Here is a 57,671-nt window from a genome sequence, read left to right as displayed (position 1 = left end):
GCCGCCAGCATGACATTCCAGACGAACGGATAGACCGACGCGCCTGGGATCACACCGATCCGGTCGAGGTCCTGGTCCGTCGCGGCGACCACGCCGAGATCCAGGCAGATCACCAGCACGACCGGTGCCTCTCGCAACGGGGCCGTCATCTGCGCCGGCGGTTCGGTTGCCGCGACCGTTTGGGCGTCGACCCCACACGGGTGCAACGGGTTCCACGGCGACTCGCCGTTGACTATCTGTGCTGCATACCGGCGCGCGCCGGGGATCGACAGTTCGGCGAGCGCCTCGCGAGTCGAGCTGTCGCGGACCACGATCACCCGCACGCCCTGCCGGTTGCCGCCGCTTGGCGCAAACCGGGCGTTGTCGAGGATTCGTTCGAGCACGTCGTCGGCGAGCGGGTCGTCGGTGAACTGCCGGACCGTACCCGTGGTGCGCATGACGTCGTATAGCTCCATGTCTCCCATCATGCTCGTGGGAGCGCGGGCCCCATCTCGTGGGATCGTTGGTACATGGCGAAGACACATCTGAACTGCCCCTGCGGAGAGGCCATCACCGGCTCAGACGAGGACGATCTGGTCGAGAAGACTCAGACCCACCTGTCCGAGGCGCACCCCGGCCGTGAGTACGACCGCGAAATGATCCTCTTCATGGCCTACTGACGGGCGCAGCTCGCCGTCACGGCACCACCGTCGAGCCGATGGTGGGCATGAACTGGCACTGCTTCTCGGTGGTCGAGACCTGACCGAAGATCGTTGACATGATGCTGCCCGAGCCGGTGTCGACGATGGCGGTCAGCGTCGTCGGGCCGTCGGGGTTGATGTTTGCCTGCGGCTTGAGCGTGGCGCCGCCCGACTTGCCCGTCGTCAGGTTGACCCAGGTGACGTTGAGCGGCAGCTTTTGCTCGGCGGCGGGGCCAGGCGTGCCGATCGCGGTGAACACGTAGGCGGTCTGGCCAGGTCCGGGTCCGGGGTCCGGGATCTTCGCAGGGCCGGCCACTGAGATCGCCGTCGCCAGAACGTTGCCGCCGTCTTTGGTGCATCCGTTGCTGATCGACGGGTACATGAAGTCCTGCGTGACGGTGGCGTCAGGGGCGGCGTTCGGTGCGGGTGCCGGACCGGGGGCGGCGGCGCCGTCGGGTGCCGGGGCGGGTGCGGCGTCGGGAGCAGGCGCGGGGACGGCATCCGGGGCAGGAGCGGCCTCAGGAGCCGGGGCAGCGTCCGGAGCGGGAGCTGCGGCCTGGGGCGCGGCCTCGGGCGCTGGCCCGACGGCATGCGCCGGGTCGACGCCCTGAGGCAGATGCGCTTCGACGCCCGGCACCACGCCCGCGGCGGGAACGTGTGCCACCTGGGGATCGGCGACGAACTGATTGACCGCCGCAGCTACGTTCTTCGAGTCGGACGGTGCCGCGCTGTTGCCCGCGAACGCCGCCGCGGCGGCCATCAACATCGACGCGGCGTTCGTCGGATCGGCCGCCGCCTGCTGGATGGCAGGCCCGAGGCTCTGCATGGCAGGCAACCCCGGCGCCTGCAAACCACTGATCGGCGTCGGCAACGGCGGCGCAGGCTCCGCGTTGGCGACCGGTTGGCCGCTCAGCGTCAGCGTGGCCGACGCACCGAGTGCGACAAGCAACGTCCTGATCGATGACATGACTCTCCCCGTGATATCAGTGGTTCCCGGTGTTGTTTCCGTGGTCGTCTCGGACCGTCCGGCTCAGGGCAGCGCGGAGGTCGGGAACATCATCGGTGCAAGCCCCAGACCGGTCGGTGCTTCAAGAAGAGGTGCGGCAAGTGCAGGTGCTGCCGCAGCCGGGAGGCTCGGGGCAGCCGCGAGGGGTGCCGCCGTTGACTTCGGCAGCAGGTTGGCCAGCGGCATGCCTGCGGGCATCAGCGAGGCCAGGTCGCCGGGGAAGCTGAGCTGCTGCGGCAGCGGCAGCGGGTTCATCGGCACCTGCGGAAGCTGCACCTCGGCGGTCGGCACCAGGCCCTGGGCCGCAGGAGCAACGGCGCTGGCGGCCGGTGCCACGGCGGCGGGAACGGCAGGCGCGCCGAGCGTGTTCAGCGGGGCTGCAGCCGTGGCCGGCGCCGCGAGCGGCGCTTGAGGCAGGGTGACCGACGCGGTCGCCGCGGGCGCAGCAGCGGCCGGGGCGGCGGCGGCTGCGGGAGTAGCCGTCCCCGAGAACATCGACGCCAGGCCCTGCAACATCTGCGGAGCGTTCTGCAGCATCTGCGGAGCGCTGCTGAGCAACGACATGCCGGGCACGCCGGGGATCGCGGGCGCTGGAGCCGGCACCGGGTCGGCCATCGCCGGGGCACTCAGGGTCAGGGCGACCGGAATCGCGCCTGCGGCTGCGATCACGCTGGTGGCGAACAGTTTTCTGGCGAAGTGCATGGTTCTCCCGATCCGTTGAAGGCACGTCCGCAACCGAAGCTACGGAGTTACTGGAGTTACTCAAGTGACACGTGTGGGATTTACCCGACCGTTATGCACATGACGGCATACGGTGACCGATCGCTACAGTCGTGGGCATAGACGTCCAACCCGTCCCACCCGCAACGAAGCGGGTTGCGACTCGCCTCGCAACGATCGCGCCCTGGCTGCTGGCGGCCAGCATCGCGGCACGATTCGCATGGACGTATCTCGCCCCAAACGGCGCGAACTTCGTCGATCTGCACGTCTATGTCGGCGGCGCGGCCACCATCGGCACTGGTCATTCGATCTACGACTACGTCTACGCCGACCAGACGCCCGACTTCCCGCTGCCGTTCACCTACCCGCCGTTCGCGGCCATCGTGTTCGAACCGCTGCACATGGTGCCGTTCGGACTGCTCGCCTTCGCGTGGCAGGTCGGGATCATCGTGGCGCTGTACTGCGTGGTGTGGCTGAGCCTGCGGCTACTGGGCCGCGCCGATCATCGGCTTGCCATGCTGTGGACCGCGGTCGGCATCTGGACCGAACCGCTGCGCAGCACCTTCGACTACGGCCAGATCAACGTCATCCTGGTGCTGGCCGTGCTCGGGGCGGTCTACAGCAGCCGGTGGTGGCTGTCCGGTCTGCTGGTCGGGCTCGCGGCGGGGGTGAAGCTGACGCCCGCGGTGTCCGGGCTGTACTTCCTCGGCGCCCGCCGGTGGGGTGCGGTGGTGTTCTCGGCGATGGTGTTCTTCGCGACCATCGGTGTTTCGGTGTTGGTGCTCGGTGCGCAGGCGCGGTTCTACTTCACCGACCTGCTCGGCGACGCCAGCCGGATCGGGCCCATCGGCACGTCGTTCAACCAATCGTGGCGTGGCGGGATCTCCCGCATCCTCGGCCACGACGCCGGGTACGGGCCGGTGGTGTTGGCCGCTTTGGCGGTCACGACCGTGTTGGCCGTTCTGGCGTGGCGGGCCGTCGGCGCCGACGATCGACTCGGGGCCATCGTCATCGTGCAGATGTTCGGGCTGCTGCTCTCGCCGATCTCGTGGACACATCACTGGGTGTGGCTGATCCCGTTGATGATCTGGCTGCTGCACGGCGCTCTGCGCGATCGCCGCGGTGCGCGCATTCTCGGCTGGGGGTGGTTGGCCCTGACGCTGATCGGCGTGCCGTGGCTGCTGAGCTTCGCGCAGCCGACGATCTGGCAGATCGAGCGGCCCTGGTATCTGGCCTGGGCGGGCCTGGTCTACATCGTGGGGACGCTGGCGACGCTCGGCTGGATCGCCGCTAGCCCGCGACGATCGAGTTGATGTCGCGCGCCATCGCCACGTCCTTGTCGGTGATGCCGCCCTCCGAGTGCGTGACGAGTGCGAAAGTCACGGTCCGCCAACGAATGTCGATGTCGGGGTGGTGATCCTTAGCCTCGGCGTGCTCGGCAACGCGCCGCACCGCATCGATGCCGGTGAGGAACGCCGGAAACTTGACGGATCGGCGCAACGCGCCGTCGGAGCGCTCCCAGCCGTCGAGATCGGGCAGTGCGGCATCGACTTGTTCGTCCGTTAACACAGCCATCACTCGACCGTATACCGTCGCTGCCGTGCCGAACCAGATCGTCGTCGCAGGAGCGTTGATCTCCGGCGACGCGCTGCTAGTGGCGCAGCGTGAGCGGCCGACCGAGCTGGCCGGGTTGTGGGAGTTGCCTGGCGGGAAGGTGGCGGCGGCGGAGAGCGACGCCGCCGCACTGGTGCGCGAACTCGAGGAGGAACTCGGGGTCGAGGTCACCGTCGGGGAGCGGCTTGGTCGCGACGTGGTGCTCAACGACCAGATGACATTGCGCGCCTACCTCGTCACGCAGACCGGTGGCAGCGTGCAGCCTCGCGACCACCGCGCTTTGCGCTGGGTGACCGCCGACGAACTCGATGGCCTGGCGTGGGTGCCCGCCGACCGCGGCTGGGTGCCGGACCTGACCGCGGCGCTGCGTTGTTAGGCGACGCCGAACGTGCGGTTGGTGTACGCACTGCTCGAGTAGGCCCGTAAACAACCGAACATTCGGCGCTCGGTCTGCGCCGTCCGCCCCTCGTCGACGTGATTGCTCGACACCTCCACGGGTGGACCGCCGCTGACGCGGACGGCCATGCGGGACAGTACTTCCGGGTTGAGGGACCCGCTGTGTCCGGCCCGGTGTACTGGGCGCGCCGTGGGTGAGCACATTGTCGCTAGCGACGAGATCCTTGGCGATCTGGCTGCCCAGCGACAACATCACTCCGCCGGTCACATAGGCGATGGACACTGCCAGGGCAGCGGCAGCGAACAGACCGCGCAGCCCGCGGCGGACGTGGGGCCACCGCGGTCGCCACGGCTCGGGAGGTGGGCCACGACATCACGCGGCAGGAACCAGCATGCGGCGGTGACGACCGCGGTCGCCGCGGTCAGCACCCAGAACGACAGATGGGTGGGTGCCGGCCCGTACTGCACGAGCGCCCCGCCGAGCAGCGCCACGGTCAGACCTACTGCGCTGGCCGCGGTGGCGACCGCGCTGGCCCGCTCGCCTTTGTGCGATGGGCGGTATTCGAACATTGCCGCGGTGGCCGCGCTGAGTGCGAATGCGACACCGATCCGCATTATCGCCCGCCCGAGGAATAGCCACACGATCGACGGTCCGATGGCGAACAGCACCGATCCCAGCAGGCAGCTCGACATGCCGATCCGGATGGCGGGGCGGCGCCCGGTGTAGTCCGAGAACTTGCCGAAAACGATGAGCATCACCGCCAGCGCGGCGGGATAGACCGCGAAAGGTGCGGTGGTGACCGTCGGTGTGAGTTCCCACTGGGCGGCGTAGAGCGGGTTGGCCAAGGCAGGAGCGGCCGACGTCCACAGCGTGATGACGATGGTCGCCGCTGCGACCCAGAATCCGCGGGTCGGGATGAGTGCGGGGTGGTGCCGGTCGCGGGAGGCGCCGCCGTCCGTCGCACGGGATCTGCGGGGACACCGCCGGTGGCTGTCACAGGTCGAGCACGACGGTCTCGACGGGTTGTGTGCAGCAGATCAGGATGTTTCCCTCCGCGGGTGGTTCCAGGGGTTCTGGGTCGTAGCGAACCGTCCCCGACAGCAGCGCGGTCTCGCAGTTGTGGCATACCCCGGTACGGCAGGACCACCGGGTCGGGACGTCGCACGTTTCGGCGAATTCGAGCAGGCTGGTGCTGGGCGGTCCCCAGGGGGCGGAAAGGCCGCTGCGGGCGAACTGAACATCAGGACCCGGTCCGGGCAGTCCCACGGGTGGGTGCGGGGGGATCGACGTGGCGGCGATCCCGGGGGTGAGGGCGGCTGCTGCCCCGAAGAGTTCGGTGTGGACTCGGGCGGGATCCAGTCCGTAGATCGCGAGGCCGGAGCTGAGTTCGTTCATGAACGCCGAGGGTCCGCAGAGATAGGTGTCTGCGTCGCGCGGGAGGCCCAGTCCACGGATCGCCTCGATCGAGGGCCGGCCCTGCTCGGTGAAGTCGATACCGCGTCGGTCCGTCGGTGTCGGACGGCTGTAGAAGATGTGAGAATGGCTGCCAGGCAAGTGCTTTAGCAGATCGCGGCTCTCCTCGGCGAACGGGTGCTCATCGCCGTCGCGGGCTCCGTGCAGCCACCAGAGCGGACGGTCTGAGCGTATCGCCGCGAGCCAGTGCAGCATCGAGAGCACCGGGGTGACGCCCACTCCGGCGGAGAGCAGGATCACCGGAGCGGCTGCGTCGGTCAGGAAGAATGTGCCTCGTGGTGCTGCGACGTCGAGGCGATCACCGGCGCGGACGTGGGCGTGAATGTGCCCGCTGGCCGCCCCATGTGGTTCCCGTTTGACGCTGATCCGGTATTCGGCGGAGCCCGGTCGGTTGGACAGCGAGTAGTTACGGATCAGCGGCGCGCCGTTCGGGTCGGGATGCAGTCGCAACGTGATCGACTGTCCAGCAATCCATTCCGGGAGCGGCGCGCCGTTGGGGTCGCTCAGCAGGACTGAGCGTACGTATCGACTTTCGTCGTGGACAGCACTGACCCGCAGGGAGCGGAACCCCGTCCATGCCGGCGGGGGGCTACTCGCAGCTGCTGTCAGCCCGACGTTGCCTGCTGATCCCGCCGGGTTGTCAGTCTGCTCGGCCAGGCTCCGGAGAGACGTTTGCCAGCCGGGGCTCAGCGCCGGGATGCGCAGTGCGCGTTGCAGAGCGTCGCGGGGGTGCCCCGGCAGGTAGAGCAAGGCGTCGATTTCGGCGACCGACACCTGTTCGGGTCCTGAGCTGATCTTGACGATCTCCTGGCCGGCTTCGACTTCACCTTCGGTGACCACCCGGCAGTAGAACCCAGGTCGCCCGTGGGAGACCAGCAGTGCCGCCATCCGCGGTTCGCCGATGCGCATGCCAGCGCGGTAGCAGGTGACCCGCGGCTGGGTGACCTCCAAGACCGCCTGCCCAATTCGGTATCGGTCTCCGATGCATACCTCGTCGTCGGGCAGCCCGTCGACGGTGAGGTTCTCCCCCAGCAGACCTGGCACCAGGTCATCACGATCGAACACCTGCGCCCAGTGCCGGTAGGAGTCGAGTTGGTAGACCAGGACGGCGCGGTTTTCCCCACCGTGGCCGCCGAGGTCACCTTGACCGTCCCCGTCGACGTTCAGTCGACGGACCATTCGGGGCCCGGTCACCGGTTGCTTCCAAGCGCCGGTGTACACGGTGCGGTCGTTCCAGGCGATATTCCTCGGCAGGCCGACGTTCACCGACTTCAGGGTCGTCATTACGTTCTCCTCTCTCTCGCAGTCAATCCGGTTGCGGTCAGCCAAAGCCGGGTGTGACGGACAGGGCGGTGACGATCATCGCGGTGGCAGCCGCCATCGAGACGACGTTGCCGATGAACGGGTGAAAGTCCGAGGGCAGCCGTCGGGCGACCGCCGCAGCGAAAGGCGGCCCGATGAGCGCACCGAGAACGGCCCCGGCGACGATGGCCTGGACGGATCCGCCGAACGCCAGCACCGTTGCCGGAGCGATGGATACGACGGGAACGAAGGTGGGATACCAGACGTAGGTCGCCCACTGGCGGTGCCACAGCGTGACGGCCAGCGCGGCGGTCAGGACTTGTGACGTCAACAATTCGGGTAGCAGGTTGCCGACCTTGCCTGCCATCGCGGGGTTGAGTAGATAGCTGATCACGGTGCCTGCCAACAGACCGGCGCTGGCCCATTCGTTGCCGATGAACTGGGCGTCGCTGAAGTCGGCGAGGATCCGCCGCGACAGCCATCGCGGCCCTTGCCGGCCGGTGTCGACGAAGTGGTGCGGGAATCCCGCGCTGCAGCGCGGTACGACCACGGTGGGGATCCGCATCCACGGCAGGTGCCGGCACATCGCGAACGCCATCAGTGCGCTGATCGCCATGCCGGTGGTGGCCCCGACCACGGGGGGAAGACCAAGGGGGCGGCACCCGAAGTTCACCGCGACCAAAGCGATGGGGGTGCTCAGCGCGGCGCCGAGGATCGCGCCGGTCAGCGCTACGGAGCGTCGGCCTCCGTAGACCAGGACGATTGCAGGGGGAACCGAGGCGAACGGAACGAACGTGGGCTGCCACATGCCCGACACGGCGATCGTCCACCCCCACGCCGCGTTGCTCAGCACCAGTCCTAGGGCTGCACTGCCCACCGCCCAGCCGAACAGTCCGGTGCCGGAGGTGACCGGAAAACCCATCCAGTGCTTCTTCGATCTGAACGCCCGGTGTGCAAGGTAGCCGCCGAGCAGCATCATTGCACCGGCCAGGGCGGAGTGCGCGTAACCAGGTTCGGTGGTGTCACCCAGCGTCCAGGCAACCCATGACGCCACATCCGAGTAGTCGCCGTGCCATCCTGTGTAGCTCGGCATGACGACCGGTAGAGACGGGCGCAGCCGGGCCAGAACCAGCAGCATCACCGCTGCGGCGCCGGCGATCAGCGCCGCCGTCATCCACAGCGTGAACGCCGAGGCACGTTCCCTCGCTGCGGGATCGGGGCGGGTGGCGCCGTCCGGGGTGGGTGTACTGGACACGTCGCCGTCGTGGGTGGGTGAAGACGAACTACTCACCGCTGCTGAGCTTCTCGCGTAGCTGGGCGTTCTCGCCGCGCAGCCCGGCGAGTTGGTGGTGCAGTGGGGCGAGGTGTGTTTCGAGTTCGGCGGCGGTGAACCGTGCAGTGATGTGTTGAGGGCAATTCCAGTCGAAGGCCTCGACGGCGACCAGGACGGCGCGCTCGACGACGGCGTCGTAGGCGGGATCGGCGAAGCTCCCGACCAGGGTGGGGTCCTGTTCGGCGGTGACGATGCGAGCGTGGCCGTAGATCTTCAGCCGGCGTTGGTGCAGATAGTCCATAGCGATCAGGGCAACCCTGTTGTCGCCGGCGACGTTGCCGGTGCTGATGTACTGCAGATTGCCGCGGAAATCAGCCCACCCGATGGTGTGGTCGTCGATGACACGCAGGAACCCGGTAGGGCCGCCGCGGAATTGGACGTAGGGCCAGCCCGTTTCGCTGACGGTCGCCAGGTAGAAGCTGTCCCGCTCGACGAGGTAGTCCTTCTCGTCTTCGGTGAGCGCGTCGGCACCTGGTACCGCCGTGCCTTGAACCCGTTTGCGGTCGTAGAAGGCGTGGCTGCCGTGGTCACGCTGGACATCGCGGACCGCCTCCGTGAACGCGATGGCGCCGTAATGCTTGCTCACCGGGCTGCTCCTTCAGGTGCTGACGGGGTGTAGGTGACCGGGCTCAATGGGAGAGGAACGCCAGTAGTTCGTGGTTGACGTCCTCGGCGTAGGTCCACAGCAGACCGTGGGGCGCTCCGGGGATCTCGACGTATTCGGCGCGGGGAAGCAGTGCGCGCAACGGACGTGCGGTGGCGTCGATCGGCAGGATCCGGTCGTGGGTCCCGTGGACGATCAAAACGCCGATGTCGTATCCGGCGATCTTGGCGACGTCCGTCCGAAAGTCGGTAGTCCACGTGATCACCGCGGCGACCGATGTATACGCCGACCCCGAACATGCTGCCTGCCAGGAGCTTTCGATGACCTCGCCGCTGATGCGGATGCCGAGGGTCTCGTCGGTGTTGTAGACGTCGGCATAGAATTGATGAAGGAATGCGTAGCGGTCTTTGACCACGGCGGCCAGGGCCGAGGCGAAGACCGCGCCGTCCAGACCGGCAGGGTTGGTGTCGGTTCGCAGTAGGTAAGGCGCCAGGGCGGCGATGAAGACTGCCTTGTCGATCCTGGCAGGCCCATAGGTGCCCAGGTAGCGGCCGATTTCCCCGGTGCCCATCGAGAATCCAGCTAGAACGACATCGGTGACGTCGAGGACTTCGATCAAGGTGTTGAGGTCAGCGGCGAAGGTGTCGTAGTCATAGCCGATGGTGGCGCGCCCGGAGCGGCCGAATCCGCGCCGGTCATAGGTGATCACGCGGTATCCGGTGGCCAGCAATGCGGGAATCTGCTTCTCCCAGGCATGCCCGTCAAGAGGGTAACCGTCGATCAGGACGACAGGCTGACCGTTTCCGTGGTCCTCGTAGTAGAGGTCGATGTCGGTGGTGTTCTCGACGTCGACCGAGATGAAGGGCATGGCGATCGCTTTCCGCACGATGAGGTTCTACCGGGGTGCCGTCCGCGCGTAGGGCGCGTGGTTCGGCCAGCACAGCACAGCGTCGTCGCGGACGAATCCTGGGACAACCCCAGTCACTTGGGTCATGGTGACGTGATGCCGGGATGCCTCGCCAGGCCTGCGGCGAGGGCGGCCGCGAGTTGGCGGCGCGACGTCACGCCCAGTTTTCGGAAGACCTTGCTGAGGTGGTATTCCACGGTGGAGGTCGTGATGAACAGTCGACTGGCGATCTCGGCGTTGGTTGCGCCGGCGCCGGCTTGGCGAGCCACCTGGGCCTCTTGCGGTGTCAGGCCAAACGGGTTGTCTGCGCGCGGTGCATCAGCCGTCGCCTGGCCGGCGGCACGCCGCTCGGCACCCGTGCGGCCGGCGAACGCGGCGGCTCCCATCGCGGTGAACATGTCATAGGCTGTGCGCAGCTGCACCTGCGCGTCGCGACGACGTTTCCTACGGCGCAACCATTCGCCGTAAAGCAAATGCGCACGGGCGAGTTCGGTGCGCATCGCGGTCGCCGCTAGCTGCCTGATGGCCTCCAGGTAGTACGGCTCGGCGTCAGCGTCGGCGGCCATCAAAGCCTGGGACCTCGCCAGCAGACCCAGAGCCCACGGGGTAGCAGCGGCGGTGGCGCGTTCGGTCAGCCGGGTCAGCGCCACCTCGGCGGCGCCTCGGTCTCCGCCACGTACGCCGGCCTCGACGACCTCGGGTAGCACCCGGTTCCCGAAGCCTGGCGGGTCGTCATGGAGTATCTGCAATCCCCATCCGAGCGCCTCCGGGTACCGGCCCAGTCCGAGTTCCAAGACGGTCAGACCCATCAGCGCGAAGATTTCCAGGATCGCGGCGCCCTTCTGACGACCCCAGTCCGCGGTGGAAGATGCCACCGCACGGCTCTCGTTTTCGCGGCCCTGCCAGGCGCGCACTTCCAACAGCACCCCGGTCGTCGCCGGCGGCGGCACCCCGATCAGCGCCGAGATCTCAGCGGCCTCGCTATAGCTGTTCTCGGCATCGTTCATCTGTCCGGCCCAGGCCTGGCTCGTCGAGAGCCCGGCCAGGGTGATCCGCATCGCCGCCAGGGCCCCCTGGCGGCGCTCGATGGCTTGGGCGCGTTCGAACATCGCCCGACGACCTTGCTCGTCCCACACGTCGTCGGCGGCGAACCAGCCCAGAATCGTTGACGGGATGTCGACGTGGGCGGCGGCCTCGTCGGTGAACATCAACGCCACGGCGGCTCGCAGCAGCGGCACCGCTTCGGCGTAGCCGCTGGCGATTCGGGTGGCGAAACCATCGAGCAGCAGGTCGTTGCCGCTGGGCGGCCGACGGAGGTCCCGCGCGGCACCCAGCGCCGCGTGCGCCACCTCTGCGAGGGTCGTGCCTGCAGTGTATTGGCGGGCGACGATCGCGGCCTGCATGGCATCGAACAGAATCTGCCGGACGAAAGATAGGTCGGCTGGCTCGACCCTCGTCGCCGCCTCCAACAGGATGGCTGGAGCGTCTTTGTGCCGGGAGAAGAACACCGAAATCGCTGCCCGCAAGCGTTGTACCCCGACGTGCATGCCGGCGTCGTCGAGTCCCGGAGTCGCCAAGTCCAGCAATGCCTCAGCCAGTGAGCCGTCACCGGCTGCCAGATACGCGTGCGCGGCAGCCAGATACCGCAGCGCACGGGCGCCGGTGTCGGGCGACAACTCAGCGGCGCGGGTCAAGAACGCGGCCTGCATGGTGTAGCCACCGCGGCGCTGAGCGCGCACCGCGGAGGCCTGTAGGTCAGCGGCGATCGTCTCCTCGGGAGTCGTCACGGCGGCCGCCCGGTGCCAGGCGGCCTGGTCGTCATCACCGTCACGGTCGGCCACCGTGGCCAGCGCGTCGTGCACGCGCTGGCGCTCCTCGGATGTCGCGCCGTCGTACACCGCCGAGCGGATGAGGGGATGACGGAATGCGATGCGTGGCTCCAAAGACACGATCCCCTGCTGCACAGCGTGATTGGCCGCCGCCGCGGCGACGCCCAGCAACGCAGTAGCTCGCCACACTGTCGATGGCTCGTCGTCGGCGCAGGCCGCGGCGACGAGCAGAACGGTGCGTGCCTCCGGCGACAGCGTGGCGACCTGCGCCAGGAAGTGAACGTCGACCCGACGCCCGACCGGCAGTCGGCGCGGCAAGGGAAACCGCCCCGCCAGCTGTTCGGCGGTGAGTTCCCCCACCAGTTCCAGCATCGCCAATGGGTTGCCGCCGGTCTCGTCGATCACGCGCGCCGACACTCGCGGATCCAGCGGCCCGGACACGGCCTCGTCGAGGAGGGTATGAGCCGACGCCGGATCCAGCGCACCGACGCGCCGGGTCGGCAGCCCGTTCAGCGCCGTCAGATCCCCGGTGTGCTCACGGGCACTGAATACCAGGCCGATACGGTCGGCGTACAGACGTCGGGAGACGAACCCCAGCACGCCCAGCGATTCCTGATCCAGCCACTGCGCATCATCGACCAGGCACATCACCGGTCGCTCCACCGCGGCATCGGCGAGCAGAGCCAACGCCGCGAGGCTAACCAGAAACCGATTCGGCGCCGGGCCATCTGCGAGGCCGAACGTCAACTCCAGCGCACTTCGGTGCGGGCCGGCCAGCCTGTCGAGACGACCCAGGTAGGGCATCAGGAGGCGATGCAATGCGGCGAAGCCGAGCCGCAATTCAGATTGCGCTCCGGCAATCCGGATTGAGGCGACATCGCCGGCCGTCTCCGCCGCATACCGCAGTAGACGAGTCTTGCCGACGCCGGGTTCACCGATGAACACCAGAGAGCCACTGAAGCCGTCACGCACGTCGGTCAGGAGCTTGGTCAGCATTGCGCATTCCTCAGCGCGCCCCATGAGGCTCTTCGGGTGCGGGCCCGGCGAGTGCTCCAGGTCATCGATCATGTCCCACGTACCTGTCGCCCGGCCGAGGCGTTGTTTGACGCCCACCCGGGGGTTCCCCTGTGCGAAGACATGGTAGCTTGACCAGCCCATTTGCGTAGCGATGCGACCGGCGTCGCCTCCTCAAGCACCCCGAAACCACACAGCGCCGGTTGCGCGGTTCTCGTGCATAAGCGGATTGAGTGTGTGCGTATCCAAACCTGGACTCCGCGCTGAATCACTGGGGTTCATCCCGGATTCACTTAGCCCGGTTCTGTGATGGGCTCCAGTGGGTCGGCGCGCCGACCCACCACACCCACCGCCCTGCCGGTCCGAGAGCATCGTCACGGCAGCTACCTGAACAGGTGACGTCCATGAATGTCTTTGCCACGCGGTACAAGACGGCGACGATCGAGGGGCTCGAGCTGTTCTATCGCGAGGCCGGCGATCCGAGCAATCCGACATTGCTGCTGCTGCACGGATTCCCGTCCAGCTCCCACATGTTCCGCAACCTCATCAACTCCCTGGCCGACGAATACCACCTCGTGGCGCCCGATCACATCGGTTTCGGACGTTCGGCGATGCCGACGACCACCCAGTTCACCTACAGCTTCGACCGTCTCACCAACATCACCGAGGGACTGATCGAGCACCTCGGGCTGGACCGGTTCGCCCTCTACATTCACGACTACGGCGCGCCGATCGGATTGCGGATCGCCAGCCGGCGCCCCGAGCGGATCACTGCGCTGATTACTCAGAGCGGCAACGCCTACATGGAGGGCTTCACTCCGTTCTGGGACATTCTCTTCGCCCACGCCAAGGACCGCGCCGCCAATGAGGACGGGGTCCGCGAAAAGTTCACGCCGGAAACCACCTTCTGGCAGTACACCCACGGGGTGCCCGCCGATCGGCTCGACCGAATCGCACCCGAAACGTGGCAGCTCGACCAACTCGGCCTGGACCGCAAGGACAACGATGCCATCCAGCTGCAGCTGTTCTGGGACTACCAGTTCAACCTCGACGGCTACCCCGCGTTCCAGGAGTACTTCCGCACCTACCAACCACCCCTGCTCGTCACCTGGGGCAAGAACGACGAAATCTTCGGCGCCCCCGGTGCGGACGCATTCCACCGTGACTTTCCCAACGGCGAGTTCCACCTGCTCGACGCCGGTCACTTCGCACTCGAAACCCACGGCGAGGAGATCAGCGGATACATCCGCGACTTCCTGCCCCGGGCACTGGCCAGCACACCGGCGACGGCGACGGCGAACTGATCCCGCCACACCGCACCGACCGATGAGGTTCAACGAGACCAAGCATCATGGATGAATTCGACGTCGTCATCCTGGGCGGCGGCGCCGGCGCGAAACTGATCTGGGGCTCCGTCGGACAGCGCTCCGTGGCCGTCGTCGAACAGTCACGGGTGGGCGGAGCATGCCCGTTCGTGGCATGCGTGCCCAGCAAGGCGATGCTGCGCACCGCGCGGGTCTGGCATCTGGGCGCCGATCCCCAGCAGTCAGCGCTGTTCACCGGACGGGTCCCCGCCGCAGAGGCATACCGGTTGGCCTGCGAGCGACGCGACGCCATCGTGCATCAGCGCGACGACACTCTCAACGCCGAGGCGCTGCAGCGCACCGGTGCGGTTCTCGTGCGCGGCCACGGTCAACTGGCCGGTCCAGGAGTCCTCGACGTCGAGGGGCGCACCTTGCGCTACCAGGAGCTGGTGATCAACACCGGATCAACACCCCGACGCCCCGACATCCCCGGACTCGAATCGGTGCCGGTCTGGACCAGCGATGACGCCCTGAGCACCACCGATCTTCCCTCCAGCATGCTGGTCCTCGGTGGCGGGGCGGTGGGCTGCGAGCTTGGGTTCCTGTTCGCCACCTTCGGGACCGCAGTCACGCTGATCCAGCGCGGTCCCCGCCTGCTCCCGACCGAAGAACCCCGAGCCAGCGCGACCGTCGAGCAGACCCTGACCGAACGTGGCGTCGCGGTCCAGACCGGTGCCACCGTGACCGCGGTGGCGAAGCGAAGTGACGGCGCCGAGGCGCAGCTGAGCAGCGGGCAGAGCGTGTTCGTCGAGCAGATCGTCCTCGCCACCGGGCGCTCCCCGCAGGTCACCGGCCTGGGCCTGTCGAATGTGGGTCTCACCCTCGACGCGGGCGCGGCCATTCCGATCGACGAGCGCTGCCGTGTGGCGGGTGCAGAACATCTCTGGGCGATCGGCGACGTGACCGGTAAGTCGGCTTTCACCCACACCTCGCACTACCAGGGGCGCGTGGTGGCCGCCAACCTCCGCGGGCACGCCGTTCGTGCCGATTACGCGGCGATTCCCCGCGCGGTCTACGTCGAACCGACACTGGCCTCAGTCGGGCACACCGTGGTCTCGGCGCGGCGCGCCGGTATCGAGCCGATCGCGGCCAGCTCGGAGATGCGCACTGCCGCAGTCCGATCCAGCACCGACGGCCAGGCCGCAGGCTGGATCACAGTGCTGGCCGATCCTGCAACCGAGTGTGTGATCGGTGCGACCGGCATGGGGCAAAACGCCGAGGAGTGGATCGCCCTAATCTCCCAGGCGATCCGCGCCGCCACCCCGGTCGCACTGCTCGCCGACGTCGTACACCCCTTTCCCAGTTTCGGTGAACTGCTGGAGAACCCGCTGTGGGAACTCAGAGAAGCCCTGCACGCACGCCCCGCCACCCCCACATCGGCCGCCCAATGACCGGGCTCGTTTCGACCCAACCCCTCTCGATCGCGCGAGAAGCGCCGCGAGGCAACCGGACACGGCGATCGCTGATGATCGGACGGCCGCGCCGCCATGGGATGCGCTCACTGAAAAGACTGGCGTCGACGGCACCAATGACCCCCATCCGGCGCTTGACACCCACCGATCGAAGGAACAGATCATGACCTTGCTGCAGGGCAAGACTGCGCTAGTAACCGGCGGCACAACGGGTATCGGTTTGGCGGCCGCACAGCGCATCGCCGCAGAAGGCGCCCACGTCTTCCTCACCGGCCGCAGCCAACCCAGCGTCGACGCCGCGGTCGCCTCCATCGGCCCCAGCGCCACCGGTATTCGTAGTGACATCACCGATCCAGACGATCTGGACGCACTCGTCGCGGCCATCACAGCCCACGGTCACGGTCTGGACGTCGTATTCGCCAACGCGGGCGGCGGCGAGTTCGCGGCCCTGCCCGACGTCACCCCGCAACACTTCCTCGACACCTTCACCCGCAACGTCGGCGGAACACTGTTCACCGTCCAAAAGATGCTGCCCATCCTCAACCCGGGTGCCTCGATCATCCTGTCCGGATCCACATCCGCCTCCAACGGCACACCCACCTTCAGCGTCTACGCCGCATCCAAAGCCGCCATCCGCTCCTTTGGCCGAACCTGGGCAGCCGAACTCGTCGGCAACGACATCCGGGTCAACACCCTCGTTCCCGGACCGGTGAAGACCCCTGGACTAGCCGGCCTCGCACCCCCCGGCCAGGAGCAGACACTGCTCGACAACATCGCGTCAACTGTCCCGATGGGCCGACTCGGCCGACCCGACGAAATCGCCTCCGCCGTGGTGTTCCTGGCCTCCACCCAAAGCAGCTACATGACCGGCGCCGAACTATTCGTCGACGGTGGAGAAGTCCAGATCTAAACTCCGCCCGCCTCGGGCAACACGATGCGAAAGGCATGACATGGCAACCATCATCACCTCAGATGGCACCGAGATCTTCTACAAGGACTGGGGTTCGGGTCAGCCGATCGTGTTCAGTCATGGCTGGCCGCTGTCGTCAGATGACTGGGACAATCAGATGCTGTTCTTCCTAGCTCAGGGCTACCGCGTGATCGCCGCGGACCGGCGGGGGCACGGTCGGTCCACTCAGACCGGCGACGGCCACGACATGGATCACTACGCCGACGACTTGGCGGCGGTGGTCGAGCATCTCGATCTGCACGACGCCATCCACGTCGGGCACTCCACCGGCGGCGGCGAAGTGGTCCACTATCTGGCCCGGCATGGCGAGAGCCGCGCTTCCAAGGCCGCCCTGATCTCGGCGGTCCCGCCGCTGATGGTGCAGACCGACACCAATCCCGAGGGTTTGCACAAAGCGGTGTTCGACGACCTGCAGGCACAACTCGCCACAAATCGGGCGGTGTTCTACCGTGAGCTGCCGACGGGGCCCTTCTACGGCTTCAACCGACCGGGAGTGGAGTCCTCGGAGGCCATCATCGAAAACTGGTGGCGCCAAGGCATGATCGGGGGCGCCAAGGCGCACTACGACGGGATCGTCGCGTTCTCCCAGACCGATTTCACCGATGATCTGAAGAAGATCACCATCCCGGTCCTGGTGATGCACAGCGAAGACGACCAGATCGTGCCATACGTCGCCGCCGGGCCGAAATCGGCTGAGTTGCTGCAGAATTCGACGTTCATTAGCTATAAGAACTTCCCCCATGGCATGCCCACCACCCATGCCGACACCATCAACGCCGACCTCCTAGCGTTCGTCACGGCGTGACCCACCAAGCACTTTTCGTGTTTCATCGCACTTTCGCCAGAGGAGGAGTCCACACATGAAGTTCGGCAACAGCGACACCGCGGTGGTCATTGTCGATCCCCAAATCGACGTGCTCAGTCCCACCGGGAAGAACTGGGACAGCGTCGGGGCCAGCGTGACGGAGAACAACACCGTCCAGCACCTGCTCGACATCTTGGCTGCAGCCCGAGCGTCCGACTATGGCGTGTTCATCTCACCGCATTACTTCTACCCCACCGACAGCACCTGGCTGTTCAATGGACCTCTCGAATCAGACGAGTTCCGTACCCACACCTTCGCCCGCAGCGGCGCCCTCACGCTGGACGGATTCATCGGATCCGGCGCCGACTGGCTCGACGAATTCAAGCCCTACATTCAGGACGGGAAAACAGTCGTTGCCAGCCCGCACAAGGTCTGGAGCCCGCAGAGCAACGATCTGGTTCTGCAACTCCGAAAACGCGGCGTCTCCAAGGTCATCCTGGGCGGCATGCTGGCGAACATGTGCGTCGAATCGCACCTACGGGACCTACTCGAGAACGGTTTCGAAGTCGCCGTCGTACGCGACGCCACCGCCGGCCCCCGACACCCCACCCGGGGGGACGGCTACGAGGCAGCATTGATCAACTACGCATTCCTGGCCCATGCCGTCGTGTCTACGGAGGAGATCGTGAACGCCATGTCGACACCTGACCGGAAGCCGCTGACATCGATGCAACAGCAGAAATAAGTGTATGCGCACAACCCTTCGACGCTGTCGTCGTTGGCCCGTAACCCCCGAGGAGAACCGATGCCCATGACCGTCCGACCGCCGGTCCCCCCCTTCACTATCGACACCGCGGTACAGAAAGTGCGCATGGCCGAAGACAGCTGGAACTCGCGCAACCCAGCAACGGTCGCACAGGGCTACACCGATGACAGCTGGTGGCGCAATAGGTCCACCTTCATCCAAGGCCGCGTCGGGATCATCGAGTTTCTCACCGGCAAGTGGGAGCGCGAACTCGACTACCGACTGATCAAGGAACTGTGGGCACACGACGGGTACCGGATCGCTGTGCGTTTCTGCTACGAGTATCACGACGCCGACGATCGATGGTTCCGTGCCTACGGCAATGAGAACTGGCACTTCGAAGACAGCGGTCTGATGCGCTGGCGGCACGCCAGCATCAACGACCTGTCGATCGAAGAATCCGAACGGAAGTTCCACTGGGACAGCAGCGGCGTTCGGCCGGCCGATCATCCCGGCCTGAGTGAGCTGGGTCTGTGATTTCCAGACCCATGACCAAGAGTCGATCTCCGCCTTCGGGGCAGACGCCTAGCCATCCAGCGTGTCTCAAGTTCGTTGCACTAGTGCAGCGCTGGTGCAGCCAAACTTGAGAAAGTGCAGTCACACTTGAGACCTAAAAGGTGGCGCTGCTGTCGACGCCGTAGCGCGGCGGGTCAGTAGTGGAGCCGGTCGCCGACCACGCGCACCGGGTCGCCGCGGTGGCGGGCCGTGTACATCGGGTGCAGGAGGGCCGGATGGCGGCAATGCGCGCACGATCCCGGCGCCTGATTGGCCGACGAGAACGTCAGGTGGTGACATGCCGCACACCGCACCACGTAGAACGCGCCGATCCAATTCAGCAGACCGACGTAGATCGCTACCGTTGCCGCAGTCGCCAGCACCGCAACGAGCGCGATGGTTCCCACTTCGTAAAACGTCACGATGGATACCTCCAAACTTCGACGAACGTTTTTACGGTACGCCGATGTTCGCCGAGGTCGTCAGGACTTTTGTGTGCGCTTGAACACCTTCTCGAGCTCCTTGCCGCGCACCCCGGCCAGCTCCGCTTTGCGCACCTTGTGCAGCACCACCGGGCAGCGTTTGCACCGCGGCTTGCTGCGGCAACACTTCTTCTTCGGTTTGAACCCGGCGAACTTGCTGGACTTCACTTAGTTTCTTGCCCCCATTCCGTCGTTTTCGCGAATGGATACCTGCGCTGCGACAATCTAGGCGTGGATTCTCGCCCGGACTTTCGTAACGTTGCCATCGTCGCTCACGTCGATCATGGCAAGACGACGCTCGTCGATGCGATGCTGCGTCAGTCTGGCGCGCTGACCCATCGCGGTGACGACGCGGTCGAGCGGCTCATGGACTCCGGTGACCTCGAGAAGGAAAAGGGCATCACCATCCTGGCCAAGAACACCGCGGTGCACCGGCACAACGCCGACGGCACCATGACGGTGATCAATGTCATCGACACCCCCGGCCACGCCGACTTCGGCGGTGAAGTCGAGCGCGGGCTGTCCATGGTCGACGGCGTCCTGCTCCTGGTCGACGCGTCCGAGGGCCCGCTCCCGCAGACCCGGTTCGTGTTGCGCAAGGCACTGGCCGCGCACCTGCCGGTGCTTCTGGTGGTCAACAAGACCGACCGTCCTGACGCCCGGATCGCCGAGGTCGTCTCGGAGAGCCACGACCTGCTGCTCGACGTCGCCACCGACCTCGACGACGAGGCGCAGAAGGCCGCCGAAGACGCACTCGGACTGCCGACGCTGTACGCGTCGGGCCGCGCAGGCATCGCCAGCATCACCGAGCCGGCCAACGGTGAGAACCCCGATGGCGACAACCTCGACCCACTGTTCGACGTGCTCATGGAGCACATTCCCGCGCCGGCCGGCGATCCAGAGGCCCCACTGCAGGCCCTGGTGACCAACCTCGACGCCTCCGCCTTCCTTGGCAGGCTCGCGCTGGTCCGCATCTACAAGGGCAAGCTCCGCAAGGGCCAGACCGTGGCGTGGATGCGTGAGGTCGACGGCCATCCGGTCATCACCAACGCCAAGATCACCGAACTGCTGACCACCGAGGGCGTGGACCGCCGCGCCACCGATGAGGCGATTGCCGGTGACATCGTCGCCGTCGCAGGCATGCCCGAGATCATGATCGGCGACACCCTTGCCGACCTCGATCACGCCCACGCGCTGCCGCGGATCCACGTCGACGAGCCCGCCATCTCGGTGACGATCGGCACCAACACCTCGCCGCTGGCGGGCAAGGTGTCCGGGCACAAGCTGACGGCCCGCATGGTCAAGTCCCGACTGGACAGTGAGCTCGTCGGCAACGTGTCGATCAAGGTCGTCGACATCGACCGTCCCGACGCGTGGGAGGTGCAGGGCCGCGGTGAGCTGGCGCTCGCCGTCCTCGTCGAGCAGATGCGCCGTGAGGGTTTCGAGCTGACCGTCGGCAAGCCGCAGGTAGTCACCAGAACGATCGACGGCAAGCTGCACGAGCCGTTCGAAGCCATGACCATCGACTGTCCCGACGAGTTCGTCGGCGCGATCACGCAGTTGATGGCAGGCCGCAAGGGCCGGATGGAGGAGATGGCCAACCATGCGGCCGGCTGGGTCCGGATGGACTTCATCGTCCCCAGCCGCGGGCTCATCGGCTTCCGCACCGACTTCCTGACCCTGACCCGCGGAACCGGCATCGCCAACGCGGTGTTCGACGGCTACCGACCGTGGGCGGGGGAGATCCGGGCCCGCCACACCGGGTCGCTGGTCTCCGACCGGACCGGCACCGTCACGCCGTTCGCGATGATCCAGCTGTCGGACCGTGGCCAGTTCTTCGTCGAGCCGGGCCAGGACACCTATGAGGGCCAGGTCGTCGGCATCAATCCGCGCGCCGAGGACCTCGACGTCAACGTGACCCGCGAGAAGAAGCTGACGAACATGCGGTCGGCGACTGCCGACGTGTTCGTCACGTTGGACCGGCCGCTGGAATTCGACCTCGAACAGGCCATGGAGTTCTGCGCCAACGACGAGTGCGTCGAGGTGACGCCCGAGTTCGTGCGGGTTCGCAAAGCCGAGCTGAACGCGACCACGCGGGCACGTACCAAGGCTCGTGAAAAGACCCGCAACTGAAGCGCGGAGCCGCCGACCGGGCACCTGAGCCCGGGCCGATAGCCTGAACAGCGTGCCGACGACTTTGCGACGCGTGTCAGCCGTCGCGGGTGCGTTGACTTCGACACTGATGCTGGTCACGGCCTGTACCGTCAGCCCGCCGCCTGCGCCGCAGAGCACCGAGACCTCGGAGAGCACGCCACCGCCGCCGTCCAAGGCGACGCAGATCATCGTGGCGATCGATTCGATCGGCCCAGGATTCAACTCCCACCTGCTGTCCGACCAGTCGCCGGTGAACGCCGCGATCTCGTCGCTGGTGCTGCCCAGCTCGTTCCGGCCGATCGCCGATCCGGTGTCGCCGACGGGCTCGCGGTGGCAGCTCGACCCCACCTTGCTGGTGTCGGCCGACGTGACGAACCAAAACCCGTTCACCGTCACCTACAAGATCCGGCCAGAGGCGCAGTGGACGGACAACGCGCCGATCGCCGCCGACGACTACTGGTACCTGTGGCGGCAGATGGTCAGCCAGCCCGGTGTCGTCGACCCCGCGGGCTACGACCTGATCACCGGGGTGCAGTCGATCGAGGGCGCCAAGACGGCGGTGGTGACGTTCTCGCAGCCGTACCCGGCGTGGCGGGAACTGTTCAACGACATCCTGCCTGCGCACATCGTCAAGGACGTGCCAGGCGGGTTCGCCGCGGGCTTGGTCAAGGCGCTGCCGGTGACCGGCGGGCAGTTCCGGGTGGAGAGCATCGACCCGCAGCGCGACGAGATCCTGCTGGCGCGCAACGACCGCTACTGGGGGGTGCCCGCCAAGCCCGATCTCATCCTGTTCCGGCGCGGGGGAGCACCCTCTGCACTCGCCGATTCGATCCGCAACGGCGACACCCAGGTGGCACAGGTGCATGGCGGTCAGGCCGCCTTCGCCCAGTTGAGCGCCATCCCCGACGTGCGCACGGCTCGCATCGTGACGCCGAGGGTGATGCAGCTGACATTGCGTGCGCAGCAGCCCGCTCTCGCGGATACCCAAGTGCGCCAAGCGATTCTGGGACTACTCGACGTCGACTTGTTGGCGTCGGTCGGGGCGGGCAGCGACAACACCGTGACCCTCGCGCAGGCGCAGGTGCGTTCGCCGTCGGATCCCGGGTATGTGCCCACCGCGCCGCCCGCCCTCACCAAGGAGCAGGCGCTTGCCATGCTCGCCGGGACCGGCTACCAGGTGCAGCCCGTGGACACGCCGCCGCCGACGACGCCGGGCACTCCGGTTCCGGACACCAACCGCGGCCGCATCACCAAGGACGGCCAACCCCTGACGTTGGTCCTCGGCGTCGCCACCAACGATCCGACGTCCGTCGCGGTGGCCAACACCGCGGCCGATCAACTGCGCAGCGTCGGCATCAGCGCCTCGGTCCTCGCGCTCGACCCGCCGGTGCTCTACGGCGACGCGCTGGACAACAACCGGGTCGACGCGATCGTCGGCTGGCATCAAGCGGGCGGAGACCTCGCCACCGTGCTCGCGTCCCGCTACGGCTGTCCGGCGCTGGAGGCCACTGCCGTTTCGACGGCTACCGGCACCACCACGCCGTCGCCCACCACGTCGTCCACTACGTCGCCGCCGCGGGCCACGTCGGCCGTTCCGCTGCCGCCCACGACCGTCACCAGCCCGAGCCCAGCGCCGGAGTCCGGCCAGCTGGTGCAGGCGCCAAGCAACTTGACCGGCATCTGTGACCGCAGCATCCAGCAGAAGATCGACAACGCACTCGACGGCAGCGAGGACATCGGCGAGGTGCTCACCGCCGTCGAGCCGCGGCTGTGGAACATGTCGACGGTGCTGCCGATCCTGCAAGACACCACGATCGTGGCGACCGGACCGAGCGTGCGCAACGTCAGCCTGACGGGTGCGGTACCCGTCGGCATCGTCGGTGACGCAGGCAACTGGGTCAAGACCCCGTAGAAGTGAATGTGCGGTGGTTGCGGAATCCGTGGGCCATCGGCGACGCCCAGCAGCCCGGCAAGCCGGGAGGCAAACCCCCGGCCAATCCGACTTCTTTGCCTAGCTAACGATTTCTGGTCGCTCGGCCTGATGCTGCTCCCGGAGCAGCCGGATGCCGTGCGCGGTGAACGCGGCCACGAGGAAGACGATCAGCAGCCAGTAGGGCGGTCGGGCGAGCTCCCAGACGAACAGGGCAGCGAACGCCGGCGCCCGCTGGGTGATGGCCAGCACGCCGGCCGCACACGTCAACGAGAGCGCGGAGACCTGGATGTGGGTCCCCGCCACGTGGTTGAGGGCGAGGGCGAGCACCGACCCCGCGGCCGCCCCGGTCGCCATCGCAGGCGTGATCATGCCGCCGACCGCGCCCGTGCGCAGGAACAGCGCGGTCAGCAGCGGCTTCAGGATCAGGATGACCGACGCCCCGCCAAGGGTCAGGCCTGCGCCAACGCTGATCGTCAGGATGCTGCGGCCGTTCCCGGGAAGCTCCGGCCACCAGATCGAGCAGATGCCGGTGGCCAACCCCGCGAACGCGATCGCGGGAATGAGCGTCCACGACCGGATCTGCGGCTTTGGCCTGGCCAACGACATCACCTTGTCGAACACCAGGCCCACGGCGACGGCAAGCGGGGCGATGGCGACCGCCAGGATGACGAACAGATAGGACAGGTGCGGGTCTGGCCACCTCAGTGTGTGCTCCAGGTGGGTGACGGGAGAGGCCACCGCGACGGCGAGGCTCGACGTGATCAGCGCGGTGCCCACCGCCCTGGGATGCCAGGTGCCCAGCAGGATGCGCGCGGCGAAGACGGCGCCACCGAGCGGCACGCTGTACACCGCGCCAAGTCCAGCTCCCGCGGCGCACGCCAGCAGAATCTCGCGGTCACGCGCGGTGAGCGACAGGCGCGAGGTCGCGAGATCGCCCAACGCCGCAGCGAGCTGGCGCGGCGCACCCTCACGTCCCAGCGATGCGCCGGCGCCGACCAGCAGCACCTGCAGCCCAGCATCGATCGACATGCGCAGCCGTTGGATTGGCCGGTGCTCGGCGATCGTCGCCGTCAGCCCCGGCACGTCCCCAGAGCGGCGCAGCATCCACCAACCGAAGCCGGCAAGTGCGCCTCCGAGCATGGGGCCGACTGCGCGCCGCACCGGACTGCTGTTGCCGACACCGGTCAGCAGGGTGCCGAAGGCGTAGTGATAGGTGAGGTGTTCGACTGCATGCAGCAGCAAGGTGGTGGCGGCGCCCGCAACACCGGCGAGCAGACCGATCACCAACACGGCGCATGCGTACTCGAGTGTGCGCCGCGCCACCTGGTGAATCTATCTTGTGCGGATGGAGCTTCCACGATTTCTCTTCGTCCACGCACACCCCGACGACGAAACGTTGACTACCGGCGCCACGATCGCGCACTACGCCGCGCTCGGCGCCGACGTTCGAGTCGTGACGTGCACGCTGGGCGAGGAGGGCGAGGTGATCGGCGACCGGTGGGCCCGGCTCGCCGTCGACGGCGCCGACCAGCTGGGCGGCTACCGGATCGGCGAATTATCTGCTGCCCTACGCGAATTGGGAGTGGACGCACCGATGTACCTTGGGGGCGCAGGCCGCTGGCGCGATTCGGGCATGGCGGGCACACCGCCGCGCGGACCGCAGCGATTCGTCGACGCCGATCCCAGCGACGCCGTCGGCGCCCTGGTCGCGATCATCCGGGAGCAGCGCCCCCACGTCGTCGTCACCTACGACCCGGACGGCGGCTACGGCCATCCGGACCACATCCGCGCCTACGAGGTGACTACCGCCGCCGTCGCCGCGGCAGCCGAGGCGGACTACCCGGGCGAACCGTGGCTGGTGCCGAAGTTCTACTGGACCGTGGTGGCTCGCAGCGCGATGGCGGCCGGCATCCGCGAACTGTCCGAGATGGACCTCCCGGCGGACTGGATCCTGATCCCCCCTGACGAGTTCCCGTTCGGGTTCGCCGACGACCAGATCGACGCCGTCGTCGACGCACCCGAGAGCCGGGCCGCCAAGGTGGCCGCCCTTCGGGCGCACGCGACGCAGGTCACCGTGGAGTCCGCCGGACGGGCCTGCGCGCTGTCGAACCTCGTCGCACTGCCCATCGTCGCGACCGAACACTATGTACTCGTCGGGGGAGCGGCAGGCGATCGCGACGACCGCGGTTGGGAGACCGATCTTCTCGCCGGACTGAATCTGGGTTAGCGGGTGCAGGACGCGGTAGGCTCCCGTCAACACGTGGCGCGACGGAGGGATGGCGATGGACCCGGACCTGGATCCGAACCTGCAGCATCAGCAGGACCGCCTGGACAACTTCCAGTGGGTCGTCGGCTCGCTAGTGGCGCTCCTCGACAGCATGCCGACCTGACCAGTCGCGTTCCCGACTGGGCGCGCCCCGTCATCCTGTCTGTTCTCGCGTTCGATGGTGTGTTGTCCGCGGTGCTGGGGGCCTTACTGCTTCCGCTCTACGTCGGCTCGATCCCCGTTCCCATCAGTGCCCTGGCCAGCGGCCTCGTCAACGCCGCCCTGGTGTGGGCGGCGCTGCAATGGACCTCGGCGCCCCGGGTGGCGGCGTTGCCGCTGTGGACCTGGCTGGCGACCGTGGCCGCGCTGACGCTGGGCGGGCCCGGCGGTGACATCGTCTTCGGCGGCGCCGGGATCATGCAGTTCGCGCCGGTGATCTTCGTCGTGGTGGGGGCGGCGCCGCCGGGTTACGTGCTCTGGCGCCACGTCCACCCCCGCGCCTAAGCCGTTTCGTCCCCGTTCACTCTGCGCTGAGGGCCGTCGCCACTCGAACTTCTACGCCCTGTGCGCAGAACCAACGCTGTTGTTGGCGTCCCCGGTCTTGTCGGCGTCGCCGGTCTTCGAGGCATCACTGGTCTTCGTGCCCTGGGGCGACTCGGCAGGCTTGTTCGCGGTTGACGCGGCGTCCCGATCGCCCTTGTCGCCCTTGGATGCGTCGGGCTTGGAGGCGCCGGGCGTCTTCTCGTCCGTGGCGCTCTGAGTGCCGCCGCGCACCTCGCCCTGCGCTGCGACGCCGCCTGACGAACCGGTCGTCGTCGACTCGGGCTTCTTGACCGGCTCCGCTTCGGGCTTCGTCGTGGCTGGCTCGGCTTCCGGCTTCGGAGTCGCCGGTTCGGTGGCGGTTTCGGTGGCCGGTTGAGTCGGGCTCTTCGGCGCTTCCGGCGCGGTGGGATCGGCCGCGGGTTTGGCCGATGGTTCGGCGGATGTGGCGACTCCTGGCTCGTGTTTTTCGTCGACGGTGTCGGTGGTCGCCTGGGTCGTCGGCCCGGCCGCGACCTTGAGTGACGTCGCCTGCGCAGCGGCGAACGGAATGGGCGGAAGCGGCGGAAGGAAGCTCAGTGCCCAGTTGACCTCCGCGTTGACGAACCCGATGCCCGCGTTGATCGAATCGTTGATCACGTTGGATATGCCCTGGACGAGTCCGATGCTGCCGCCGAGCACGTAGGCCGTGTTGAAGATGGCACTCGTAGCGATGGGCTCGATCAGGTCGTAGTAGAAGATGCCGATCTGTGGCGCGAAGATGCCCACCACCGGAATCCATCCGACGGCGTACTGGGCCACGTTCACGCCGTAGTCCACCCACGGATCGATCACGTTGTAGGCATTGATGATCGCGTTCTGGATCCCGGGGAGGCCTGCCAGCGCGGCCTGTGCCGCTGCGGGCGCCGCCGTCGGCGATGCGTTGACGACCGCTCCCGGCGACGAATTCGGCGCTGCCGTCGGCGCGACCGCGTGCGGTGGGGCCAGCACGACGAACGCCACTGGCGGTTGGACCGGGGCGGTGAACGACCGGGCCGCTGCGAGGAGCGCGACCTGTTCCTTCTGTACCGATGCCGAGAGTGACGCCGGTGGTAAGGCGGAGGTCGGGATCGCGATCACACCGGCCGTCAAGGCGGCGATGCCGGCCGCGACGTACGAGCGGGCGGAAACGTTCATCTCAAGACTCCCTAGGTGTGCTATCCATCTCCAACGCCGATGAACTTACGCGGGTGCCGGCCAAACGGTGGAGATGGCACTCACCGTGTCGCCGTCCTCGGACTACTGTGACCCCTATGCCAGCGGCTGTGGTTTCAGATAGTGGGACGGGCGGATGATTCTCGACGACGCCGGGGTTACAGGGGAGTGGCTCTGAACCCCCAGCGCGGCTCCGATCTGCCCAGCCCGGTGTTCCCGCCGAAGCCCCTGATGCCGAATGCCGCCGCGTTGCGGCGCGTTCTGCGGCGGGCGCGCGACGGGGTCGCCCTGAACGTCGACGAGGCCGCGATCGCGATGACTGCCCGCGGCGACGACCTTGCCAACCTGTGTGCGAGTGCTGCGCGGGTGCGGGACGCCGGCCTCGAGGCGACGGATCGGCGGGGGTCGGCCGGACGGCTTCCCATCTCCTATTCGCGCAAGGTGTTCATCCCGGTGACGCACCTGTGCCGCGATACCTGCCACTACTGCACCTTCGTCACCGTGCCAGGCAAGCTGCGTGCCCAGGGCAAGGGCATGTACATGGAGCCCGACGAGATTCTCGACGTGGCGCGACGCGGTGCCGAGCTGGGCTGCAAGGAAGCGCTTTTCACCCTTGGCGACCGGCCCGAGGATCGGTGGGACGAAGCCCGTCAGTGGCTCGACGAACGCGGTTACGACTCGACCCTGGACTACGTGCGGGCGATGGCAATCCGGGTGCTCGAGGAGACCGGGCTGCTGCCGCACCTGAATCCGGGCGTGATGAGCTGGTCGGAGCTGTCCCGGCTCAAGCCCGTCGCGCCGTCGATGGGCATGATGCTGGAGACCACGTCGCGGCGACTGTTCGAGACGAAGGGGTTGGCCCACTACGGCAGCCCCGACAAGGATCCGACGGTGCGGTTGCGCACGTTGGACGACGCAGGCCGGCTGGCCATCCCGTTCACCACGGGCCTGTTGGTCGGCATCGGCGAGACGTTGGTCGAGCGGGCCGAGACCATGCACGCGATCCGGCGCTCGCACAAGGAGTTCGGGCACGTTCAGGAAGTCATCGTGCAGAACTTCCGGGCCAAGGAGCACACCGCGATGGCCTCGGTGCCGGATACCGGCATCGACGACTTCGTCGCGACCATCGCGGTGACCCGGTTGGTGATGGGCCCGAAGATGCGGATTCAGGCGCCGCCCAACCTGGTGTCGCGCGAGGAGTGCCTTGCCCTCATCGGCGCCGGCGTCGACGACTGGGGCGGCGTATCGCCGCTCACCCCGGATCACGTCAACCCGGAACGGCCCTGGCCGGCGCTGGACGAGTTGGCGGCCATCACGGCAGAAGCCGGCTACGACCTGGTGCAACGTTTGACCGCTCAGCCGCAGTACGTGCAGGCCGGTGCGGCGTGGATCGACCCGCGCGTGCAGGGCCATGTGGACGCGTTGGCCGACCCGGAGACCGGCTTGGCGCGCGACGTCAACCCGGTCGGTCGACCCTGGCAGGAGCCCGACGAGGCCACCGAGTCGCTCGGCCGCATCGATCTACACACCGCCATCGACTCCGAGGGCCGCTTCACCGAGACCCGCAGCGACCTCGCTAGCGCGTTCGGCGACTGGGAGTCGATACGGGCGAAGGTGGAGGAGCTCGCCGCCCGCGCGCCCGAGCGCATCGACACCGACGTGTTGGCAGCGCTGCGCTCGGCCGAGAACGATCCGGCGGGCCTCAGTGACGACGCATACCTGGCACTGGCGACCGCAGAGGGCCCAGCGCTGGACGCCGTTGCCGCGCTTGCCGATTCGCTGCGCCGCGATGTCGTCGGTGACGAGGTGACGTTCGTCGTGAACCGGAACATCAACTTCACCAACATCTGCTACACCGGCTGCCGGTTCTGCGCGTTCGCCCAACGCAAGGGCGACGCCGATGCGTTCTCGCTGTCCACCGACGAGGTCGCGGACCGTGCCTGGGAGGCGCACGTCGCCGGCGCCACCGAGGTCTGCATGCAGGGCGGTATCGATCCCGAGCTTCCCGTCACGGGGTACGCCGACCTGGTGCGCGCGGTAAAGGCGCGGGTGCCGTCGATGCACGTGCACGCCTTCAGCCCGATGGAGATCTCCAATGGGGTGACGCGCAGCGGCATCTCGACTCGCGAGTGGCTGATCAGCCTGCGCGAGGCGGGCCTTGGTTCCATCCCCGGCACCGCCGCAGAGATCCTCGACGACGAGGTCCGCTGGGTGCTCACCAAGGGCAAGCTTCCGACGTCGGCGTGGATCGAGGTCGTCACCACCGCACACGAGGTGGGACTGCGGTCGAGCTCGACGATGATGTACGGCCACGTCGACACCCCGAAGCACTGGGTCGGTCACCTCAAGGTGCTGCGCGGCATCCAGGATCAAACGGGCGGGTTCACCGAGTTCGTGCCGTTGCCGTTCGTGCACCAGTCCTCGCCGCTCTACCTCTCCGGCGGGGCGCGGCCGGGTCCGACGCACCGCGACAACCGCGCCGTGCACGCTCTGGCCCGGATCATGTTGCACGGCAGGATCGATCACATCCAGACCAGCTGGGTGAAACTCGGCGTCGAGCGCACCCAGGTGATGCTCAACGGCGGTGCCAACGACCTCGGCGGCACCCTCATGGAGGAGACCATCTCGCGGATGGCGGGCTCGGAGAACGGGTCGGCCAAGTCCGTCGCTGAACTCGTCGCGATCGCCGAGGGCATCGGCAGGCCTGCCCGGCAGCGCACCACCACCTACGCGCCGCTGGCCGCCTAAGCGTCCCCCCGCGCCGGCCGATCGGCAGAGATCTTCCGCCGTCGTGAACCGGCTGCCAGGCTCAGCACGTATAGAGGGAGACGACCGTGATTGTCGTCTGCCGAGCCGAGGAGCATCTTGACCACGATCTGGGGGCTGCCCGCCCACGCCCTGCTCGTTCACGCCATCGTCGTGCTAGCACCCCTGACGGCGGCGCTGGAGATTCTCTGCGGGTTCTGGCCCGCCGCTCGCCGCCGGTTGGTGTGGTTGGTGCTCGCCCTTGCCGCCGGGACGACGGTGCTCACGCCGATCACGACCGATGCCGGTGAGTGGCTGAAGGATCAGCGGGCGCGCGTCAGCCCGATCCTGCAAGAGCACGCCGAGCGTGGCGACTGGATGATCTACTTCTCCGTCGCGCTGCTCGTGGTCGCAATGGCGCTCGCGGTGCTGCATTGGCTCGAGGGCCGGTCGGACAAGCGTCGGACGGCAGCGACGGTGGTGGTCGCGATCGTCGCCCTCGTCGTCGGCGTCTCGTCGATCGTGACGGTCGCGCGGATCGGGCACACGGGCGCGGAATCGGTGTGGGGCGCGTCGAACTAGGGCGTGTCCAACGAATGGCCTCGGCCCCGTCGGGGCCGCCTTCGGCGAGCGATCCGATCGCTCGAACCGCCTTGTTTGCTGAACATCGTCGATCCCGACAATTAGGGCCGTCAAACCATCGGGATGTCCGTCGCGCATAATTGCCGCCCGCGTACGCCGATGCTCGACAGCAAACTCATTCTCCAACGTAACTGCTGGAAAAGTATCAACTGTATGCTCATGGCAAATACACAGCTCCCCTAGCATGCCTGCAGGCGCTCGCGATGGCACTATGAGTCCGCACACGGTTTGCGCGATGCGCGAACGGAACTATGGATTAGCTGTGAGCTGTGCCGCGTCAGTGCTGGCCGTGGTCGTGACGATATGGACGATATGAAGGGATTTTGACGCGACGTGAGCCGGTCGGCGCTGATTACGGGTATCACCGGGCAGGATGGCATGTACCTCGCCGAGTTGCTGATCGAGAAGGGTTACGACGTCTTCGGGCTCGTCCGCGGCCACGGCAACAGGCGCGAGGACACGCTGCGCCGCGAGCTTCCGGACGTCAGGCGGATCAGCGGTGACTTGATCGACCTGCCCAGTCTGAACCAGGCGATGAGGGTCGCCCAACCCGACGAGGTGTACAACCTGGGCGCGGTCACCTTCGTCGAGTACTCCTGGCGAAACCCGCGGGTGACCACGGAGGTAACGGCCGGAGGCGTTCTCAACGTGTTGGAAGCCGTGCGGCTGTGTCAGGAACGGACCGGCACGCCCATCCGCATGTACCAGGCGTCCAGCGCGGAGATGTTCGGTCGCGTGCAGGAGGTCCCCCAACGCGAAACCACCTTGTTGTGGCCGCGGTCGCCGTACGGAGTTGCCAAGGCCTACGGCCACCACATGACCGTGAACTACCGCGAGTCCTACGGGCTGCATGCGAACTGCGGCATCCTGTTCAACCACGAGTCCCCGCGCCGGGGAACGGAATTCGTGACGCGGAAGATCTCACAGGCGGTGGCCAGGATCTCCCTGGGGTTGCAGGACCACCTGCTGCTCGGCAACCTGCACGCCGAGCGGGACTGGGGTTTCGCTGGGGACTACGTCGAGGCGATGTACCTCATGCTCCAGGAGGACGAGCCCGGCGATTACGTCATCGCCACCGGCGAGACGCACCCCGTCACGGAGTTCTTGGACCTCGCCTTTGGCGTCGTCGGGATCGACGACTGGACGCCGTATGTCCGCGTCGACGAGCGGTTCATCCGCCCCGCCGAGGTAGACCAGCTGGTCGGCGATCCGAGCAAGGCGCGCGCGGTGCTCGGCTGGAAACCGAAGGTGGAGTTCCCCGAACTCGTCGAGATGATGGTGCGCAGCGACCTCGACCGCGAGCACCGGGCGGCGGCATGCTGACCCGGGTGACGTTCCTGCTTGCCAAGGATCCCGCGTGCGAACAGGGCGGCGACCTGGCCACGTCGCGAGTGGTCATGCGGCTGGCCGCCGACGCGTTCGACGTCTCGGCGATTTGCCTCGCGGCCGAGGGTGGCACGCACCGCTACGACCTGGGGCCCGGCATCGACCTGGTGAAGGTGCCGAAGCCCCCGGTGGCTCCAGCTCGGCTGATGCTCAAGGCGGCGCGGTCGCGACGGAGCCTGGTGCACCAGCGCTTCGACGTCGACGCTCTGCTGCCGGCCATCGAGGCGTCCGACGCCGACGTGTTCGTGGCTGAACACAGCTACATGGCGGAGACGTTCTTGCGCAGCACGCGACGCGGCGACGCGCGTTTGATCATCAACACGATCAACACGGAATCCCAGGTGTGGAAGGCGACTCGCGGCTGGCTGGGCCGGCGGGAGGGCCCCCGGATCCTGCGCGACGAGTTGCGCGTCGCCCGTGCAACCGACGCAGTGGGAACCTACGACGCCGAGGAGGCGGAGTTCTACCGCGACCACGGCGTGCCTGCGGCGCGCTGGATCGATCTGACCTTCCCGCCGCAGCAGCAACTCGACATCGCTTCGACCGCACCGCGATTGGTGTTCTTTGGCGTCCGGGACTGGCCACCGAACCAGGAGGCCTTCCTGAGATCGCTGGAGCTGTGGCCGAGGATCTCGGCGGGCATCCCCGAAGCCGAACTTTGGATCGCGGGCGCCAAGAAGCCGGGCGCCCGCGACCCGCAGTACCCACCGGGCGTGCACGACGTGGGGTTCGTGCCCGACCTCGGCGAGTTCCTATCCACCTGTCGCGCACTGATCGCGCCCATCAACACCGGAGGAGGCGTGCGAGCCAAATTGCTCGACGCCGCGAGCCGTGGCCTGCCCGTGGTCGCGACCACGCCTGCCCTCGGATCGCACGGACCGCTGTTGAACCTCGCGGCTCACGACGACGACGACGACTTCGTCGACCTGTGCCGGCGCTTCCTCGTGGACCGCTCGGCAGCGGCCGCCGCGGGGCGGGAGTTGTACGAGGTCAACCGCCTGCACTGGGAGCAGGGGCGTCCGCGGCAAAGCATCGAGGACCTCCTCGGTGCGACAGCGCAGGTGATTTGAGCCCGCGGATCAATCCAATGCCGAAGGGGCCCTTCGGGTTGTCCGTTGAGCGCAGCCCGGCGACGCTGGCACTGACGCGGCTTGGTTGGCTGTGTGCGAATCATCCGTGGCGTGTACTCGCCACGTGGGCCATCGTCGTTGCCGCCATCGTTGGACTCGCGGCGGGAGTGGGCGGCCGGCCGCAAGACGATTACAACGCACCCCGGACTCCCACTGAATACTCGGTTTTGACGAGTCGCTGGCCCGCTGCGGGCGGTACCGAAGCGCGCGTGGTCGTCCGAAATCCTTCTGGTCGGCTGGCGCCGGCCGAGCTAGCCGTCCTACGGGATCGACTACGGGGGATGCCCGGAGTGTCAGCGGTGTCGACGGAGCGTGTGTCGAAGGCCGGCGATGTGGCATTGGTGAACGTGCTGTACGACGTTCCGATCAATGACATTCCCGGATCGTCGGGGGTAGACGCATTGCGGCAGGCAATCGCGCCGGTTCAGCGTTCGGGAGTGCAGATCGAACTCGGGGGCGAAGTACCGGAGAACTACACCGCCGATGGCGGCACTCTGGAACGCGTTGCCCTCATCGCAGCCGTCTGCCTCTTCGTGGTCGTCTGTGGCTCGGTGGTCGCTGCCGGAATCGCATCCGCCGTGCAGATATTGGGCGTCGGCACGGGTCTTGCACTGATGTTCGTCATCACTGGTCTCGGCGTCGCTACCAGCACCGCGGCACCCATGATCGCGACGATTCTCGGGTTCGCCGTTGGCGTCGACTACGTCTTGCTGTATCTCTCGCGCTTCCGCGGATATCGTCGGCTCGGCCGCGACGTGCGCACTGCCGCCGCAGAGGCGAACGGGTCAGCCGGACGGTTGATAGTCATCGCCGGGGGGACAGTGATCGTGTCGCTCCTGGGGCTGCGAATCGTCGGGATTTCACAGTTCTCCAACTTCGGATATGCAACGGCCCTCGTCGTCGCCGAGGTCGTACTGACCACCGTCACCGTCGCACCTGCCGTGTGTGGATTGGTAGGACACCGGCTGCCGCAAGCGGACTCGACGAAGTCGGAAGCGTTTCATCGGAGGTGGACGCGGTGCTGGGCCGAGAAGTTGGTCAAACGGCCCCTGTGCTGGAGTGTCGCGGCGTTCCTCGCGCTCCTTCTGCTCGCGGCCCCCTTTGTCGACATGCGGACGTGGCCACGAGACGCTGGCAGCCGCTCCACCTCAGACACGGTCCGCCGCGCGCACGACTTGATCGCCGCCAACTTCGGTCCCGGGGCGAACGGACCGTTCAAGCTCATCGTCGACGCCAGGTCGACGAGCTTCCGATCCGTGACCACGACGGTCGAGAATCTGCGCGAAACCGCCGGTGTAGCAACGATCCTCGCGCCCGTCTACAGCGCCGACCGAACGGCCGTCGTCTACGTCATCGAGTCGACTACCGCGCCGGCCTCCGAGGCGACAGCCGACACGCTGCGCCGAATCCGCGCTGAGCTGCCCGACGGCATGTACGTCACCGGCCTCGCGCCCTACTTCGCGGATGTCTCCGATCGATTCGTTCGTCAGGTCTGGGTGTTGATACTCATAGTCATTGGGATTGCGGCAGCCTGTCTCGCCGTCGCCTTCCGTGCGCCACTTCTCGCGATCGCGGCCGGGCTCATGAAGTTCTTGGGTATCGCGGCGACGTACGGCGTACTAGTTGTCCTCTTCCAATGGGGTTGGAGCGCAGAGGTTCTCGGGTTGCCCGGAGCCGTGCCGCTTTCCAGTTGGGCAGCGGTCCTCATCTTCGTCATCGTGTTCGGGATGTGCACCGACTACGAGGTCTTCATGCTTTCGCGCATCGACGACGACTGCCACGGCGTCGAGCGGCGACAGATGGGCGTCCTGTCGGCATCACCGGTGGTGATCAGCGCGGCCACGGTCGTGGTTGCGGTGTTTCTCGCCTTCGCCCTAGACCCCGATGTCATCGTCAAGATGACGTGCGTCGGAGTGGCCGTCGGGATACTCATCGACGTCGTTGCCGTTCGAATGATCCTGATGCCGGTGGTGATGCTCAAGCTTGGCAGACTCGGAACTCGACGCGGTGCCGCCGGTCGGACATTTCCGCGCAGGCGTGCTAGTCAGAGGAGTGACCTCATCCCAGACGCACACCACTGACGGACGCCCACGAGCCAGGGGGCTCGGGATCCCCCTTCCCGGCGAGCCGGGGCCGCTCAACGCGATCACCGACGTCGCGGGCATCGAAGTCGGAACCGTGACGCTCATCGACGGTGTCGGCCCGCTTCAGGTCGGGCGAGGGCCGGTACGCACCGGCGTCACCGCGATCCTGCCCCGCGGACGTGACGGGGTGGGACGTGCGTGCGCGGCGGGCTGGTACTCGCTCAACGGCAACGGCGAGATGACCGGCACCACGTGGATCGAAGAGGCGGGCGCCTTCAATCTGCCCATCCTGCTGTCGAATACGCACGCCGTTGGCGCGTGCCACACCGGCGTCGTGAGCTGGGTGAACCGGGTCCATCCGATGCAGGCGCGGCAATGGTTGTTGCCGGTGTGCGCCGAGACTTGGGATGGCTACCTCAACGACATCAACGGCGCGCACGTGCGGCCCGAACACGCGGAGGCCGCGCTCGACGCCGCCGCGCCGGGTCCGGTGGCGGAGGGATCGGTGGGAGGCGGCACCGGGATGAACTGCTACGAGTACAAGGGCGGCAACGGCACCGCCTCGCGGATCGTCGGATACGGCAGCCACGTGTTCACGGTGGCGGCGTTCGTGCAGGCGAACTTCGGCTCGCGAAGCGAACTGACCATCGCGGGTCGACATGTCGGTGCGCTGCTCGCCGACGACAACCCACTCGACGGCGATTGGTTCGCCGAGGATCTGCGCCCGCCGCCCGGCGCGGGTTCGGTGATCGCTGTCATCGCGACCGACGCGCCGCTTCTGCCGGGACAGTGCAAGGCGCTGGCCCGGCGGGTGCCGCTCGGACTGGCGCGGACCGGCACCGCGGGCAGCCACTTCTCCGGTGACATCTTCCTGGCGTTCTCCACCGCCGACGCCGCAGGCCTAGACGGCGGGTTCCCGCTCGGCGCGCCCGGCGACGACGAGTTCGGCACTTTGAAATTCATCCCGTGGGGGCGGATGGACGCTTTCTATACCGGCGTCGTGCAGGCGGTCGAGGAAGCGGTGCTCAACGCGATGGTGGTCAACGACGATATGGTCGGCAGGGACGGCCACCGCTCGCCTCGGCTGCCCATCGACCGGCTGACGGCAGTCTTCGCAGAAACTCGTCGCTAGAATCGGAACAAAATCGGACTGCGGTCCGTTTCGACTTGGTGAGGCGCCGGAAGGACCGGCGTCCGCAGTCAAGGAGACCAGATATGACCGCAGCAGTAGCCACCGACCTCAGCACCGGAACCTGGGCCATCGACCCTGTCCACTCGTCGATCAGCTTCTCGGTGCGCCACCTCGTGGTGAGCAAGGTTCGCGGCAACTTCGAGGCGTTCAGCGGCGCTGTCGTCGTCGCAGAGGACGGCACCCCTTCGGTGAGTGCGGAGATTTCAATCGATTCGCTCCACACCGGCAACGAGCAGCGTGACGCGCACGTGAAGGCCGCCGACTTCCTCGACGCCGAGAAGTTCCCCACCGCGAGCTTCGTCTCGACCGGCGTGCGCTCCGCAGGCGACAACTACGTGCTCGACGGTCAGTTCACCCTGAAGGGTGTCACGAAGCCGATTGAGCTGACGCTGGAGTTCAACGGTGTCAACCCGGGCATGGGCCATGGCGCGGTCGCAGGCTTCGACGCGTCGGTCGTGCTGAACCGCAAGGACTTCGGCATCGACATCGACATGCCGCTCGAGACCGGTGGCGCCGTGGTTGGCGACAAGGTGACCATCTCGCTGGCGATCGAGGCGCTCAAGCAGGCCTGACGCACCCTCGCTCCTGCGCGAGCGTGCGTAGACCGCCGCAGTTTTCCGGCGTGTCGACCCGCAAACTGGGGTACCCCGCCTTGCGGGGAGCACGCTCGCGCAGAGGGTGGGTTACCCACCCGCGCAGCCAAGCGCCGAGTTAGAAGCTAGCCGCCAGCTCCGTGCCCTGCCGGATGGCGCGCTTGGCGTCGATCTCCGCGGCGACGTCGGCGCCGCCGATGACGTGCGGCTCGATGCCGTTGCGCCGGAGCCCGTCTTCGAGATCGCGCACCGACTCCTGACCCGCGCAGATGATCACGTTGTCGACGGCGAGAACGCGACCGTCCGAATGGTCGGAGCCGAAGCTGATGTGCAGGCCATCGTCGTCGATGCGCTCGTAGTTGACCCCCGAGAGTTGTTGCACCCCCCTGGCCTTCAGCGATGCGCGGTGTACCCAGCCCGACGTCTTGCCGAGCCCGCGGCCTTGTGGCCCCCTGGTCCGCTGCAGCAGGTAGACCTCGCGAGCAGGCGGCAACGGAATGGGCGTGGTGAGCCCGCCGCGTGCCTCCTGCGGGTCGGCCACCCCCCACTCCGCCTTCCACTCCTTGAGGTGTTGTGGCGACCTTATTCCGTCTGTCGGCTCCGCCGACGTCGTGACCAGGAACTCGCTGACGTCGAACCCGATGCCTCCCGCGCCGACCACGGCCACCGTCTTGCCGATCGGCTTGCCGAGGATGGCCTCCGTGTAGGACAGCACCATCGGATGGTCGATCCCCGGGATGTCGGGTAGTCGCGGGGTGACGCCCGTCGCGAGCACCACCTCGTCGAAACCGGAAAGCTCGTCGACCGTGGCGCGAGTGCTCAGCCGCACCTCGACGTCGTGCTTGTCGAGCATCCGCATGTAGTAGCGGATGGTCTCGTTGAACTCCTCCTTGCCGGGAATCCTTCGCGCCAAGTCGAATTGACCGCCGATCGCGTTTCCCGCCTCGAACAGCGTGACGCTGTGGCCACACTCGGCCGCCGTCACCGCGGCGGACAATCCCGCTGGCCCCGCGCCGACCACCGCGACCTGCTTCACCCGCCGCGTCGGGCCGAGCAGCAGCGTGGTCTCGTGGCCGGCCCGCGGGTTGAGCAGACAGGACACCGTCTTGTGCACGAATGCGTGATCGAGGCAGGCCTGGTTGCACGCGATGCAGGTGTTGATCTCGTCGGCGGCATCGGCGCTGGCCTTGTTCACCCAGTTCGGGTCGGACAGCAGTGGCCGCGCCATCGAGATCAACTGAACGTGGCCCTCGGCGAGGATCTGCTCGGCGGATTGCGGCATGTTGATCCGGTTCGACGCCACCACTGGGATCCCGACGTACTCGGCCACCGCGTTGCTGATGTCGACGAACGCGCTGTTGGGTACCGACGTGACGATGGTGGGCACGCGTGCCTCGTGCCAGCCGATGCCGGAGTTGATGATGGTGGCTCCGGCCGCCTCGACTTCGGTTGCCAGCGCAATGATCTCGTCCCAGCTCTGGCCGCCCTCGACGTAATCCGCCACCGACATGCGGTAGCAGATGATGAAGTCCTCGCCGACCGCTTCACGGGTGCGGCGCACGATCTCAACAGGAAAGCGTCGCCGCTTCTCGGGTGTGCCGCCCCATCCGTCCTTCCGCTTGTTCGTGCGCGGTGCCAGGAACTGGTTGAGCAGGTAGCCCTCGCTGCCCATGATCTCGACGCCGTCGTAGCCGGCCTCGCGAGCGAGCAGTGCGCACCGTACGAAGTCGTCGATGGTTCCCTCGACGTCCCGCAGCGCGCGTGGCCGGAACGGATTGATCGGTGCCTTGATCGACGATGCGCTGACCGAGAACGGGTGGTAGGCATAGCGTCCCGCGTGCAGCACCTGCAGCAGGATCTTGCCGCCCTCGTCGTGCACGGCCGACGTGACGCGGCGGTGGCGCTTCGCCTCGGCCGATGACACCATCTGCGCGGCGAACGGCAGTAGCCAACCCGTCCGGTTGGGGGCGTACCCGCCGGTGATGATGAGCCCGACGCCGCCGCGGGCACGTTCGGCGAAATACGCTGCCAGCCGGTCGATGTGGCTGGCGCGGTCCTCCAGCCCGGTGTGCATCGAGCCCATGATCACCCGGTTGCGCAGCGTCGTGAAACCGAGATCCAACGGCGACAACAGGTTTGGATACGGATCGGTCATTGGGCCCCCCTCAAGGCAGTGGCTACTTCGTCGAGCCAGTCGATGGCGCCTTCCTCGGCGCGGATGCCGCCACGCAGCACCAGGTACTGGTGCAGTGCACTACCGGTGAGCGCACCGGGGGCGGGGAATTGGTGCTTCATCAATTCGAGGAAGGTGTCCAGGAGCGCGGCTCGCTCGTCGCGCAGCGCCGCGGCCTGGGCGCGCACCACGTCGACGTCGCCGTACGCGGCGCCGCGAACCTTCACGGCCAGATCGCGGGTGCGGTTGTCCGCGACAACGCTTCCGCGGCCGGACAGCGGTTCGGCGATCCAGCGGGCCAGTTCGGCGCGGCCGCCATCGGAGACGGTGTACACCTTCTTGTCCGGCCTGCCCTGCTGGACGACGGGTGTGACGTGCACCCAGCCGTCGTCCTCCATGGTGCGCAGGGTCCGGTAGATCTGCTGGTGGGTGGCGGTCCAGAAGTGGCCGATGGACCGGTCGAATCGGCGGGCCAGCTCGTAGCCAGAACCCGTCTGCTCGCACAGCGACACCAGGATCGCGTGGGGGAGGGCCACGACGGCAGCTTAGGATCCCGCGTCGCCCCTATGCAACTTGTTGCACTGCATCAAGACGCATAGGGGTGACCGGAATGGTCGGCGACGGTCACCGCCGGGTCATCGGGTCACCCCTTGACCACGAAGTTCAGGTCAGCACCAGTTCACATTGACGTTGGTGCCTCCGCTGTTGACGTGCACCGAGCAATCGACCTGCTGGTAGGTCGCCGCATTGTCGCTCGTGCTGTAGACGGCGTCATGGTTCGGGGTGACGGTGCCCGTTGCGGCCATGGCGGGGCTCGCCAATCCGACGGTCAACGCTGCAAAGGTGCCTGCTGTGGCCAGGCCGAGGATCAACTTCTTCATTTCGACTCCTTGATTGAGCTTAGCTGAGCTAAGCGTTTGCCATAAATCGTTCAACGCGCACCGATGGGGCCGTGTTCCGGACATGCCTTGGTTTTTTCCGATTCGCACACGATCACAGTTGGGTCACGGGGTTGTTTCAGATCACACCGGCGCCGTCGACCCGCGCAAGGGGCGTGCCTCTAGGCGACTTGTATGTGCAACGTCTAGTATCAGTAACCACGCGGCACCCATAACGGGCGGCGCGTGAAGTTAGGGCACACTGAGACAGTCGTGCAGGTATGAACACCGCATACTTGCGTCGGCCTCTCACCGAGCCCAACCAGACTGACACTGCCGCCAGCCCAATCAGGAGTCGAGGAGACCTTCGTGACGTACACGATCGCCGAGCCTTGCGTGGACATCAAAGACAAGGCATGCATCGAGGAATGCCCCGTCGATTGCATCTACGAGGGCGCTCGGATGTTGTACATCCACCCCGACGAGTGCGTGGACTGCGGCGCCTGTGAGCCGGTCTGCCCGGTCGAGGCGATCTACTACGAGGACGACGTCCCCGATCAGTGGAGCGGCTACACCCAGATCAACGCCGACTTCTTCAGCGAGCTGGGGTCGCCGGGCGGCGCATCGAAGGTCGGCCAAACCGACAACGACCCGCAGGCCGTGAAGGACCTGGCGCCGCAGGGCGAGGACTGACGACGGCCAGGTCGCTCTCCGGGCCCGTATCGGGGGCGCTGCCGGTGTTCCCCTGGGACACCCTGGCCGACGCCACCGCCAAGGCCAATGCGCATCCCGACGGCATCGTCGACCTCTCGGTCGGCACGCCCGTCGATGAGGTAGCTCCGGTCATCCGACAAGCGCTCGCCGACGCGAGCGGCGCGCCCGGCTACCCAACCACCGCAGGCACTGCGGCCCTGCGTGCATCCGCGACATCGGCACTGCGGCGTCGATACGGAATCACCGACGTCGCCGACGACGCCGTGCTGCCCGTCATCGGCACCAAGGAACTCATCGCCTGGTTGCCCACGCTGCTCGGGCTCGGTCCCGATGACCTCGTCGTGGTGCCCGAACTGGCCTACCCGACCTACGACGTCGGCGCCCGGCTCGCTCGCACGCAGGTGATGCGCGCCGATTCGCTCACCCAACTCGGTCCGCAGGCCCCGAAGCTGGTGTTCCTGAACTCGCCGAGCAACCCCACCGGCGCGGTTCTCGGCGTCGAGCACCTCCGCAAGGTCGTCGGCTGGGCGCGTGAACGTGGCGCGCTGATCGCCTCCGACGAGTGCTATCTGGGCCTTGGCTGGGACGCCGAGCCGCTCTCGGTGCTGCATCCGTCGGTCTGCGACGGCGACCACACCGGCCTGCTCGCGGTGCACTCGCTGTCCAAGACGTCGTCGTTGGCCGGTTACCGCGCAGGCTTCGTGGCCGGTGATCCCGCCGTCGTCGCCGAGTTGCTGGCCGTGCGCAAGCACGCCGGGATGATGGTCCCGACGCCGGTGCAGGCCGCGATGGTGGCCGCGCTCGACGACGACGCGCACGAGAAGGAACAGAAGGAACGCTACGGGCGCCGGCGGGTCGCCCTGCTGCGCGCGGTGCGTGACGCCGGTTTCACGGTCGACGACTCCGACGCGGGCCTGTATCTGTGGGCCACCCGCGGCGAGCCGTGCCGCGAGACCGTCGCGTGGCTGGCGGAGCGCGGAATCCTGGTTGCCCCAGGCGAGTTCTACGGACCGCGCGGTGCCGACTACGTGCGGATGGCGCTGACCGCCACCGACGAGCGGATCGACGCCGCGGTGCACCGCCTGAGCACCTGACGTGCGCGACGGGGCGATCGTTGGTCCGCACGGCTCGATCTACTACCGGATCGTTGGCGATTCGGATGCGGTGCCGCTGCTGGTGATTCACGGTGGACCGGGCATGTCGCACGACTACTTGCGCGACCTGGATGCCCTGGCCGACGAGCGCCAGGTGATCTACTACGACCAGATCGGCTGCGGCCGGTCCGACCGGCCAGACGACCCCGGCCTCTGGACACTTGCCACCTTCGCCGACGAGATCGACACCGTACGAGGCGCGTTGGGGCTCGATCGGATCCATCTGTTCGGCCAGTCCGCAGGCGGCTGGATCGCCATCGACTACGCGCTGCAGGCCCCCGCCGGGCTGGCCAGCCTGCATCTGGCCAACACGTGCGCGAGCATCCCGCACTTCGAACGCGGAGTGGCGCAGTTGAGGGCTGCGCTGCCCGGCCGTGCGGGCGCCGTCATCGACGCATGCGAATCGGCTGGCACCACAACCGGTCCCGATTATCTGGCGGCCGTCGGCCTGTTCAACCGGCTGCACTTCATGGGCACCGACGACGTCCCCGCCGGTGTTCACGCCGCGTTGCGGGCGCTGAACCCCGCGATTTACCGGGCGATGGTCGGCACGGGGTTGACGTTCACCGGCACCATGGCGGGCTGGGACGTCACCGACCGACTCGGCGACCTCGACCTACCGGTGCTGGTGACCTCAGGACGATTCGACGAGATGACGCCGGACGCGGTGCGCCCCATGGTCGATGCGATCCCCGGCGCCCAGTGGCACCTCTTCGAGGAGTCCGCGCACCTGCCCATGGTCACCGAGACCGACGCGTTCATGCGGGCGACGCGGGAGTTCCTGGCCTCGGCGTAGCCGAGGTGTCAGTCGAGCAGGCCCAACGCCATTGCGGTGGTGACCGCCGCCGTGCGGTCGGACACGTCCAGTTTGTTGAAGGCCCGCAACAGATGTGTCTTCACCGTGGCCGCACTGATGTGCAGTGCCCGCCCGATCTCGGCGTTGGTCGTGCCCTTGGCCACCAGGCCGAGCACCTCGACCTCGCGCGAGGAGAGGGACACCGATGCGGGTTGGCGCACGAAGCGAACCAGCCTGTCCGCCACCGACGGAGCGAGCACCGTCTTGCCACGCGCTGCATCGCGCACGGCGTCGGCCAGCTCGACGCGAGAGGCATCCTTGAGCAGATACCCCGCGGCACCGGCTTCGACGGCGCGAAGGATGTCGGCATCGGACTCGTAGGTGGTGACCACCACGATCCGGGTCGACGGCGATGCGGCGAGGATCCGCTCGGTTGCCGTCACGCCGTCGACGTCGGGCATGCGCAGATCCATCAGAATCACGTCTGGGCACAGGGATTCGGCAAGCGCCACCGCCTCTGCCCCCGACACCGCCTCCCCGACGACGGTCAGGTCGTCTTCGGCGTTGATCATGCCGCGCAGGCCTTCGCGGACGACGGGGTGATCGTCGACGAGCAGTACTCGCGTCGTCGTCATGTCGGCACCTCGACTTCGACGGTGACTCCGCCACCGGGCGTCGGCGACACCGACATCGTGCCACCCACCTGGGCCACCCGTGCCTTCATTCCGCGAAGGCCGAATCCCTCGGCGTGGTCCTCGGCGAGTCCGACTCCGTTGCCCACCACCGAGAACCGGACTCCGCGGCCGGCGGCCGAGAGCTCGACGTGCACCTCGCCGCCCTGTGAGTGCTTGCGGACGTTGGTGAGTGCCTCCTGCGCGGCGCGCAGCAACACCACGTCCGAGGCCATGCCAAGAGCGGGAAGCTCGCGGCCGGTATCCACCGTCACCGTGATGCCGGTCTCGGCCGACAGCCGGTCGGCTAGACGCCGAATCGCGGCAGGCAATGAACTGTCGTCGAGGGCGGCGGGCACCAGATCGGCGACCATCACGCGCGCCTCGGCGAGGTTCTCCCTTGCGGTGGCGCGGATCAACTCGACGTGTCTGCTCGCCGCGACCGGGTCGGTGTCCAGCTCGGCCTCGACGGCTTGGGCGAGCGCCACGATGCTGGTGAAGCCCTGCGCCAAGGTGTCGTGTATCTCGCGGGCGAGGCGCTCGCGCTCGGCCGCCGCGCCGGCTTGCCGTGACAGCCGGAAGGCCTCCGCGCGGCTCGACCCGAGCTCGACGACCACGGCGGCGAGTCTGCGGCGTTGCTCCATCGACGTGACGATCACCGTTCCGATGACCGGAGCCGCCACCATGCCGATCGCGGTAATGGCAATGGCCAGTGGCAGATTCGGCCAATGCGTTCCGTGCAAGGCTAGTGCGACGGCGAGTGGGAGTAGATTGACGGCCGTGACGCCGACCAGTGCCATCCCGAGCGGGAGGGTGGCGAACAGCAACGGGTAGAGCGCGGGTGCCGCAGCGACGGCGATCGGTGATGCCCACAAGGCGGCGATCCACAACCCGATGGCGGCACCCACCACGAAGTGCGCGCGTCGATCGAGCGCCCGAATCACCGGGCGAAATCCGAGCACGCACACCGCGATCCCGGCCAGCGCCGCAACCGCCAGCGGGACGTGCCCGGGGAAGCGTGCGTCGAGCAGCGCCACCGCGGCGATCGCCGCCATGCACAACCCGACGACGTAGACCTCCCACAGCCAGTGCCACTCGCTTCCCGTCCGCGCTCGCGTCCCTTCCTGAGCTGGGCTCATCCGGTGATGCTAGCCCTGGCTGGGGACCCAGTTGCCGTGAAATCCGTGAGGTACGCGAACCGGAAGGTGAACCGTCGCGACGGTCTCCAGCGTCGCGCCGTCCACCATCACGAGATCACTCCGGTCCTCGGTGCGGTTGTAGACGAAGCCCATTGCGACACCATCGTCTTCGTCCGCGTCGGGCGACGAGGGCACGAACACGAACTCGCCCGGTTCGCGACCTGGGCCGAACTCCACGCGCCGTGTCTCATCCTTGACCAGGTCGTGTCGCAGTATCGCCTCGCGGGCGATGTACCCGACGTCGTCCGGATTGGCGTGTGCCACGGCGTAGCCGAAGCGGTGACGCCGGCCGACGCGGCGCTCATCGACGCGGGGAAACTCCTGTGTCTGGTCGTCGACGCGCTCCGTCGACACGCGGCCGTCCCGAAGGGACACGGTCCACCGGTCCAACGTCGTCGGGTCGAACAGTCGCTTTCCTGCGGTAAATACGGTTGGGTGCCGCACGACGTCGAGCACGACGCGGTCACCGTCGTCGAAGGCGTTCATGGGGTGGAACACGTAACACTGGGGGACCTCGAACCACCGGATGTCAGAGGCGGCGCCGTCGCGGGGCATCACACCGATCCTGGCCATCTTCTCCGGTGCCCACCGGTAGGGCATGCCGGTGATGCCGGCAGTCGTTCGCTCGGACGCGCGCATCACCGCGCGTATCACGGAGTTCGGAAGCGAGCGCTGCGCGGCCAACCGACTGAGCACGCTCGACGCGGCACGCGCGGGCGAATTATGAACGGCGAGACGGAAGTCCAGCACGACCGGCATGTCGTAGATGACGACGTATCGCTCCGTCAGTGAGAAGTCGTGCATCATGGTATGTGAGTCCAGCGTGATTTCGACGGTGCGGCGGATGCGACCATCGGTGCCCGTCACGGTGTACTGAACGCGTCTGCCCCACATCGGGTGGTAGGACACAGCGTGGAGTTCGCCGGTGTCAGGATCGCGTTTGGGATGGGCGGTGTATCCGCCGAACAACGTTCCGCATAAGTCCGACCCGCCGACGGTGTCCAAATGGTCGGTGAGTTCGTAGGGGCGAATCCCCGACTCGGTGAGCACCAGAGTCCGTCCGCCATGGCCGATGATGTTAGTGTTCGCGGCGAAGTCCAGTCCGCCGCAACGAGCACCACCGGGCCACGTCTCGCCGAGCTCGCGTGAGACGGCGGCCGATCGAATCCATCGATTCCGGTACCACTGCGCCTTGCCGTCCCGCAATCGCAACCCGTGCGCCATGCCTTCGCCGAGAAACCAGTGGTAGCGCTCCGGGTTGGGCGGGCGAAGCGGATTCGGGCCCGTCCGCAGGTAGCGTCCATCGAGGTAGTCGGGGATCGTCCCGCTCACCGCAAGGTCGGTCGCCGTGACCTCCTCCCGAACGGGTGCGTAGTTGCCACTGAGATACGGGTGGTCGGTCTCTGTGGTGGGCGGGACGGTTGTCGTCATGCGGGTGTCTCCCTTGCCTCGATCGCGATGGGTATGCCGGTGTCGAACCAATAGCGGTGCAAATCCTGGATCTTCGTGCGAGTCGGCAGGCCGCGCAGATGCAGTGCGCACTCGCCGCAGTCGAAGGAATGGACGGTTTCGCAGATCGCCTCGCGGGCGAGTCGCAGTTCGGCGGTGTCGGTGGCACCCACGCCTGGACCGGGCCTGGATGCGTCACGGCGAGATGTGGCGGCCGCAGCGCGACCAGATAGACCTGGCCACCTCGCCGAACCGCTCGAACGCACCTGCTCGGGGACTTGCCGGTCTTGCGCCCGGTGGTGGTGAGGACCCCGAACCCGGCTGGCGTCGACACTCGGAAGAGCGGCCGCATCAACGCGCTGAGGACGCGGCCGTCCCTGCCGGAGCGCAACAGATTTCGGTGCGTGCCGATCGCTGCGGCAGCGGCATCCCGCACCCCGTCCGGGGGCCTTCGTGGGGTAGCCCTGTCGCCCATGCCTCCATGGTGCGCCGCATCGACCCCGATCCGCGACGACCGGACGACTGAACCTCGGTGTCAGCCGATCGGTTGACACGGTTAGGGGTTGCGGTCGGTGGCGCGCAGGCTGAGCGAGAGGAGGAGCCGGACGTCGGGGTCGGCCAACGACGTCGCCAGCGTCTCCTCGATGCGCCGGACCCGGTAGCGGACGGTGTTGGGGTGTACGTGCAACCTTTGGGCCGCAGCGCCGATGTCGCCGAAGCCGTCCAGGTACGCCTGCAGTGTGTCGGCCAGAACGGCGTCGTGCTCGCGCAGTTCGCGCACCCGCGGATCGATCAGGCGCTCGTCGGCGGCGATCATGGTGACGATCTCGTCGAGCACCACCGTGGTGCGTGCCTCGGCCAGCGAGGTGACCTGGCCGATGGCGCCGGGGTGACGTTCCGCGCTGTCGAGGACCCGGTCCACCTCGGCGCGGGCGGCGGCGACGGCACTGAGTCCCGTTGCCGGGGTGGCGATCACGGCCCGCAGCTCGAAGCCCAACTCGGTGTGCAGAGCGCCTATCGTGCCGCGGATCCACGACGTCACCGACGCGGCCCTTCCGGTGTGCGGGAACAACACGTACACCCGCGACCCGCGCGCGGCCACCTGCGCGTCGGGGCGAAAGGCGCTGGCGCTCAACGCCAGTACGTCGGCCAGCCGCGCGGGCGCGTCGGTCACGCAGTCGACGCCGACGACGGCGGCGCGCCCGTCGGCGACGATGCCGAGTTCGCGTGCCAGCTCCGCGAATTGAACATCGTCGCCCTGACCGGCGCGTAGGCCAAGCAGCTCCTGAACCCGAACCGCATGCGTCGACGGCGTCGCGGCCAGCCGCGACATGATGCGGGCCGCGAGGACTGCCGCCCCACGCAGCACGTCGTCCGCGTCGTCGGCCAGCGGCCGGGACCCCTGCTGCACCCAGATGGTGCCTGCGAACGCGGGCGCCCGCCGCGGGTCCGGTGCCGGCTGGTGGATGCCGATCGCCAGGCGCGGCCGCAATCCCAGTTCGGGGCGTTCGGCGACGCTGACGACGTCGGGGCGGGCACGCAGCGCGTCGAAGATGCCCCACTGGCCGATCCACGCGAGGTGCTCTGGCGGGCCTGCGCGGCCAAGGATCGACAGGCGCCGCAGCTCGTCGGCCTCGTCGTCGGAGGCGGAGTAGGCCAACACGTGCGACTGTGCATCCTCGATGCTCACCATGCCGTGTGTCCGGTCGGCGATCGACTGGGCGAGGCCGAACAGGTCGGTGCCCGAGTCATAGCGCGGGTCGGCGTGGTCGCCGTGATGTTCGAAGACGTGGTCGACAAGACGGTAGAGCCGTTCCCAGCGGGCCCGCGGTTCGACGGCCACCACCGCCGTCCCCGCGGCGACTGCCCGCGCCACGACGGCGTCGGCGGGTTCCTTGACGAAGATGGCTGCGGGGACTCGCCGGATCACCTGGTGGTCGAGCCAGGCGATCGCGTCGTCCGAGCCGATGCCGAGTAGGAAGAACACGTCGGCCGAGCCTGAACCGGCGGCCAGCCCGAGCCGCACGTCGTCGGAATCGATCAGGGCGGCCGACGCGACCGGCAGGTCCAGCCCGCGCGGTGCCTCGACCAACGTGACCATGGTCGCGTCCAGCGCAAGGACCAGCTGACCGAGGCTGACACCCGACTTCGCCATGTTGTGTGATCTTACTGACACGGGCCTCACAGCTTGTCGGATCGGCCAAAGGTTTGGTGGCCTCGGTGCGAGATCGTTGTGCACATGAACGCCTCGCAACCCATTGCGGCAATTTCTCACGTTCCCGCGCCCATCAACGAGCCCGTCCACGAATACGCCCCCGGTAGCCCCGAACGGGCCCGGCTGACCACCGCGCTCGACGCGCTGGTCGACGACACCATCGACCTTCCCCACGTCATTGGCGGCGCCCACGTCATGGGTGACGGCGAGCGCATCGACGTCGTGCAACCGCACCGCCACAGTGCCGTGCTCGGCACCCTGACCAACGCCGGACATGGCGAGGCCGCCGCCGCCGTCGAGGCCGCCATCGCCGCGAAGGACGCCTGGGCGGCGACCCCGTTCGACGAGCGCGCCGCAGTGTTCCTGCGCGCCGCGGATCTGCTTGCCGGTCCGTGGCGGGAGAAGATCGCCGCCGCCACCATGCTCGGCCAGTCCAAGACCGCCTACCAAGCCGAGATCGACGCATCCTGCGAGCTCACCGACTTCTGGCGCTTCAACGTGGCGTTCGCCCGCGAGATCATGGCGGAGCAGCCGGTCAGCGCACGCGGGATCTGGAACCGCACCGACTACCGCCCGCTCGAGGGCTTCGTCTACGCCATCACACCGTTCAACTTCACCGCCATCGCAGGCAACCTACCGACCGCACCCGCTCTGATGGGCAACACCGTGGTGTGGAAACCGTCTGTCACGCAGACGTTCTCGGCGTACCTGACCATGCAGCTGCTCGAGGCCGCGGGCCTGCCGCCCGGCGTGATCAACATGGTCACCGGCGACGGCCTCGCGGTATCCGACGTGGTCCTCGCCGACCCGCGGCTCGCGGGCATCCACTTCACCGGATCGACGCCGACGTTCCAGCACCTGTGGCGCGAGGTCGGCACCAACATCGACCGCTTCCGCACCTACCCGCGACTGGTCGGCGAGACCGGCGGCAAGGACTTCGTCGTCGCGCACGCCTCGGCGCGGCCAGATGTGTTGACCACCGCACTGATTCGCGGGGCCTTCGACTACCAGGGCCAGAAGTGCTCGGCGGCATCGCGAGCGTTCATCCCGCGCTCGGTGTGGCAGAAGATGGGTGACGACTTCCTCGGTGCCACCACGGCACTGACCTACGGCGACGTGACCGACCTGAAGAACTACGGCGGCGCGCTGATCGACGAGCGGTCCTTCGCGAAGAACGTGGCAGCCATCGAGCGGGCCAAGGGCGCGCCGGGTGTCACCATTGCCGCAGGCGGCGAATACGACGACAACGAAGGCTATTTCGTCAGGCCCACCGTGCTGCTCTCCGACGACCCGACCGACGAGGCGTTCAGCAACGAGTACTTCGGCCCGATCCTGGCCGTGCACGTGTACGAGGACGACCGGTGGGACGACGTACTCGGCGTCGTCGACGGCGGCTCCAAATACGGCCTCACCGGCGCGGTGATCGCCGACGACCGGTCAGCGGTGCTCGCGGCCCAAAACCGGTTGCGTTACGCCGCAGGCAACTTCTACGTCAACGACAAGCCCACCGGCGCCGTGGTCGGCCAGCAGCCGTTCGGCGGCTCGCGCGCGTCTGGCACCAACGACAAGGCCGGTTCGCCGCTGAACCTGCTGCGCTGGACGTCGGCCCGCTCCATCAAGGAGACGTTCGTGCCGCCGACCAACCACACCTACCCACACATGGAGGCATGACGATGACCGTGTCCTCGGCTCTTCGCGCAAGCGCTCATCGCACCTTCCAGGGGGTCGCGCGGCCCGTCATCCTGGCCGCCGCCCGATCGGACGGATTGCGCCGCGTCTCTGAGCGCATGCCGGTCACCCGCGAGGTGGTGCACCGCTTCGTGCCCGGCGAGACCGTTCCCGAGGCGCTGACGTCGGTCGGCGAGCTGCGGGACTCGCGGCGGTTCGTATCGGTCGACTACCTCGGCGAGGACGTCACCGACGCCGACGCCGCCGAGGCCACGATGCGGGCCTACCTGGAACTGCTCGACGCACTCGGACGCCGCGAGGAGAACGCCGATGGCCCAAGGCCGTTGGAGGTCTCGTTGAAGCTGTCCGCACTCGGCCAGGCGCTGCCGCGCGACGGTGAGAAGATCGCCTACGAGAACGCGCACACCATCTGCGAGAAGGCCCGCGACGTCGGCGCCTGGGTGACGGTGGACGCCGAGGACCACACCACCACCGACTCGACGTTGTCGATCGTGCGCGATCTGCGGACCGACTTCGACTGGCTGGGCACGGTGCTGCAGGCCTACCTGAAGCGGACCCACGCCGACTGCGAGGAGTTCGCCGCCTCCGGTGTGCGGATCCGGTTGTGCAAGGGCGCCTACGACGAGCCCGCATCGGTGGCCTTCCGCGACCGCGAGGACGTCACCGACTCCTACCTACGCTGCCTGCGCGTCCTGATGGCCGGCTCGGGTTACCCGATGATCGCCTCGCACGACCCGGAGATCATCGACGCGGTCCCCGGGTTGACCCGCGAATTCAACCGCGGCGTCGATGGTTTCGAGTACCAGATGCTGTACGGCATCCGGGACCCCGAGCAGCGCAGGCTTGCCGCTGACGGGAACCACGTGCGGGTGTACGTGCCGTTCGGCACGCAGTGGTACGGCTACTTCGTGCGCCGCCTCGCCGAGCGTCCCGCCAACCTGACGTTCTTCCTGCGGGCACTGGCCGAGCGGCACTGACCATCGGCCCTCACCCCTCCACCGCCGAGACTGCGGAGAGATCGCGATTCTCGTCGAATTCACGATCTCCCAGCAGGCTCGGGGTTAGGCCATGGGGAACGAATGATGCTCGTGCGTAACGACCCAATGGCCGTCGCGCTTGCATAGGCCGACCGTCACCCGCAACCGGTTGTCCGGTTCGGAGTCGAAGTCGGCGGGCATGCCGCACCGCAGCAGCGCGTACGCGAACGCCACGTCAGTGCCCGCCACCACGTCGAGATCGACGAGCTCGAACACCGCACCCTGGTCGAGCCACTCGAAGAACGGTCCCCACGACTCGCGGTATTCGTCGATGCCGCGGACCCCTCGGAACGGCGGCGGTACGTCGAACATCACGATGTCGGGATCGTGGCGCGCCAGTACCCCTTCGAGGTCGCAGCTACGTACGGCGGTGGTCCAACCGGTGATCAGGTCGCGGATCTCGTCGTCGTCGCTCACACCTCGAACCTACTGGCGCGCTACGTCTGGTCAATCCTTCGATGGGCACGACACGTCGATGAAGACGGTGGTGTTCTCCTTCTCTGCGCGGGTGGCCGCGGCGTCGAGGCTTGGATGGGTGCCCGTCACGGCGCACTCCGACAACGGGGCCGACACGCTGCCGTTGAACGCCACCCGGTAGCCCTCGGCGGACAGGGTGGCCGCGGTGTCGGCTGCGGTCCCGCCCTGGGGAAACGCTGCCGCCGTGCCTGCCAGACCCAACGCCGCCGCGGCGAGGGCGCCGAAAGCCGCTGTCGTGGCGATGAACTTGCTCATGGTGGACCTCTCGATGGGCGAGCTGGAGGTCGGCTCGCAGGAGTTCTTGATGGATGAAATCGTGCCGTTTCGCTGGACGCGGGACTTGGAGGCCGTGTGGAGATCACGTGGAGATTGCTGGTAGACAGCGACAGCCGGGGCTGGAATAACAGGAGCCATGAATGAACCGACTTCCGACGGCGCCCGGGTCTGGCTCGTCACCGGTGCCAACTCCGGCTTCGGCCGGGCCATCGCGGAGGCGGCGCTGGCGGCCGGTGACACCGTGGTCGCCGCCGCCCGCCGACCCGAGACGCTCGCCGACCTGACGGCCGTCGCGCCCGATCGGGTGAGCCCACTGCGCCTCGACATCACCGAGCGCGACCGCATCGCCGCCGCCGTCGACGAGGTGCTGGCCAGCCACGGTCGAGTCGACGTGCTGGTGAACAACGCAGGGCGCGGCGCGATCGGAGCCGCCGAGGAGACCTCCGACGAACAACTGCGCGATCTGATGGACCTGCACTTCTTCGGGCCGGCGGCGTTGACCCGCGCGCTGTTGCCGCAGATGCGTGAGCGCGGCTCCGGCGCGATCGTGCAGATGAGCAGCATGGGCGGCCGGTTCACGTTCCCGGGTGTCGGCGGCTACTCGGCGACCAAGTTCGCACTCGAGGGCTGGTCGGAGGCGTTGGCCAAGGAAGTCGGTGGCTTCGGCATCCGGGTGCTCATCGTCGAACCTGGCGCCTTCCGGACGTCGTTCAACGGGCCGGGCGCGCTGTTGGTGGCCACCCCGATCGCCGCCTACGACGACCAGATCGAGAAGTTGCGCACCGGGATGCCCGACGACGACGGCAAGCAGCCAGGCGATCCTGCCAAGGCCGCGGCGGCCATCCTGAACGCGTTGGCCTCCGACGATCCGCCTCTTCGGCTGGCGTTGGGCACCGACGCCGTCGACCTCATCGGTGCGGTGCTCGACGATGCCAAGGCCGAGCTGGCGGCCTGGGAGACAGTCGGCCGGTCGGTGGCCTTCGACGCCTAGTCGGGCTGGGTCAGCCGCAGCAGCGTCCACGCCGCGATGGTCTGCGCGTCGGTGATGATGCCGTCGATGATCATGCGCTCGATCTGCTCCCCGGTGAACCAGGCGCTGTGCATGTCCTGTTCCTCGGGCTCGCGGTCGTGGTCTCCTTCGGTGATCCCGGTGGCCAGGAACACCCAGCCGCGCTGGCTGCTCATGCCGGGTGCGACGTCGAGCTGGCCGAGAATCACCATCGACGTTGCGCGCAGACCCGTCTCCTCCCGCAGTTCGCGCGCGGCGAGGTCGGCAGGCGGCGGCTCCTTGCCGTCGAGCGTCCCAGGGGCCGTGCCCTGCGGAAACTCCCAGCGGCGCAGACCGATCGGATACCGGAATTGCTCGACGAGGCGGAAACGGTCGCCGTCCCTGGCGATCACCAGCGCGTAGGTCGGCTTGTCGATGACGCCGTAGATTCCGGGGCTGCCGTCCTGTCGGCGGACGTCGTCCTCCCGGACGATCATCCACGGGTTCCGGTAAACCTCCCTTGAGGCAACGCGCGAGATGGGATCCACCCGTCCAGTATCCCCGGACGTCACCGGGCGGATGTGGCCGCGGCGTTGGCTGTCGAGATGCGCCAGTAATGGCCTTGCTAACTCGTCATCGCGACGCCCGCTCGCGCGATCATGTCGCGGAAGTGTTGACTACCGCGGTGTCCGTGCCTGTTGGATTGCTTTTGGCTTTGGTGCTGGGCGTCGACTTGGCGCCAGAAGTCACGTTGATCGTCGATGATTCGGTGCCGGAGGTGGTGGGGGTCCCAGATGTGGTGGGGGGCTTCGACTGGCTGTCGGCGGGCGTGGTGGTGGGGGGCTTCGACTGGCTGTCGGCGGGCGTGGTGGTGGGGGGCTTCGACTGGCTGTCGGCGGGCGTGATGGCGGGGGGCTTCGACTGGCTGTCGGCGGGCGTGATGGCGGGGGTCTCCGACTGGCTGGCCGCCGGCGTGGTGGTGCCGGAGCCGGACGGGGTGCTGGATCTCAACGGCGAGGTCGACGACAACACGTTGGCCGTCAATGCTTTTGGAGTCAACGCGTTAGGGGTCAGCTGGGCTGGCGGGGTGCTGTTGGGTGCTGGTGGACCGTCGGAGCCGGACAAGAGGGATGCCGCCGCGGCGAACGGGTCCTGGGTGGGTGGGGGCGTCGGCCGGGTGCCAACGATATCGCCGATCGCGTCGCTGATGCCCTGCAGGGTTGCGGCGACCAGACTGACGGCGAGGGTGACCGGGTTGATGATCGGGATCAGATGGAAGGGGGTAGGTGTGCCATAGCTGGTGCGGTCGTAGGCGGTCTCGATGAGTACCTTCATGACCGGCTCAACCAGATCGGCGAGCGGTCTTGTCAGGAACGAGAGGCCGGTTTGCTCGCCCAGGTAGCGCAGCGGCGCCAGGATCGGCAGGTTCGTCGTGGGAAGCGTGATGTAGGTGGTGTCGCCGAACTGCTGGCAATTGACGGCGTCGGTGCATTGGCCGTTATCAGCGGCTTGCTGGGCGGCGGTGACAGCGGCAGTGAACTGATCCAGGGTGTACCCGTACGGATGCCCGTTCGGGTGGCTGCTGTTCGGGTTCACGTAGGTGGGGTGGATGAAAAGGAGGCCGGCGAGCGCGTTGATATCGGCCAGCAGGTTGATTGGATATTCGGGGAAGTCCGAGACGCCGTCGTACTGGATCGCGATATCGGTGGTCTTCACTCCGGTGTCGGTCGGCGCCGGTATGCCCACCGTCGCGTCCAGGATCGGGATGTCAAAGGCGCCGAAGATTCCGGGCCGCATGAAAAGGCCGCCGTTCGGTCGATTCGGGTTAGCGGCCATTACGAACGTCACCTGGTTCAGCGGGGGCAACCCCTGACTCGTGGGGTTGGTGGGGTAACTGCGTTTGAAGTAGCTGAGGACGGTGGCGCCCTGTGAATAGCCGGTTAAATAGAAATGGCCCGTCGGATCAGCCGAATACACATCAGCAAGCTGGGTCCCGAGATTTTGAACGCCGGTCGACACGGACGCATTCCACGTATCCGAGGTCAGCTGTTTCAGGCCGAACAAGATGATCGGCCAGAACGATGCGGGGTAGTCGACAGCTACTTGGGTGCAGCTGGGGTTGGGCGGGGGGTTGTTCAAGTTGGAGCCACAGCCCGGGTTGGTTGGGGTGATGAAGTTTCTGACCTCGGCGTTTATGAAGCTAGTGGTCGGCGTCGGGTTGCCGGTCCCAGGTACGGCCAACGCATAATTGGCTGCCCGGCTGATCGCCCCGGTGAACGTTGATATCGCCACGAGCGAAGCGACGATCGCCAGAACCAACGTGACGATGAGGTAGCGGGCCGACTTCAGGAGTCCGCGGGAAGTGGCTTTGCGATAGTTGGGCACGTTGAATCCCCCTGGGCTCAAAGGCTTTCGCTCCGCTCCTGCGCGTGGGCGAACGGAGCGTACCAACTTTTCTGATGGGAAGTAGTCGGAATCATCCGATGATTTTGGGGCTTCTGGCGAATGACGATGACGGCTCGCTAATTTGAATACGAGCGCGCTCGACCCGGCAAGCACGGCAGCGAATGGCTGCCATTGGCACGCTCGGCGCCTATTTGCAGAGACGGCGAATAATTGCATTGCCCGCGAATTCCCCGACCACCATTGGACGATGAACGGCTGGCCCGTTCGGCTGCCAGTCCGACCGCGGGCCGGTCGGGGTCTTGTAGTAAGTGCGCCCATGAGGTTGCACGTTGCTTACCTGATGCAAGCCACCGTATTCGCCGGGATGGACGACGCGCATGACGTCAGAGGAGTCCGGCTGGCGTTGAGACGCGTCCTCGGCGTCTGGCAAGACGTGGGCGACCCCGCGCGCCGCGTGTTCGACGCCCGACAGTTCCCGCGATCCTCCGGCTACCCTGAGGACGCAGCAACCGGGATCGCCGCCGCGACGACGCGCTCGAACGGGAACGACACGGAGTTCAGACGATCTCGGAGTTGGGATCGAGCCCGGCCAGCACCCGCCCGTAGGCCTCATCGCCGCTGTTGGGCTGTATCGCCGCATGCTGATGCAGCACGTTTATGTCGCGGAAGTACCGCTGGATATCGGCGGCGAGCAGGGTGTGCGACGCACTACTGGCCTCGAATAGCTGATTGACACAGGCCCGGGACAGGCTCGCGACATGACCGATGTAGCCACGGGCCTGCGTTCGCTCCATGATCGTCGGAGGCCTGTGGAGGACTCCGCGATAGAGCGCGCTGAGCCTACTCGTGAACATCTCCGCAGCCTCGAGGTCGTACTGTGCCTTGGCCAGTTGGTGATGCAGCAAGGGAGCCTCGGCGGCTTTCGGCCATGCGGTGTAGGTGATGGCCCCACGCGTCGGCAGAGTCTGCATGAAGCAGTCCATCGCTCCGCGTGCCATTCCGAGCAGCGCGGGGGCGCTCCCCGCATTGATGTACATCACGAATGGCCGGTTGAAGTAGGGCAACTGTGAGTAGCGCCGTGTCGGATAGCGGCCCTCCGCAAGGTCTTTGACAAGGATGGTGCGCGATTCAGGGACGAACACATCGCCAACCGTTGCGATGTTCGTGGCCGTTCCCGCCATTCCGGCTGCGTGCCAGTTGTCCTGATGCTCCACCTCTGCGGTGGGCATCAGCATCACTCGCAACCCCCGGTCCTCCTCGCCGGGCACGACGCACGCGGAGGCGAGCCAATTGCTATGGACGCCAGCGGTGTTCCACGCCCACTGACCGGTGACATGGTAGCCACCGTCGACAGTCGCCGCCTGGCCGGTGGGCGCGATGGTCGTGGTAATTCTCAGGTCGGGCGTCGCGTATATCTCGTCCGCCGCCTCATCGGCCAATAGAGCCGGAAGGAGATTGCTGATCACCATGATCGTGCACATCCAGCCGGTGGACGGGCAGCCCCGCGAGATTTGCGCAAGGACTTCGGCGACGATGTCTTCCTCCGCCTGGTAGCCGCCGACGTCGGTTGGCATCGCGAGCCGGAAGACCCCAGCTTCGGTCAGGTCACGCAGGTTGTCGGGATGCATGCGGCGAAGTCGTTCGGTCTCGGGCCCTCGCGCACGTAGTTGGCCCACCAGCGTATTGACCTGTGCGAGTACACCTTGGGCGGTGCGTGGGGCGTGTGACGGAAGGTTACGAAGCGCAGCTGACATCGGAATAGCTCCTCGATTGAAGGCACGGTCTCCGATGAAGACGCGCAAAACACGCCAATCGTTCACCGCGGGCCGTACAACCTGCGCCCGGACCTCTGTGACGTTCACCTCCTGAACCCTCCGAGGGTTGTGAACGTGGTCCGCCTGAGGGGACACAACGCACGGTCCGCCAACAGGCTGAACCCCGCCGTGAGTCTGGAGAGACAGCGAAAACACCTGAACCGCCCCGGGGGAGTCCGGAGACTTTCGGTGTGAGAACTCAGCCGGCGGCTGGTCTCGATGTTGGGCGAAGTAGGCGGTCGCTAGTTCGACATCTCTTGGCCTATTCGGTCTGAGTCAAACTTTGGCACGCCCGGAAGTAGCGGCATGGCGCTTGTCGGTATCAGCGGATTACGTGGTCGGGGGAGATGACGTTGGTGATTGCGTGCGCGAGTGTCGCGCTGGCCTGTTGTGGGACGTCGGTGTTGATGAAGAAGACGAGGGTGGTCTGGGTCTGGGGAAGGTAGAACGCCATGGTTTCATAGCCGAAGATGACGCCGGCGTGTCCGATCCAACCGGCGGCGTTGATGATGCCCAAACCGTAGAAGGAAGTTTGCTCGGGGTTCATCGGCACCGTGGTGTCGAGGCGTTGCCGCTGGGTCTCCGGCTTGAGCAGCGCCCCGGTGGCCAGTGCGCGTGCCCAGATCCGCATGTCGTCGAGCGTGGAGATCATGTTTCCGGCCGC

55 protein-coding genes (1 of these 55 running past the window's edge) are annotated in these 57,671 nt (G+C 67.1%); 26 read left to right on the top strand and 29 right to left on the bottom strand.

Annotation, left to right across the window (positions count from 1 at the left end):
- Positions 1-455: the 5' portion of a nitroreductase family protein gene (locus tag HNP02_RS34550; protein ID WP_184445175.1), read on the bottom strand. Its footprint begins 205 nt before the window's first position; 455 of the gene's 660 nt are visible here — the first part of the coding sequence; its start codon is at positions 453-455; the stop codon falls past the left edge of the window.
- A gap of 54 nt (positions 456-509) precedes the next feature.
- Between HNP02_RS34550 and HNP02_RS34545 the strand changes: the two genes are divergently transcribed.
- A complete protein-coding gene (locus HNP02_RS34545) occupies positions 510-659 on the top strand; it encodes a DUF1059 domain-containing protein (protein ID WP_184445174.1) in 150 nt (49 codons plus the stop codon).
- A gap of 16 nt (positions 660-675) precedes the next feature.
- On the opposite strand, the gene HNP02_RS34540 is transcribed toward HNP02_RS34545, so the two are convergent.
- Both HNP02_RS34540 and HNP02_RS34535 read right to left on the bottom strand, forming a co-directional pair.
- Complete coding sequence (locus HNP02_RS34540) at positions 676-1,647, bottom strand: hypothetical protein (RefSeq protein WP_184445173.1); 972 nt, start codon at positions 1,645-1,647, stop codon at positions 676-678.
- Between the two features lie 63 nt (positions 1,648-1,710).
- Positions 1,711-2,388: a hypothetical protein gene (locus HNP02_RS34535; protein ID WP_184445172.1), complete on the bottom strand. Its 678-nt coding sequence runs from the start codon at positions 2,386-2,388 to the stop codon at positions 1,711-1,713.
- A 131-nt stretch (positions 2,389-2,519) separates the two neighbouring features.
- Here HNP02_RS34535 and HNP02_RS34530 point away from each other — a divergent pair, with 131 nt between their 5' ends.
- Positions 2,520-3,719 (top strand): mannosyltransferase, encoded by a 1,200-nt coding sequence (locus HNP02_RS34530; RefSeq protein WP_375373744.1) that lies wholly within the window; start codon positions 2,520-2,522, stop codon positions 3,717-3,719.
- Here HNP02_RS34530 and HNP02_RS34525 read toward each other — a convergent pair.
- Positions 3,697-3,981 (bottom strand): 4a-hydroxytetrahydrobiopterin dehydratase, encoded by a 285-nt coding sequence (locus HNP02_RS34525; protein ID WP_184445171.1) that lies wholly within the window; start codon positions 3,979-3,981, stop codon positions 3,697-3,699. The two genes, HNP02_RS34530 and HNP02_RS34525, sit on opposite strands and share 23 nt — an antisense overlap.
- A gap of 25 nt (positions 3,982-4,006) precedes the next feature.
- On the opposite strand from HNP02_RS34525, the gene HNP02_RS34520 reads away from it, so the two are divergent.
- On the top strand, positions 4,007-4,396 hold the full coding sequence (locus HNP02_RS34520) for an NUDIX domain-containing protein (RefSeq protein WP_184445170.1): 390 nt from the start codon (positions 4,007-4,009) through the stop codon (positions 4,394-4,396).
- Here HNP02_RS34520 and HNP02_RS34515 read toward each other — a convergent pair.
- The 7 genes from HNP02_RS34515 to HNP02_RS34485 form a co-directional block, all read right to left on the bottom strand.
- Positions 4,393-4,545 (bottom strand): hypothetical protein, encoded by a 153-nt coding sequence (locus HNP02_RS34515; protein WP_184445169.1) that lies wholly within the window; start codon positions 4,543-4,545, stop codon positions 4,393-4,395. The two genes, HNP02_RS34520 and HNP02_RS34515, sit on opposite strands and share 4 nt — an antisense overlap.
- Positions 4,546-4,680: 135 nt before the next feature.
- Entirely contained in the window at positions 4,681-5,298 is a 618-nt protein-coding gene (locus HNP02_RS34510; RefSeq protein WP_309241799.1) for an MFS transporter, read from the bottom strand.
- 112 nt (positions 5,299-5,410) lie between these two features.
- Positions 5,411-7,174, bottom strand: a complete 1,764-nt coding sequence (locus tag HNP02_RS34505) for an MOSC and FAD-binding oxidoreductase domain-containing protein (RefSeq protein ID WP_184445168.1) — start codon at positions 7,172-7,174, stop codon at positions 5,411-5,413.
- 37 nt (positions 7,175-7,211) lie between these two features.
- Positions 7,212-8,483 (bottom strand): hypothetical protein, encoded by a 1,272-nt coding sequence (locus HNP02_RS34500; RefSeq protein WP_184445167.1) that lies wholly within the window; start codon positions 8,481-8,483, stop codon positions 7,212-7,214.
- Positions 8,476-9,111: a pyridoxamine 5'-phosphate oxidase family protein gene (locus HNP02_RS34495; RefSeq protein ID WP_184445166.1), complete on the bottom strand. Its 636-nt coding sequence runs from the start codon at positions 9,109-9,111 to the stop codon at positions 8,476-8,478. Before HNP02_RS34495 ends, HNP02_RS34500 begins: the two co-directional genes overlap by 8 nt.
- A gap of 43 nt (positions 9,112-9,154) precedes the next feature.
- Positions 9,155-9,997 carry an alpha/beta fold hydrolase gene (locus tag HNP02_RS34490; protein WP_184445338.1) on the bottom strand — a complete coding sequence of 281 codons (843 nt, stop codon included), beginning with the start codon at positions 9,995-9,997 and terminating at the stop codon, positions 9,155-9,157.
- A gap of 122 nt (positions 9,998-10,119) precedes the next feature.
- Complete coding sequence (locus tag HNP02_RS34485) at positions 10,120-12,933, bottom strand: AAA family ATPase (RefSeq protein WP_184445165.1); 2,814 nt, start codon at positions 12,931-12,933, stop codon at positions 10,120-10,122.
- A 350-nt stretch (positions 12,934-13,283) separates the two neighbouring features.
- Between HNP02_RS34485 and HNP02_RS34480 the strand changes: the two genes are divergently transcribed.
- From HNP02_RS34480 to HNP02_RS34455, 6 genes are all read left to right on the top strand, one after another.
- A complete protein-coding gene (locus HNP02_RS34480) occupies positions 13,284-14,183 on the top strand; it encodes an alpha/beta fold hydrolase (protein ID WP_184445164.1) in 900 nt (299 codons plus the stop codon).
- A 47-nt stretch (positions 14,184-14,230) separates the two neighbouring features.
- Positions 14,231-15,634 (top strand): NAD(P)/FAD-dependent oxidoreductase, encoded by a 1,404-nt coding sequence (locus HNP02_RS34475; RefSeq protein ID WP_184445163.1) that lies wholly within the window; start codon positions 14,231-14,233, stop codon positions 15,632-15,634.
- A gap of 184 nt (positions 15,635-15,818) precedes the next feature.
- Positions 15,819-16,565, top strand: a complete 747-nt coding sequence (locus tag HNP02_RS34470) for an SDR family oxidoreductase (protein WP_184445162.1) — start codon at positions 15,819-15,821, stop codon at positions 16,563-16,565.
- Positions 16,566-16,605: 40 nt separating this feature from the next.
- Positions 16,606-17,430: an alpha/beta fold hydrolase gene (locus HNP02_RS34465; RefSeq protein ID WP_184445161.1), complete on the top strand. Its 825-nt coding sequence runs from the start codon at positions 16,606-16,608 to the stop codon at positions 17,428-17,430.
- Between the two features lie 55 nt (positions 17,431-17,485).
- Entirely contained in the window at positions 17,486-18,175 is a 690-nt protein-coding gene (locus tag HNP02_RS34460; RefSeq protein ID WP_184445160.1) for a cysteine hydrolase, read from the top strand.
- 66 nt (positions 18,176-18,241) lie between these two features.
- Entirely contained in the window at positions 18,242-18,712 is a 471-nt protein-coding gene (locus tag HNP02_RS34455; protein WP_184445337.1) for a nuclear transport factor 2 family protein, read from the top strand.
- 173 nt (positions 18,713-18,885) lie between these two features.
- On the opposite strand, the gene HNP02_RS34450 is transcribed toward HNP02_RS34455, so the two are convergent.
- Complete coding sequence (locus tag HNP02_RS34450) at positions 18,886-19,152, bottom strand: hypothetical protein (RefSeq protein WP_184445159.1); 267 nt, start codon at positions 19,150-19,152, stop codon at positions 18,886-18,888.
- A 60-nt stretch (positions 19,153-19,212) separates the two neighbouring features.
- Complete coding sequence (locus tag HNP02_RS34445) at positions 19,213-19,380, bottom strand: hypothetical protein (protein WP_184445158.1); 168 nt, start codon at positions 19,378-19,380, stop codon at positions 19,213-19,215.
- A gap of 63 nt (positions 19,381-19,443) precedes the next feature.
- Here HNP02_RS34445 and typA point away from each other — a divergent pair, with 63 nt between their 5' ends.
- Positions 19,444-21,345 carry a translational GTPase TypA gene (gene typA, locus HNP02_RS34440; protein ID WP_184445157.1) on the top strand — a complete coding sequence of 634 codons (1,902 nt, stop codon included), beginning with the start codon at positions 19,444-19,446 and terminating at the stop codon, positions 21,343-21,345.
- 109 nt (positions 21,346-21,454) lie between these two features.
- Positions 21,455-23,278 carry an ABC transporter family substrate-binding protein gene (locus HNP02_RS34435; RefSeq protein WP_184445336.1) on the top strand — a complete coding sequence of 608 codons (1,824 nt, stop codon included), beginning with the start codon at positions 21,455-21,457 and terminating at the stop codon, positions 23,276-23,278.
- Positions 23,279-23,377: 99 nt separating this feature from the next.
- Here HNP02_RS34435 and HNP02_RS34430 read toward each other — a convergent pair whose 3' ends face one another.
- Entirely contained in the window at positions 23,378-24,622 is a 1,245-nt protein-coding gene (locus tag HNP02_RS34430) for a chloride channel protein (RefSeq protein ID WP_184445156.1), read from the bottom strand.
- 22 nt (positions 24,623-24,644) lie between these two features.
- Between HNP02_RS34430 and mshB the strand changes: the two genes are divergently transcribed.
- Together mshB and HNP02_RS34420 are read left to right on the top strand one after the other, a co-directional pair.
- Complete coding sequence (gene mshB / locus HNP02_RS34425; RefSeq protein ID WP_184445155.1) at positions 24,645-25,526, top strand: N-acetyl-1-D-myo-inositol-2-amino-2-deoxy-alpha-D-glucopyranoside deacetylase; 882 nt, start codon at positions 24,645-24,647, stop codon at positions 25,524-25,526.
- Positions 25,527-25,640: 114 nt separating this feature from the next.
- Positions 25,641-26,069: a hypothetical protein gene (locus HNP02_RS34420; protein ID WP_184445154.1), complete on the top strand. Its 429-nt coding sequence runs from the start codon at positions 25,641-25,643 to the stop codon at positions 26,067-26,069.
- Between the two features lie 51 nt (positions 26,070-26,120).
- Here HNP02_RS34420 and HNP02_RS34415 read toward each other — a convergent pair whose 3' ends face one another.
- Positions 26,121-27,281 (bottom strand): hypothetical protein, encoded by a 1,161-nt coding sequence (locus HNP02_RS34415; RefSeq protein ID WP_184445153.1) that lies wholly within the window; start codon positions 27,279-27,281, stop codon positions 26,121-26,123.
- A 186-nt stretch (positions 27,282-27,467) separates the two neighbouring features.
- On the opposite strand from HNP02_RS34415, the gene HNP02_RS34410 reads away from it, so the two are divergent.
- From HNP02_RS34410 to HNP02_RS34380, 7 genes are all read left to right on the top strand, one after another.
- The gene (locus HNP02_RS34410) at positions 27,468-30,047 is read left to right on the top strand and encodes a bifunctional FO biosynthesis protein CofGH (RefSeq protein ID WP_184445152.1); all 2,580 of its coding nucleotides are present in this window, start codon (positions 27,468-27,470) and stop codon (positions 30,045-30,047) included.
- A 117-nt stretch (positions 30,048-30,164) separates the two neighbouring features.
- Positions 30,165-30,626, top strand: a complete 462-nt coding sequence (locus tag HNP02_RS34405; RefSeq protein WP_184445151.1) for a DUF2231 domain-containing protein — start codon at positions 30,165-30,167, stop codon at positions 30,624-30,626.
- Positions 30,627-31,019: 393 nt separating this feature from the next.
- A complete protein-coding gene (locus HNP02_RS34400) occupies positions 31,020-32,009 on the top strand; it encodes a GDP-mannose 4,6-dehydratase (protein WP_184445150.1) in 990 nt (329 codons plus the stop codon).
- Positions 32,010-32,014: 5 nt separating this feature from the next.
- Positions 32,015-33,142 (top strand): glycosyltransferase, encoded by a 1,128-nt coding sequence (locus HNP02_RS34395; RefSeq protein ID WP_309241798.1) that lies wholly within the window; start codon positions 32,015-32,017, stop codon positions 33,140-33,142.
- A 341-nt stretch (positions 33,143-33,483) separates the two neighbouring features.
- Positions 33,484-35,283, top strand: coding sequence for an MMPL family transporter (locus tag HNP02_RS34390; protein ID WP_184445149.1), 1,800 nt, complete (start codon positions 33,484-33,486; stop codon positions 35,281-35,283).
- Complete coding sequence (locus HNP02_RS34385; protein ID WP_184445148.1) at positions 35,255-36,418, top strand: P1 family peptidase; 1,164 nt, start codon at positions 35,255-35,257, stop codon at positions 36,416-36,418. Before HNP02_RS34390 ends, HNP02_RS34385 begins: the two co-directional genes overlap by 29 nt.
- 83 nt (positions 36,419-36,501) lie before the next feature.
- Positions 36,502-37,050 (top strand): YceI family protein, encoded by a 549-nt coding sequence (locus tag HNP02_RS34380; RefSeq protein WP_184445147.1) that lies wholly within the window; start codon positions 36,502-36,504, stop codon positions 37,048-37,050.
- A 139-nt stretch (positions 37,051-37,189) separates the two neighbouring features.
- Here the strand turns inward: HNP02_RS34380 and HNP02_RS34375 are convergent, their stop codons facing one another.
- From HNP02_RS34375 to HNP02_RS34365, 3 genes are all read right to left on the bottom strand, one after another.
- The gene (locus HNP02_RS34375; RefSeq protein WP_184445146.1) at positions 37,190-39,226 is read right to left on the bottom strand and encodes an NADPH-dependent 2,4-dienoyl-CoA reductase; all 2,037 of its coding nucleotides are present in this window, start codon (positions 39,224-39,226) and stop codon (positions 37,190-37,192) included.
- Positions 39,223-39,780, bottom strand: coding sequence for a PadR family transcriptional regulator (locus tag HNP02_RS34370; protein ID WP_184445145.1), 558 nt, complete (start codon positions 39,778-39,780; stop codon positions 39,223-39,225). Before HNP02_RS34370 ends, HNP02_RS34375 begins: the two co-directional genes overlap by 4 nt.
- Before the next feature lie 132 nt (positions 39,781-39,912).
- Positions 39,913-40,125, bottom strand: coding sequence for a hypothetical protein (locus tag HNP02_RS34365; protein WP_184445144.1), 213 nt, complete (start codon positions 40,123-40,125; stop codon positions 39,913-39,915).
- Between the two features lie 366 nt (positions 40,126-40,491).
- Here HNP02_RS34365 and fdxA point away from each other — a divergent pair, with 366 nt between their 5' ends.
- Genes fdxA through HNP02_RS34350 form a run of 3 tightly spaced genes read left to right on the top strand, consistent with a single transcriptional unit; the run spans position 40,492 to position 42,786 of the window.
- On the top strand, positions 40,492-40,815 hold the full coding sequence (fdxA, locus tag HNP02_RS34360) for a ferredoxin (protein WP_184445143.1): 324 nt from the start codon (positions 40,492-40,494) through the stop codon (positions 40,813-40,815).
- Positions 40,812-41,930 carry a succinyldiaminopimelate transaminase gene (gene dapC, locus HNP02_RS34355; protein WP_184445334.1) on the top strand — a complete coding sequence of 373 codons (1,119 nt, stop codon included), beginning with the start codon at positions 40,812-40,814 and terminating at the stop codon, positions 41,928-41,930. Before fdxA ends, dapC begins: the two co-directional genes overlap by 4 nt.
- 1 nt (position 41,931) lies before the next feature.
- A complete protein-coding gene (locus tag HNP02_RS34350; RefSeq protein WP_184445142.1) occupies positions 41,932-42,786 on the top strand; it encodes a proline iminopeptidase-family hydrolase in 855 nt (284 codons plus the stop codon).
- Between the two features lie 8 nt (positions 42,787-42,794).
- Here HNP02_RS34350 and HNP02_RS34345 read toward each other — a convergent pair whose 3' ends face one another.
- From HNP02_RS34345 to HNP02_RS34325, 5 genes are all read right to left on the bottom strand, one after another.
- Complete coding sequence (locus tag HNP02_RS34345) at positions 42,795-43,421, bottom strand: response regulator transcription factor (RefSeq protein ID WP_184445141.1); 627 nt, start codon at positions 43,419-43,421, stop codon at positions 42,795-42,797.
- A complete protein-coding gene (locus HNP02_RS34340) occupies positions 43,418-44,596 on the bottom strand; it encodes a sensor histidine kinase (RefSeq protein ID WP_184445140.1) in 1,179 nt (392 codons plus the stop codon). Before HNP02_RS34340 ends, HNP02_RS34345 begins: the two co-directional genes overlap by 4 nt.
- 9 nt (positions 44,597-44,605) lie before the next feature.
- On the bottom strand, positions 44,606-46,087 hold the full coding sequence (locus HNP02_RS34335; protein ID WP_184445139.1) for a carotenoid oxygenase family protein: 1,482 nt from the start codon (positions 46,085-46,087) through the stop codon (positions 44,606-44,608).
- A complete protein-coding gene (locus HNP02_RS34330; RefSeq protein WP_255507298.1) occupies positions 46,084-46,278 on the bottom strand; it encodes a hypothetical protein in 195 nt (64 codons plus the stop codon). The genes HNP02_RS34335 and HNP02_RS34330 overlap by 4 nt, the downstream gene beginning before the upstream one ends.
- A 383-nt stretch (positions 46,279-46,661) precedes the next feature.
- Positions 46,662-48,260 (bottom strand): CdaR family transcriptional regulator, encoded by a 1,599-nt coding sequence (locus tag HNP02_RS34325; RefSeq protein WP_184445138.1) that lies wholly within the window; start codon positions 48,258-48,260, stop codon positions 46,662-46,664.
- 102 nt (positions 48,261-48,362) lie between these two features.
- On the opposite strand from HNP02_RS34325, the gene pruA reads away from it, so the two are divergent.
- Both pruA and HNP02_RS34315 read left to right on the top strand, forming a co-directional pair.
- A complete protein-coding gene (gene pruA, locus HNP02_RS34320) occupies positions 48,363-49,991 on the top strand; it encodes an L-glutamate gamma-semialdehyde dehydrogenase (RefSeq protein WP_184445333.1) in 1,629 nt (542 codons plus the stop codon).
- Positions 49,988-50,986 (top strand): proline dehydrogenase family protein, encoded by a 999-nt coding sequence (locus HNP02_RS34315; RefSeq protein WP_255507296.1) that lies wholly within the window; start codon positions 49,988-49,990, stop codon positions 50,984-50,986. The genes pruA and HNP02_RS34315 overlap by 4 nt, the downstream gene beginning before the upstream one ends.
- Positions 50,987-51,070: 84 nt before the next feature.
- Here HNP02_RS34315 and HNP02_RS34310 read toward each other — a convergent pair whose 3' ends face one another.
- The gene (locus HNP02_RS34310) at positions 51,071-51,463 is read right to left on the bottom strand and encodes a nuclear transport factor 2 family protein (protein ID WP_184445137.1); all 393 of its coding nucleotides are present in this window, start codon (positions 51,461-51,463) and stop codon (positions 51,071-51,073) included.
- A gap of 30 nt (positions 51,464-51,493) precedes the next feature.
- A complete protein-coding gene (locus tag HNP02_RS34305) occupies positions 51,494-51,778 on the bottom strand; it encodes a hypothetical protein (protein ID WP_184445136.1) in 285 nt (94 codons plus the stop codon).
- Positions 51,779-51,935: 157 nt separating this feature from the next.
- On the opposite strand from HNP02_RS34305, the gene HNP02_RS34300 reads away from it, so the two are divergent.
- The gene (locus tag HNP02_RS34300; protein ID WP_184445135.1) at positions 51,936-52,790 is read left to right on the top strand and encodes an oxidoreductase; all 855 of its coding nucleotides are present in this window, start codon (positions 51,936-51,938) and stop codon (positions 52,788-52,790) included.
- Here HNP02_RS34300 and HNP02_RS34295 read toward each other — a convergent pair.
- The 4 genes from HNP02_RS34295 to HNP02_RS34280 all read right to left on the bottom strand — a co-directional run.
- Positions 52,787-53,284 carry an NUDIX hydrolase gene (locus tag HNP02_RS34295; protein WP_221318369.1) on the bottom strand — a complete coding sequence of 166 codons (498 nt, stop codon included), beginning with the start codon at positions 53,282-53,284 and terminating at the stop codon, positions 52,787-52,789. The genes HNP02_RS34300 and HNP02_RS34295 overlap by 4 nt on opposite strands.
- 160 nt (positions 53,285-53,444) lie before the next feature.
- A complete protein-coding gene (locus HNP02_RS34290; RefSeq protein ID WP_184445133.1) occupies positions 53,445-55,172 on the bottom strand; it encodes a PE-PPE domain-containing protein in 1,728 nt (575 codons plus the stop codon).
- A 578-nt stretch (positions 55,173-55,750) separates the two neighbouring features.
- On the bottom strand, positions 55,751-56,947 hold the full coding sequence (locus HNP02_RS34285; RefSeq protein ID WP_184445132.1) for a hypothetical protein: 1,197 nt from the start codon (positions 56,945-56,947) through the stop codon (positions 55,751-55,753).
- Positions 56,948-57,329: 382 nt separating this feature from the next.
- Positions 57,330-57,671 (bottom strand): serine hydrolase domain-containing protein (locus HNP02_RS34280; RefSeq protein WP_184445131.1); only part of this gene is annotated, 342 nt, incomplete at its 5' end.

This window comes from Mycobacterium sp. AZCC_0083 (assembly GCF_014202335.1).
GTDB lineage: Bacteria > Actinomycetota > Actinomycetes > Mycobacteriales > Mycobacteriaceae > Mycobacterium.
Note: the sequence above shows the minus strand (reverse complement) of the source record. Positions and strands in the feature narration are given on the sequence as shown.

Bases quoted from the DNA above. Each gene is read 5' to 3' on its own strand.
- HNP02_RS34545 (WP_184445174.1), top strand. From the start codon at position 510: ATGGCGAAGACACATCTGAACTGCCCCTGCGGAGAGGCCATCACCGGC.
- HNP02_RS34540 (WP_184445173.1), bottom strand. From the start codon at position 1,647: ATGTCATCGATCAGGACGTTGCTTGTCGCACTCGGTGCGTCGGCCACG.
- HNP02_RS34535 (WP_184445172.1), bottom strand. From the start codon at position 2,388: ATGCACTTCGCCAGAAAACTGTTCGCCACCAGCGTGATCGCAGCCGCA.
- HNP02_RS34525 (WP_184445171.1), bottom strand. From the start codon at position 3,981: ATGGCTGTGTTAACGGACGAACAAGTCGATGCCGCACTGCCCGATCTC.
- HNP02_RS34515 (WP_184445169.1), bottom strand. From the start codon at position 4,545: ATGGCCGTCCGCGTCAGCGGCGGTCCACCCGTGGAGGTGTCGAGCAAT.
- HNP02_RS34505 (WP_184445168.1), bottom strand. From the start codon at position 7,174: ATGACGACCCTGAAGTCGGTGAACGTCGGCCTGCCGAGGAATATCGCC.
- HNP02_RS34490 (WP_184445338.1), bottom strand. From the start codon at position 9,997: ATGCCCTTCATCTCGGTCGACGTCGAGAACACCACCGACATCGACCTC.
- HNP02_RS34485 (WP_184445165.1), bottom strand. From the start codon at position 12,933: ATGATCGATGACCTGGAGCACTCGCCGGGCCCGCACCCGAAGAGCCTC.
- HNP02_RS34480 (WP_184445164.1), top strand. From the start codon at position 13,284: ATGAATGTCTTTGCCACGCGGTACAAGACGGCGACGATCGAGGGGCTC.
- HNP02_RS34475 (WP_184445163.1), top strand. From the start codon at position 14,231: ATGGATGAATTCGACGTCGTCATCCTGGGCGGCGGCGCCGGCGCGAAA.
- HNP02_RS34470 (WP_184445162.1), top strand. From the start codon at position 15,819: ATGACCTTGCTGCAGGGCAAGACTGCGCTAGTAACCGGCGGCACAACG.
- HNP02_RS34465 (WP_184445161.1), top strand. From the start codon at position 16,606: ATGGCAACCATCATCACCTCAGATGGCACCGAGATCTTCTACAAGGAC.
- HNP02_RS34460 (WP_184445160.1), top strand. From the start codon at position 17,486: ATGAAGTTCGGCAACAGCGACACCGCGGTGGTCATTGTCGATCCCCAA.
- HNP02_RS34455 (WP_184445337.1), top strand. From the start codon at position 18,242: ATGACCGTCCGACCGCCGGTCCCCCCCTTCACTATCGACACCGCGGTA.
- HNP02_RS34435 (WP_184445336.1), top strand. From the start codon at position 21,455: ATGCTGGTCACGGCCTGTACCGTCAGCCCGCCGCCTGCGCCGCAGAGC.
- mshB (WP_184445155.1), top strand. From the start codon at position 24,645: ATGGAGCTTCCACGATTTCTCTTCGTCCACGCACACCCCGACGACGAA.
- HNP02_RS34415 (WP_184445153.1), bottom strand. From the start codon at position 27,281: ATGAACGTTTCCGCCCGCTCGTACGTCGCGGCCGGCATCGCCGCCTTG.
- HNP02_RS34390 (WP_184445149.1), top strand. From the start codon at position 33,484: ATGCCCGGAGTGTCAGCGGTGTCGACGGAGCGTGTGTCGAAGGCCGGC.
- HNP02_RS34380 (WP_184445147.1), top strand. From the start codon at position 36,502: ATGACCGCAGCAGTAGCCACCGACCTCAGCACCGGAACCTGGGCCATC.
- HNP02_RS34375 (WP_184445146.1), bottom strand. From the start codon at position 39,226: ATGACCGATCCGTATCCAAACCTGTTGTCGCCGTTGGATCTCGGTTTC.
- HNP02_RS34365 (WP_184445144.1), bottom strand. From the start codon at position 40,125: ATGAAGAAGTTGATCCTCGGCCTGGCCACAGCAGGCACCTTTGCAGCG.
- HNP02_RS34345 (WP_184445141.1), bottom strand. From the start codon at position 43,421: ATGACGACGACGCGAGTACTGCTCGTCGACGATCACCCCGTCGTCCGC.
- HNP02_RS34340 (WP_184445140.1), bottom strand. From the start codon at position 44,596: ATGAGCCCAGCTCAGGAAGGGACGCGAGCGCGGACGGGAAGCGAGTGG.
- HNP02_RS34335 (WP_184445139.1), bottom strand. From the start codon at position 46,087: ATGACGACAACCGTCCCGCCCACCACAGAGACCGACCACCCGTATCTC.
- HNP02_RS34325 (WP_184445138.1), bottom strand. From the start codon at position 48,260: ATGGCGAAGTCGGGTGTCAGCCTCGGTCAGCTGGTCCTTGCGCTGGAC.
- HNP02_RS34315 (WP_255507296.1), top strand. From the start codon at position 49,988: ATGACGATGACCGTGTCCTCGGCTCTTCGCGCAAGCGCTCATCGCACC.
- HNP02_RS34305 (WP_184445136.1), bottom strand. From the start codon at position 51,778: ATGAGCAAGTTCATCGCCACGACAGCGGCTTTCGGCGCCCTCGCCGCG.
- HNP02_RS34300 (WP_184445135.1), top strand. From the start codon at position 51,936: ATGAATGAACCGACTTCCGACGGCGCCCGGGTCTGGCTCGTCACCGGT.
- HNP02_RS34295 (WP_221318369.1), bottom strand. From the start codon at position 53,284: ATGATCGTCCGGGAGGACGACGTCCGCCGACAGGACGGCAGCCCCGGA.
- HNP02_RS34285 (WP_184445132.1), bottom strand. From the start codon at position 56,947: ATGTCAGCTGCGCTTCGTAACCTTCCGTCACACGCCCCACGCACCGCC.